General features: G+C 63.2%; 67 protein-coding genes (1 of these 67 only partly in view). 53 read left to right on the top strand and 14 right to left on the bottom strand.

The features are described from left to right. Positions 1-357: 357 nt before the first annotated feature. On the bottom strand, positions 358-831 hold the full coding sequence (locus tag EJ066_RS27690) for an Lrp/AsnC family transcriptional regulator (RefSeq protein ID WP_126043105.1): 474 nt from the start codon (positions 829-831) through the stop codon (positions 358-360). A 161-nt stretch (positions 832-992) separates the two neighbouring features. Here EJ066_RS27690 and EJ066_RS27685 point away from each other — a divergent pair, with 161 nt between their 5' ends. Beyond that, positions 993-1,739, top strand: a complete 747-nt coding sequence (locus EJ066_RS27685) for a tryptophan 2,3-dioxygenase family protein (protein WP_126043104.1) — start codon at positions 993-995, stop codon at positions 1,737-1,739. Positions 1,740-2,009: 270 nt separating this feature from the next. Next, a complete protein-coding gene (locus EJ066_RS27680) occupies positions 2,010-2,426 on the top strand; it encodes a DoxX family protein (RefSeq protein WP_126043103.1) in 417 nt (138 codons plus the stop codon). Positions 2,427-2,462: 36 nt separating this feature from the next. Here EJ066_RS27680 and EJ066_RS27675 read toward each other — a convergent pair whose 3' ends face one another. Then, positions 2,463-2,768, bottom strand: coding sequence for a hypothetical protein (locus EJ066_RS27675; RefSeq protein WP_126043102.1), 306 nt, complete (start codon positions 2,766-2,768; stop codon positions 2,463-2,465). A gap of 540 nt (positions 2,769-3,308) precedes the next feature. Between EJ066_RS27675 and EJ066_RS27665 the strand changes: the two genes are divergently transcribed. The 6 genes from EJ066_RS27665 (at position 3,309) to EJ066_RS27640 (ending at position 7,122) form a co-directional block, all read left to right on the top strand. Beyond that, positions 3,309-3,731, top strand: coding sequence for a hypothetical protein (locus tag EJ066_RS27665; RefSeq protein WP_126043101.1), 423 nt, complete (start codon positions 3,309-3,311; stop codon positions 3,729-3,731). A 3-nt stretch (positions 3,732-3,734) separates the two neighbouring features. Continuing rightward, on the top strand, positions 3,735-4,169 hold the full coding sequence (locus EJ066_RS27660) for a hypothetical protein (protein WP_245454994.1): 435 nt from the start codon (positions 3,735-3,737) through the stop codon (positions 4,167-4,169). Between the two features lie 79 nt (positions 4,170-4,248). Further along, positions 4,249-4,800, top strand: coding sequence for a terminase family protein (locus EJ066_RS27655; RefSeq protein ID WP_245454993.1), 552 nt, complete (start codon positions 4,249-4,251; stop codon positions 4,798-4,800). 219 nt (positions 4,801-5,019) lie between these two features. After that, positions 5,020-5,775, top strand: a complete 756-nt coding sequence (locus tag EJ066_RS27650; RefSeq protein WP_126043099.1) for a terminase family protein — start codon at positions 5,020-5,022, stop codon at positions 5,773-5,775. A gap of 159 nt (positions 5,776-5,934) precedes the next feature. Further along, positions 5,935-6,405, top strand: coding sequence for a cupin domain-containing protein (locus tag EJ066_RS27645; protein WP_126043098.1), 471 nt, complete (start codon positions 5,935-5,937; stop codon positions 6,403-6,405). Positions 6,406-6,552: 147 nt separating this feature from the next. Beyond that, positions 6,553-7,122, top strand: a complete 570-nt coding sequence (locus EJ066_RS27640) for a hypothetical protein (RefSeq protein WP_126043097.1) — start codon at positions 6,553-6,555, stop codon at positions 7,120-7,122. 437 nt (positions 7,123-7,559) lie between these two features. Here EJ066_RS27640 and EJ066_RS27635 read toward each other — a convergent pair whose 3' ends face one another. Next, positions 7,560-8,183 (bottom strand): methyltransferase domain-containing protein, encoded by a 624-nt coding sequence (locus EJ066_RS27635; protein WP_126044074.1) that lies wholly within the window; start codon positions 8,181-8,183, stop codon positions 7,560-7,562. A 124-nt stretch (positions 8,184-8,307) separates the two neighbouring features. Here EJ066_RS27635 and EJ066_RS27630 point away from each other — a divergent pair, with 124 nt between their 5' ends. Further along, entirely contained in the window at positions 8,308-10,047 is a 1,740-nt protein-coding gene (locus EJ066_RS27630; RefSeq protein ID WP_126043096.1) for a portal protein, read from the top strand. Continuing rightward, positions 10,044-10,367 carry a hypothetical protein gene (locus EJ066_RS27625; RefSeq protein WP_126043095.1) on the top strand — a complete coding sequence of 108 codons (324 nt, stop codon included), beginning with the start codon at positions 10,044-10,046 and terminating at the stop codon, positions 10,365-10,367. Before EJ066_RS27630 ends, EJ066_RS27625 begins: the two co-directional genes overlap by 4 nt. A gap of 222 nt (positions 10,368-10,589) precedes the next feature. Here EJ066_RS27625 and EJ066_RS27615 read toward each other — a convergent pair whose 3' ends face one another. The 3 genes from EJ066_RS27615 to EJ066_RS27605 all read right to left on the bottom strand — a co-directional run bounded on the left by EJ066_RS27615 (position 10,590) and on the right by EJ066_RS27605 (position 11,689). After that, positions 10,590-10,904, bottom strand: a complete 315-nt coding sequence (locus EJ066_RS27615; RefSeq protein ID WP_126043094.1) for a YMGG-like glycine zipper-containing protein — start codon at positions 10,902-10,904, stop codon at positions 10,590-10,592. A 190-nt stretch (positions 10,905-11,094) separates the two neighbouring features. Continuing rightward, complete coding sequence (locus EJ066_RS27610) at positions 11,095-11,496, bottom strand: type II toxin-antitoxin system HicB family antitoxin (protein ID WP_126043093.1); 402 nt, start codon at positions 11,494-11,496, stop codon at positions 11,095-11,097. Positions 11,497-11,500: 4 nt separating this feature from the next. Further along, positions 11,501-11,689: a type II toxin-antitoxin system HicA family toxin gene (locus tag EJ066_RS27605; protein WP_126043092.1), complete on the bottom strand. Its 189-nt coding sequence runs from the start codon at positions 11,687-11,689 to the stop codon at positions 11,501-11,503. A gap of 191 nt (positions 11,690-11,880) precedes the next feature. On the opposite strand from EJ066_RS27605, the gene EJ066_RS27600 reads away from it, so the two are divergent. The 6 genes from EJ066_RS27600 (at position 11,881) to EJ066_RS27570 (ending at position 18,645) form a co-directional block, all read left to right on the top strand. Beyond that, entirely contained in the window at positions 11,881-12,789 is a 909-nt protein-coding gene (locus EJ066_RS27600; RefSeq protein WP_126043091.1) for a hypothetical protein, read from the top strand. Between the two features lie 46 nt (positions 12,790-12,835). Then, on the top strand, positions 12,836-13,825 hold the full coding sequence (locus EJ066_RS27595; protein WP_126043090.1) for a Coat protein: 990 nt from the start codon (positions 12,836-12,838) through the stop codon (positions 13,823-13,825). 364 nt (positions 13,826-14,189) lie between these two features. Next, positions 14,190-14,789: a hypothetical protein gene (locus EJ066_RS27585; RefSeq protein WP_126043089.1), complete on the top strand. Its 600-nt coding sequence runs from the start codon at positions 14,190-14,192 to the stop codon at positions 14,787-14,789. Further along, positions 14,789-17,254, top strand: a complete 2,466-nt coding sequence (locus EJ066_RS27580) for a hypothetical protein (RefSeq protein ID WP_126043088.1) — start codon at positions 14,789-14,791, stop codon at positions 17,252-17,254. Before EJ066_RS27585 ends, EJ066_RS27580 begins: the two co-directional genes overlap by 1 nt. Positions 17,255-17,491: 237 nt before the next feature. Further along, positions 17,492-18,154 (top strand): hypothetical protein, encoded by a 663-nt coding sequence (locus tag EJ066_RS27575; protein ID WP_126043087.1) that lies wholly within the window; start codon positions 17,492-17,494, stop codon positions 18,152-18,154. A gap of 2 nt (positions 18,155-18,156) precedes the next feature. Next, the gene (locus EJ066_RS27570) at positions 18,157-18,645 is read left to right on the top strand and encodes a hypothetical protein (protein WP_126043086.1); all 489 of its coding nucleotides are present in this window, start codon (positions 18,157-18,159) and stop codon (positions 18,643-18,645) included. A 161-nt stretch (positions 18,646-18,806) separates the two neighbouring features. On the opposite strand, the gene EJ066_RS27565 is transcribed toward EJ066_RS27570, so the two are convergent. Next, complete coding sequence (locus tag EJ066_RS27565; protein ID WP_126043085.1) at positions 18,807-19,172, bottom strand: hypothetical protein; 366 nt, start codon at positions 19,170-19,172, stop codon at positions 18,807-18,809. Between the two features lie 54 nt (positions 19,173-19,226). On the opposite strand from EJ066_RS27565, the gene EJ066_RS27560 reads away from it, so the two are divergent. The 8 genes from EJ066_RS27560 (at position 19,227) to EJ066_RS27530 (ending at position 25,753) form a co-directional block, all read left to right on the top strand. Next, positions 19,227-19,523, top strand: a complete 297-nt coding sequence (locus EJ066_RS27560; RefSeq protein WP_126043084.1) for a hypothetical protein — start codon at positions 19,227-19,229, stop codon at positions 19,521-19,523. Positions 19,524-19,532: 9 nt separating this feature from the next. Further along, positions 19,533-20,237: an SOS response-associated peptidase gene (locus EJ066_RS27555; protein WP_126043083.1), complete on the top strand. Its 705-nt coding sequence runs from the start codon at positions 19,533-19,535 to the stop codon at positions 20,235-20,237. Between the two features lie 18 nt (positions 20,238-20,255). Next, entirely contained in the window at positions 20,256-20,441 is a 186-nt protein-coding gene (locus EJ066_RS31545; protein WP_189644380.1) for a hypothetical protein, read from the top strand. A 311-nt stretch (positions 20,442-20,752) separates the two neighbouring features. Beyond that, entirely contained in the window at positions 20,753-21,454 is a 702-nt protein-coding gene (locus tag EJ066_RS27545) for a hypothetical protein (protein WP_126043082.1), read from the top strand. Between the two features lie 26 nt (positions 21,455-21,480). After that, a complete protein-coding gene (locus tag EJ066_RS31540; RefSeq protein WP_189644379.1) occupies positions 21,481-21,633 on the top strand; it encodes a hypothetical protein in 153 nt (50 codons plus the stop codon). Positions 21,634-21,826: 193 nt separating this feature from the next. Next, positions 21,827-22,204 (top strand): hypothetical protein, encoded by a 378-nt coding sequence (locus EJ066_RS27540; RefSeq protein WP_245454992.1) that lies wholly within the window; start codon positions 21,827-21,829, stop codon positions 22,202-22,204. A gap of 222 nt (positions 22,205-22,426) precedes the next feature. Further along, a complete protein-coding gene (locus tag EJ066_RS27535) occupies positions 22,427-25,135 on the top strand; it encodes an SGNH/GDSL hydrolase family protein (protein ID WP_189644378.1) in 2,709 nt (902 codons plus the stop codon). A 6-nt stretch (positions 25,136-25,141) separates the two neighbouring features. After that, complete coding sequence (locus EJ066_RS27530) at positions 25,142-25,753, top strand: acyltransferase (RefSeq protein ID WP_126043080.1); 612 nt, start codon at positions 25,142-25,144, stop codon at positions 25,751-25,753. 118 nt (positions 25,754-25,871) lie between these two features. On the opposite strand, the gene EJ066_RS27525 is transcribed toward EJ066_RS27530, so the two are convergent. The 5 genes from EJ066_RS27525 to EJ066_RS27510 all read right to left on the bottom strand — a co-directional run bounded on the left by EJ066_RS27525 (position 25,872) and on the right by EJ066_RS27510 (position 27,890). After that, positions 25,872-26,621, bottom strand: a complete 750-nt coding sequence (locus EJ066_RS27525) for a hypothetical protein (RefSeq protein ID WP_126043079.1) — start codon at positions 26,619-26,621, stop codon at positions 25,872-25,874. Positions 26,622-26,737: 116 nt separating this feature from the next. After that, complete coding sequence (locus tag EJ066_RS31535; protein WP_189644377.1) at positions 26,738-26,914, bottom strand: hypothetical protein; 177 nt, start codon at positions 26,912-26,914, stop codon at positions 26,738-26,740. Positions 26,915-27,055: 141 nt separating this feature from the next. Beyond that, positions 27,056-27,256 (bottom strand): hypothetical protein, encoded by a 201-nt coding sequence (locus EJ066_RS27520; RefSeq protein ID WP_126043078.1) that lies wholly within the window; start codon positions 27,254-27,256, stop codon positions 27,056-27,058. Positions 27,257-27,371: 115 nt separating this feature from the next. Further along, positions 27,372-27,587: a hypothetical protein gene (locus EJ066_RS27515; RefSeq protein ID WP_126043077.1), complete on the bottom strand. Its 216-nt coding sequence runs from the start codon at positions 27,585-27,587 to the stop codon at positions 27,372-27,374. Positions 27,588-27,704: 117 nt separating this feature from the next. Beyond that, entirely contained in the window at positions 27,705-27,890 is a 186-nt protein-coding gene (locus EJ066_RS27510; RefSeq protein ID WP_126043076.1) for a hypothetical protein, read from the bottom strand. An 88-nt stretch (positions 27,891-27,978) separates the two neighbouring features. Here EJ066_RS27510 and EJ066_RS27505 point away from each other — a divergent pair, with 88 nt between their 5' ends. From EJ066_RS27505 to EJ066_RS27460, 10 genes are all read left to right on the top strand, one after another. Further along, complete coding sequence (locus EJ066_RS27505) at positions 27,979-28,791, top strand: N-acetylmuramidase family protein (RefSeq protein ID WP_126043075.1); 813 nt, start codon at positions 27,979-27,981, stop codon at positions 28,789-28,791. Position 28,792: 1 nt separating this feature from the next. Continuing rightward, positions 28,793-28,984, top strand: coding sequence for a hypothetical protein (locus EJ066_RS27500; protein WP_126043074.1), 192 nt, complete (start codon positions 28,793-28,795; stop codon positions 28,982-28,984). A 106-nt stretch (positions 28,985-29,090) separates the two neighbouring features. Next, the gene (locus tag EJ066_RS27495) at positions 29,091-29,360 is read left to right on the top strand and encodes a hypothetical protein (protein ID WP_126043073.1); all 270 of its coding nucleotides are present in this window, start codon (positions 29,091-29,093) and stop codon (positions 29,358-29,360) included. After that, positions 29,345-29,557 (top strand): hypothetical protein, encoded by a 213-nt coding sequence (locus EJ066_RS27490; protein ID WP_126043072.1) that lies wholly within the window; start codon positions 29,345-29,347, stop codon positions 29,555-29,557. The genes EJ066_RS27495 and EJ066_RS27490 overlap by 16 nt, the downstream gene beginning before the upstream one ends. Further along, entirely contained in the window at positions 29,536-29,880 is a 345-nt protein-coding gene (locus EJ066_RS27485; protein ID WP_189644376.1) for a hypothetical protein, read from the top strand. The genes EJ066_RS27490 and EJ066_RS27485 overlap by 22 nt, the downstream gene beginning before the upstream one ends. Before the next feature lie 118 nt (positions 29,881-29,998). Next, complete coding sequence (locus tag EJ066_RS27480) at positions 29,999-30,292, top strand: hypothetical protein (RefSeq protein WP_126043071.1); 294 nt, start codon at positions 29,999-30,001, stop codon at positions 30,290-30,292. A 349-nt stretch (positions 30,293-30,641) separates the two neighbouring features. Further along, positions 30,642-31,076, top strand: coding sequence for a hypothetical protein (locus EJ066_RS27475; protein WP_348629268.1), 435 nt, complete (start codon positions 30,642-30,644; stop codon positions 31,074-31,076). Between the two features lie 331 nt (positions 31,077-31,407). After that, on the top strand, positions 31,408-31,713 hold the full coding sequence (locus EJ066_RS27470) for a DUF1236 domain-containing protein (RefSeq protein WP_126043070.1): 306 nt from the start codon (positions 31,408-31,410) through the stop codon (positions 31,711-31,713). A gap of 100 nt (positions 31,714-31,813) precedes the next feature. Next, positions 31,814-32,014 (top strand): hypothetical protein, encoded by a 201-nt coding sequence (locus tag EJ066_RS27465; protein WP_126043069.1) that lies wholly within the window; start codon positions 31,814-31,816, stop codon positions 32,012-32,014. A gap of 96 nt (positions 32,015-32,110) precedes the next feature. Then, positions 32,111-32,332, top strand: coding sequence for a DUF2934 domain-containing protein (locus tag EJ066_RS27460; RefSeq protein ID WP_126043068.1), 222 nt, complete (start codon positions 32,111-32,113; stop codon positions 32,330-32,332). A 242-nt stretch (positions 32,333-32,574) separates the two neighbouring features. Here the strand turns inward: EJ066_RS27460 and EJ066_RS27455 are convergent, their stop codons facing one another. Beyond that, a complete protein-coding gene (locus EJ066_RS27455; RefSeq protein WP_126043067.1) occupies positions 32,575-32,901 on the bottom strand; it encodes a hypothetical protein in 327 nt (108 codons plus the stop codon). A 239-nt stretch (positions 32,902-33,140) separates the two neighbouring features. On the opposite strand from EJ066_RS27455, the gene EJ066_RS27450 reads away from it, so the two are divergent. The 9 genes from EJ066_RS27450 (at position 33,141) to EJ066_RS27410 (ending at position 41,584) form a co-directional block, all read left to right on the top strand. Continuing rightward, positions 33,141-33,866: a GntR family transcriptional regulator gene (locus EJ066_RS27450; RefSeq protein ID WP_126043066.1), complete on the top strand. Its 726-nt coding sequence runs from the start codon at positions 33,141-33,143 to the stop codon at positions 33,864-33,866. A gap of 1 nt (position 33,867) precedes the next feature. After that, entirely contained in the window at positions 33,868-34,911 is a 1,044-nt protein-coding gene (locus tag EJ066_RS27445) for an ADP-ribosylglycohydrolase family protein (protein WP_126043065.1), read from the top strand. Continuing rightward, on the top strand, positions 34,908-35,882 hold the full coding sequence (locus EJ066_RS27440; protein WP_126043064.1) for a PfkB family carbohydrate kinase: 975 nt from the start codon (positions 34,908-34,910) through the stop codon (positions 35,880-35,882). The genes EJ066_RS27445 and EJ066_RS27440 overlap by 4 nt, the downstream gene beginning before the upstream one ends. 55 nt (positions 35,883-35,937) lie before the next feature. After that, positions 35,938-36,999 carry an ABC transporter substrate-binding protein gene (locus EJ066_RS27435; protein WP_126043062.1) on the top strand — a complete coding sequence of 354 codons (1,062 nt, stop codon included), beginning with the start codon at positions 35,938-35,940 and terminating at the stop codon, positions 36,997-36,999. A gap of 27 nt (positions 37,000-37,026) precedes the next feature. Next, complete coding sequence (locus EJ066_RS27430; protein ID WP_126043060.1) at positions 37,027-37,896, top strand: ABC transporter permease; 870 nt, start codon at positions 37,027-37,029, stop codon at positions 37,894-37,896. Next, positions 37,896-38,684, top strand: coding sequence for an ABC transporter permease (locus tag EJ066_RS27425; protein WP_126043059.1), 789 nt, complete (start codon positions 37,896-37,898; stop codon positions 38,682-38,684). Before EJ066_RS27430 ends, EJ066_RS27425 begins: the two co-directional genes overlap by 1 nt. Then, the gene (locus tag EJ066_RS27420) at positions 38,684-39,751 is read left to right on the top strand and encodes an ABC transporter ATP-binding protein (RefSeq protein ID WP_126043057.1); all 1,068 of its coding nucleotides are present in this window, start codon (positions 38,684-38,686) and stop codon (positions 39,749-39,751) included. The genes EJ066_RS27425 and EJ066_RS27420 overlap by 1 nt, the downstream gene beginning before the upstream one ends. A gap of 76 nt (positions 39,752-39,827) precedes the next feature. Next, the gene (locus EJ066_RS27415; RefSeq protein ID WP_126043056.1) at positions 39,828-41,078 is read left to right on the top strand and encodes an aconitase X; all 1,251 of its coding nucleotides are present in this window, start codon (positions 39,828-39,830) and stop codon (positions 41,076-41,078) included. Further along, a complete protein-coding gene (locus tag EJ066_RS27410; protein WP_245454990.1) occupies positions 41,075-41,584 on the top strand; it encodes a DUF126 domain-containing protein in 510 nt (169 codons plus the stop codon). Before EJ066_RS27415 ends, EJ066_RS27410 begins: the two co-directional genes overlap by 4 nt. Positions 41,585-41,599: 15 nt before the next feature. On the opposite strand, the gene EJ066_RS27405 is transcribed toward EJ066_RS27410, so the two are convergent. Continuing rightward, positions 41,600-42,631 carry a LacI family DNA-binding transcriptional regulator gene (locus EJ066_RS27405; RefSeq protein WP_126044069.1) on the bottom strand — a complete coding sequence of 344 codons (1,032 nt, stop codon included), beginning with the start codon at positions 42,629-42,631 and terminating at the stop codon, positions 41,600-41,602. Between the two features lie 369 nt (positions 42,632-43,000). On the opposite strand from EJ066_RS27405, the gene EJ066_RS27400 reads away from it, so the two are divergent. From EJ066_RS27400 to EJ066_RS27355, 10 genes are all read left to right on the top strand, one after another. Then, positions 43,001-44,614 (top strand): extracellular solute-binding protein, encoded by a 1,614-nt coding sequence (locus EJ066_RS27400; protein WP_126043053.1) that lies wholly within the window; start codon positions 43,001-43,003, stop codon positions 44,612-44,614. An 81-nt stretch (positions 44,615-44,695) separates the two neighbouring features. Beyond that, complete coding sequence (locus EJ066_RS27395; RefSeq protein WP_126043051.1) at positions 44,696-45,556, top strand: carbohydrate ABC transporter permease; 861 nt, start codon at positions 44,696-44,698, stop codon at positions 45,554-45,556. Continuing rightward, positions 45,553-46,530 (top strand): sugar ABC transporter permease, encoded by a 978-nt coding sequence (locus EJ066_RS27390; protein WP_126043050.1) that lies wholly within the window; start codon positions 45,553-45,555, stop codon positions 46,528-46,530. Before EJ066_RS27395 ends, EJ066_RS27390 begins: the two co-directional genes overlap by 4 nt. Further along, on the top strand, positions 46,527-47,618 hold the full coding sequence (locus EJ066_RS27385) for an ABC transporter ATP-binding protein (protein ID WP_126043049.1): 1,092 nt from the start codon (positions 46,527-46,529) through the stop codon (positions 47,616-47,618). Before EJ066_RS27390 ends, EJ066_RS27385 begins: the two co-directional genes overlap by 4 nt. Positions 47,619-47,621: 3 nt before the next feature. Continuing rightward, positions 47,622-48,713 (top strand): ABC transporter ATP-binding protein, encoded by a 1,092-nt coding sequence (locus tag EJ066_RS27380; protein WP_126043047.1) that lies wholly within the window; start codon positions 47,622-47,624, stop codon positions 48,711-48,713. A gap of 35 nt (positions 48,714-48,748) precedes the next feature. Next, a complete protein-coding gene (locus EJ066_RS27375) occupies positions 48,749-49,837 on the top strand; it encodes a Gfo/Idh/MocA family oxidoreductase (protein ID WP_126043046.1) in 1,089 nt (362 codons plus the stop codon). 26 nt (positions 49,838-49,863) lie between these two features. After that, the gene (locus EJ066_RS27370; RefSeq protein ID WP_126043045.1) at positions 49,864-50,778 is read left to right on the top strand and encodes a sugar phosphate isomerase/epimerase; all 915 of its coding nucleotides are present in this window, start codon (positions 49,864-49,866) and stop codon (positions 50,776-50,778) included. A gap of 39 nt (positions 50,779-50,817) precedes the next feature. Further along, a complete protein-coding gene (locus EJ066_RS27365) occupies positions 50,818-51,759 on the top strand; it encodes a substrate-binding domain-containing protein (RefSeq protein WP_126043044.1) in 942 nt (313 codons plus the stop codon). Positions 51,760-51,820: 61 nt separating this feature from the next. Continuing rightward, complete coding sequence (locus EJ066_RS27360) at positions 51,821-52,825, top strand: ABC transporter permease (RefSeq protein WP_245454989.1); 1,005 nt, start codon at positions 51,821-51,823, stop codon at positions 52,823-52,825. After that, positions 52,822-53,439 carry the 5' portion of an ATP-binding cassette domain-containing protein gene (locus tag EJ066_RS27355; protein WP_189644569.1) on the top strand. 165 nt of this gene lie beyond the right edge of the window, so 618 of the gene's 783 nt are visible here — the first part of the coding sequence; its start codon is at positions 52,822-52,824; its stop codon lies beyond the right edge, outside the window. Before EJ066_RS27360 ends, EJ066_RS27355 begins: the two co-directional genes overlap by 4 nt.

Raw genomic sequence — 53,439 nt, 5'->3', positions numbered from 1 at the left:
GGCATTTCGGCATTGTTATTGCAATCGGCCTGGTTGCAGGGCTGTCGGTCCTGGCGGCGCTGGGCTACACGCCTTAAAGCCTCGGATTCAGCGGCCAATCGCTAATGTAAGCGAAATGTGACGGTGCGGACGCAACCGAACGGGCGCCATGCGCATTTCAATGCATGACGACAATGTTTCGCCCCGATATTCCCGCGAAATGCTGCGCGTATTGCGGCGGGCGCGACCACGGCTACGAGGACTGCCCAAAGCGGAAAGCCGATGCCGGATCGCGGGAGGACGAGCGCATCGTTCCGGCCCCAAGCCCGGCACGATGGATAGACACGCCCGACAAAACCGCAGCCTGAACCATCCCGCCTAAGGCGTCTTCTGCGTATGTCCGACGGCATTGGCGAAAGAAATGTCCCCCTTGATCTCGCGCATGGCCATCGAGGTGATCGTCCGGCGCACGCCGGGCAGGCGGCTGAGCTCGACGCGCAGCATCCTGTCCAGCGCCATCATGTCGACCGTCACGATCTGCAGGAGATAGTCGGCCTCGCCTGTCGTGGCGTGGCAGCGCCGGATCAGCGGGTGTGCCTGGACCGCTGCCTCGAAGGCTTCGGAAAGCTCGAAATCGATCGACACCTGGATGAAGGCTTCGATGCCGAAGCCGAGTTTCGCCGGGTCGACGCGAGTCGAGTAGCCGCGGATGATGCCGGCGTCCTCCAGCGCCTTGACCCGCTTCCAGCACGGCGTCTTGCTCAAGCCAACCTCGTCGGCGAGCGCCGCGAAGGAGATTCGAGCATCGCGCTCCAGCGCCGCGACGATCTTCCGGTCGAGGCTGTCCAGCATAAAACGTTCTCCGTAGTCGCTTAATGAATGGGCTTTCGTCCTTCCTTTCCTGCCATTTGAATAACAGAAAGGAACAATGTTCAAGCCGAAAGCGACTACATTACGGGCTCGGACCGAACAGATGCCCTGAGCCGACGGGCCGGGCACAAGGAGCAGCTGCCATGCACAAGCCGGACTATTACGCCCGAATCGAAGCGCCCGAGATGCGCGACTACGGCGTCTACCTCAAATGCGACAAGCTTCTCGCCTGCCAGAAGCCGCTGGCCGAGATGGTCAATGCCGACGAGCTGCAGTTCCAGATCGTGCACCAGGTCGAGGAGCTGTGGATGAAGCTCATCACCTACACGCTGGTCGACGTCGTCGATTTCCTCGAACAGCACAACACGCACCGCGTCGTCACGCTGATGGGGCGCGTGCATCGGCTGATGCGCATGATGACGGCGCAGCTCGACCTGCTCGAAACCATGTCGCCCAAGGAATACCAGCAGATCCGGCTGCAGCTCGGCAATGGCAGCGGCCAGGAATCGCCGGGCTTCAAGCTGCTCTTGCGCATGCCGCCGGATCTGTGGCGGGCCTTCAAGGCGTCCTATCTCGATGGCCGCGGGCTTTCGGTCGAGGATGTCTACGATACCGGGTATGACCACGGCGACAGCTATGTCGTCGCCGAGGCGCTGATCGAATTCGACGAGCTGTTCCAGAAGTTCCGCGCCAACCATCTCTACCTCATCCATCGCTCGATCGGGCTCGGCTCGAAATCCCTGAAGGGCCGTCCGGTGGAAATGCTGGAAGGCGGCGCCCGCCATCGCTTCTTTCCGGAGCTCTGGGACATACGCTGCGACATGACCGACCGCTGGGGCAGCGAGTACGGCACGGTGCGGGAACCGATCAGCCACCAGGCGGCGGAGTAGGGGCAGTTCCAAGCTTGGGTTCCTCGCCCCGCGCGAAGCGGGGGGAAGAGGTGGCGCGGCGAAGCCGCAACGGAGAGGGGACTTTCGACGTTGGCGCTGTCCCCCTCTCCGGCCGCTGCGCGGCCACCTCTCCCCCGCTTGGCGGGGGCGAGGAACCCTGGTTCTGCAAGCTTGCCTCTCTCCCGGCAAAACTATTTGAATGGCGATGTCGGAACCGCCGCGCTTTTCCCGTCCTTGGGGCGAAACCGTAGCAAACTCCGGAGGGACATCATGGAAACCGTTCAATCACCGTGGCAGACCGCGGCAATCCTCGTTGGCCGGCTGATCTTCGCGGCCGTCTTCCTGATGGCGGTGGCCTTCAAGTTCATGGATATGGGCGCGACCACGGGCTACATCGCCGCCGCCGGCTTTCCGTTCCCGCTGTTCCTCGCCTGGTGCGCGGCGCTGCTCGAAGTCGTCCTCGTCCTGTGCTTCCTGACCGGCGCTTTTTTCACACCGGCCGCGCTCGTCGCCGGCGTTTACGTCATCTTCCTGGGCTTCGCCTTCCACGGGCCGTCGCACTGGGCCGGCAACCAGGCCGAGTTCGGCTTCTTCATCGACCATTTTACTTTCCTCGCCGGGCTCTTGTTTGCCGCGGTGCACGGGCCGGGCAATGTGCTGGCGCTGAAGCTTGGGTCTGCAAGCTGACCTGAACCCGCGGTCCATCTTTGACGTGGGAGGGCGTCACATCTGATCGTTGTAGGGCTCCTTCATCTGGCCGACCATGCGCGCCAGCTTCGAGAACGACGGCATGTCCGCCTCCGGCTGACACTGATTGGCCAGTTCCAGCAGCCGGATCGGGAAGTTGACGGCATCGCGGCTCGACGCCGACATGCCTTCGGACCGTTCCTCGCTGGTCTCGCTGGCTTCGGCCCGGCGCAAGGCGATGTCTATTTCCTCGACCGAAAGCACGCCCTTGCGGACAAGAACCTGATTGATCGATGCGACGGCCATCAGCAGGCCCTCAAGTTGCAGATTGGCGACATTCATGGCTTTGCTCCCATTGGCTAAACTGCAAACGCGCGAGCGCCGGTTCCGATCCGGACAGTTGCGTGGATGATGCCGGCAGATCACCCGATGTCGGTTGCTCGTTCACCGGGTTAGGAATTTTTTCTTGGAATCGGCAACTTCGCCCTTGACTTCGTGACGGCAGCTATGCTATAGATTTGGGCATGGTGCTGATTTGCGCCAACGACCCGCCCGCCGAGGCGGGTTTTTTATTTTCGGACCATCTTCGCTTGCCTGGATTGAATGTTGGCGGGACAGCGCCCCCCTCTGTCCTGCCGGACATCTCCCCCACAAGGAGGGAGATCGGATGTCACCTCGGCTTTCGCCAATCACCAGCATCGCAGGAATAGGGACAGCGCTCGAACCGCCAATCTCCCCCCAAGTGGGGGAGATGTCCGGCAGGACAGAGGGGGGCGCGAAGGAACGCGGCCTGCCGATCGTCAGGTTAAGTCACCCGTCATCACAGAGTCTCACCACCCATTCCGCAACGCGCGACCATGTCGGTTGCCAAGAGAATCCCCCATGTCCAGCCGTTACGCCACCATCATCATCGACGATGACGGCCGCGAGGTCGTCAGCGCCATCAGCTTGTTCGAGAGTGTGCCGCAATTGCAGGCACGCCGTATCGAAGCAGTTCCACCCGGCGTGCGGATCGGCATGGTGCGGGGCGGTGCCGTCGATGCGGCCGGCGGCTTCGGCTTTCCCTTGGCGGGCGCCGGCGCCGATGGCGTGCGTATCGTCCGGGCGGCGCTCAAAGCCCTGCCCGATGCCGGCCCGGCGAAGTGCGGCACGACGGCCGAGGCGAAAACGGCAAGCCGGCCGCGGAAGCCAAAGCCGGCGCGTGCGAAGCCCGGCAAGCGGGCGAAGCCTCGCAAGAGGCCGACGCGGGCAGTCAAGAAAACGGCGAAGCCCGAGATCGCGGCGCTTGCCGGGACGGCGGGGTAGGGCATGGCCGAGGATTCTTTCGACGCGCCTGATGTGGCGGAACCCCGGCCCTCCGGCCGGTCGAAGCGGGCGAAAAAGACGCTGGCCGATGGTTTTCTGGAAGCGATCCGCGCCGATTTCCGCGCGCATGGCGCCGGCGTCATCGCCGAGGTGCGGGCGGACAAGCCCGACCAGTATCTGAAGATCGTGCTTTCGGTTCTGCCAAAGGACCTGCATCTCAACATCAACAGCCTGGAAGCATTGAGCGATGACGAAATCAGGCAGCGCATCCGCGGCCTCGAAGCCGTCCTGCGGCCATTTCTCGAAAGACCGGACCTCGAAGGACCGGGTCTCGAAAGACCCGGCCTCGCCAAGCCGGGTCTCACGAAGCCGGGCCTCGACGGCAAAGACCGAGTATCTGAGCCTGCTCAGGGAACTGGACAGGAGGCGGCGCGCTAACCAGCTTGCCGCCTACCGGCCTTACCCCAGGCAGGCCGAGTTCCATGCGGCGGGCGCGGCCAATCGCGAGCGGCTGTTCATGGCCGGCAACCAGCTCGGCAAGACCAGGGCCGGGGGTGCCGAATGGGCGATGCACCTCACAGGGCGCTATCCCCAGTGGTGGCAAGGCAAGGTGTTCGACACGGCCGTGCGGCTGTGGGCGGCCGGCGTCACCGCCGAGGGCACGCGCGACAATCCGCAGCGCATCCTGGTCGGCCCGCCGCAGCAGCCGGCGGCCTGGGGCACCGGCATGATCCCGGCCGACGCGATCGTCAGCACCATCATGGGGCGCGGCGCGCCGCACGGGCTGGACAGCGTCGTGGTGCGCCATGGCGGCGGCGGCGATGTCCAGGCCGATGAATCGGTGCTGTCGTTCAAGAGTTTTGAGAAGGGCCGCGAGAAATGGCAGGGCGAAACGCTGCACGGCGTGTGGTTCGACGAGGAACCGCCGCTCGACATCTATTCCGAGGGCCTGACCCGCACCAACGCCACCGGCGGCATCACCATCGTCACCTTCACGCCGCTGCTCGGCATGTCGGAGGTGGTGCTGCTGTTCTTGTCGGCGGCGGAGGTGGAGGGGATGGGGAGGTGATGACGTCTCAGGCCTTGGGTTCCTCGCCCCACGGAGTGGGGAGAGGTGGCCGCGAAGCGGCCGGAGAGGGGACTTTCGTAAGGTGCCAGCTCAACAAGGTGGGATTCGCTTCGTCTGGCTACGTCTGCGCCATTCCCCCTCTCCGTCTCGGCTTCGCCGAGCCACCTCTCCCCCATCAAGAATGGGGGCGAGGAACTCAAGCTCTCCAAAGGCAATGCCATGACCCGCCACGTCACCTTCATGACCATCGACGATGCCGAGCACTACACGCCTGAGCAGCGCGCGGCGATCGCTGCCGCCTATCCCGCGCATGAGCGCGAGGCGCGGGCCAAGGGCATTCCGGTGCTCGGCTCCGGCCGCATCTTTCCGATTGCCGAGGAACTGATCGCCTGCGAGCCATTTCGCCTGCCGCGCTATTGGCCCAGGCTCGGCGCGCTCGATTTCGGCTGGGACCATCCGTCGGCCGCGGTCGAGCTCGCCTGGGATACCGAGTCCGATGTCGTCTATCTCGCCAAAGCCTGCCGCGCCTCGCAGCAGACGCCGGCCATGCAGGCGCTGACGCTCAAACCGTGGGGCGAGTGGCTGCCCTGGGCCTGGCCGCGCGACGGCCGCCGCGAGACGCTGGAAGGCGCGGGCGTAGCACTGGCCCGGCAATATGCGGCGCATGGGCTGAACATGCTGGCCCGCCACGCGCAGTTCGCTGACGGCTCCGTGTCGGTCGAGGCCGGGCTGATGGAGATGCTCGACCGCATGCAATCAGGCCGCTTCAAGGTGTTTTCGACGCTTCTGCCCTGGTTCGAGGAGTTCCGCCTCTACCACCGCAAGGACGGCCAGGTGGTGAAGCTGCGCGACGATCTGATGGCCGCGACACGCTATGGCGTGATGATGCTGAGGGAAGCCGTGGTCGATCCGGCGGAGTTTCGGACGGCAAGGCGGAGGCCGGGGCAGAGCGATCCGCTGGGGGCGTTTCGGTGAAGAGGGCAAACCCAATCACTCCGACCGACCGAGTTCGGACCCATTGCGGACGTAGAGGGGCGCTTGCTTGGACGTGGTCGCGGACTTATTCTGAAAGTTTCGCGGGCCTGCCCCAGCGTGCAACCGGGGTGAAGCGCCCGGCGACACAGGGAGGTTATCATGAAAATCGCATCGATATTTGCAATCGGCTGCATCGGATTCTGCGGAATCGCTTCCTTTGCCTTGGCAGAGGATGCGCACACAATGGTCGCTCCCAATGATGTTAAATGGGCTCCGGCCCCCAAAGTGCTTCCTGCCGGAGCAGAAGCGGCGGTTTTGTTCGGCGATCCCACCAAGGAAGGTTTGTTTGCCCTTCGGCTCAAAGTGCCGTCTGGGTATGCGATCCCACCGCATACCCATCCTGCGGATGAGGTGGTCACAGTCATATCAGGGACTACTAATCTTGGAATGGGCGAAACCGCCGATCGGAGCGCCGCCAAGGCACTGCCTGCGGGCAGTTTCTTCGCGCTGCCGCCCGGCACGGCGCATTTCGTTTACTTCGACGAGGAGACCGTCGTTCAAATCACCACCAATGGCCCGTGGGGCCTCAAGTATGTCAATCCGGCGGACGATCCTTCAAAGACGCAATAGCCAGCCGCGGGCTTGAAGGCCAACTGCCCCCGCCGCCGAGCGCGGCGGGGCGCCGGTGTCAGCAACCGTGAGGCGGCCCAATGTAGCCCTTCTGCTTGACCGCCCGCCTGCTCGACCGGAAAGGCCAGCGCTGCCCATGGCCTCCTCATGACCCACCGCATCATCCCCGCCACGCTGCGCGACCTCTCCTACATCGCCGCCAATCTACGCCCTGAGGACAAGACCGAGATCGAGTGTCAGCTGGACAACTGGTCGCCGGCGCTGCTGGCGCTCACCGCGCTGCAGGGGTTTGCCTATGTCGCCGAGCTCGACGGCAATCCGGAGGCCGGCTTCGGCGCCGCCGAGCAGCGGAGCGGGCTGTGGATCGCCTGGAGCTGGGGCACGCGCCGCATGCGGCGTTGCGTGCCTGGGATTACGCAGTTCTTTCACGCTGTGCTTGGCCCGCAAGTTGCCGCGCGCGGTGCTTTCCGGGTCGAGGCCCGGGCGCTGGCCGAGAACCAACTGGCGCTGCGCTGGCTTGCCCGGCTTGGCGCGACGCAACGCTGCCGTTTGCCTGAATATGGCAAGAACGGCGAAACCTTCATCCTTTTCGACTGGACAAGAGAAAGCTGGAACCATGTGCCTTTTTCAAAAACCACCCGCCTTGAAGCCGCTGCCGCCGACACCGACCATTGCCGACAAGGACGTGCAGGCGCGCGAAGCAGCGCTCAGGGCTGAGCTCGAACAGCGCCAGGGCACGCTGAGCACCGTCAAGACCGATCTCGCGCCCAGCGAGCTCACCGGCCAGCGCCGCGTGCTTTTGGGGGTATGAGATGGGCGCGATGAAACGGGTGTTCGGGAACCGGGGCGGTTGGCCCTGGTGGACCTGGCGGCGGCTGGCGCGGCTGGTGAAGAGGCGGGGCGGGTGAAGCTGCCAATCTCCCCCACAAGGGCAGGGCAATCGCATATGGCGCTCCCCCTCTCCGTCTCGGCTTCGCCGAGCCACCTCTCCCCCACTTTGTGGGGGCGAGGAACCCAGGCTTCCAAGGCCGCGACCTCGGCGGTTGGCGTTCCTCGCCCCCATGGAATGGGGGAGAGGTGGCCGCGCAGCGGCCGGAGAGGGGGCTGGCGCGGTCATATGCGATTGCCCTTCCCACAAGGGGGAGATTAAGCTCTCAACCACTCACCGCCTTCCGCGCGAACCCCCAGACCATCAGCGGGTATTCCTCGTCATTGCTGAGGTCGCGCCACATGCCGTAGGAGCGCACCGGCCCGCCGATATGGGCTTTTGCGCAGGCTTTGTTGCCCCAGCTGAACACCTCTATGCCAGTTTCCGGAAAGCCGCCTTCGACCAGCAGCTGCTTCAGGCCGGCGGGAGTCCAGCGGTTGTAATCGTGCGGCCTGGCATGCACCCGAAACAGGAACGGCGTCGCCACCATCGCCCAGCCGCCCGGCCTGGTCATGGCGTGGATATTCTCGGCCGCGGCCAGCGGCCGCTGCACATGCTCCAGCACCTGGTCGGCGATCACGATCGCATATTGCCTCTCGGTGCGGTCCTTGCAGATGTCGAATTCGGGGTAATCGACCGACGTGTAGTCGGGGCACATCGTCTTCCAATAGCGGTTCCAGCCGGGCGAAACCTCGATCACAGGCGAAGATTTGCGGCCGTCCGCTTCAAGAAACGCGGTGAACGCCTCGATCTGCCTGATGCGCAGCCAGTTGCGGGAGTCGTAGCCGAGCAATCGCTTTGCAGCCTGTTTGCTGCGTCTCTTCAAGGCACCGGGCAGGCTTTCCGTCATTGTCACATCGATCTCCTTAAGGCCCGCCGCGCCCCCGTTGAACATTGCAAAAGCGAACAAAATTCGACCTGGCCTTGACAATATCTGGGCTTCGAACAGGCGACACCACCTGAGAAAGAATGCCATGACGAACGATTCCCGTGCCCACGATATCCTGTCGCGACAGGCCGAACTGGAGACCGAGCGCAGCCAGTATGAGGCTGTCTGGGAGGCCGTGTCGGAATTCTGCGATCCCGACGCGCCCGACATCTGGGGCCGGCAAGCCGGCGCGGCCTCGCAGGCCGAGCGGCAAGAGCGGCGCGGCGCCCGTGTCTACGCCAACACCATCAACTCGGCTGCCAATCGCCTCGCCGCAGGGCTGGAAAGCCTGATCATCCCGCAGTCGGAAAAATGGCACGGGCTGTCGACCGCGGCCATGAACGACGAGGAGACCGACGAGGAAAAGGAATGGGCGGAAGCGCTGCGCGATTTCCTGTTTGCGCTGCGTTACTCCGCCAATTCGAATTTCGTGCCGGCGACGCAGGCCTGCCTGCGCAATGTCGTGCGCTACGGCCCGGCCTATCTCTATGCCGAGGAGGGCTTTGGCGGCACGCTGATCCGCTATGCCTCGATTCCCGTGGCCGAGGGCTATCTGTCGCGCAACCGCTGGGGCCAGGTCGACACCTTCCACCGCCGCTACGAGCGCACGGCGCGGCAGGCGGCGCAGCTGCTCGGCTATGACAAGCTGCCGGCGCGGATCAAGATGCTGGTCGATGACCCCTCGAAATGCGAGACGAAGATCGCGCTGATCCAATGCATCCAGCCGCGCGATGAGCGCCAGATGTACCGGGTGGGCGGCACCTACCAGTATCTCGACACGGCGTTCGCCTCCTATCACGTCATCGAGGACGAGGAGGCGATCGTTAGGGAAAGCGGCTTCCGCTCCTTCCCGGTGTCGTGCTTCAACTGGCGGCGCTACGAGGGCGACCCCTATGGCGTCTCGCCGACCATCGAGGCGCTGACCACGGTGCGCGAGGAAAACGCCGTGCGCCGCTCGGGCCTCAGGGCGCTGCAGCAGATCACCGATCCGGCGACCGCGTCGAAGGCGCGGCTCGACTATGTGCCGGTGCTCAATCCCGGCGAGAACTATCCCGGCCTGATCGACGATCAGGGACGGCCGCTGATCGCGCCGATCGCCACGGGGCAGAACCCGACCTACGCGTTCAACTACGCGGAAAGCCGGGCCGAGGAGATCCGCGACATGATGTTCGTCAACCTGTTCCAGACGCTGGTGCAGAACCCGCAGATGACGGCGACCGAAGCCTTGATCCGGCAAGAGGAGAAGGGCGCGCTGCTCGGGCCGTCCGGCTCGATCATCCAGGCCGGTTTTGCCAGCAATCTCGACCGCGAGCTGGGCATCCTGGAAGACAAGGGATTGTACGAGGAAGACAGCCGTTTCCTGCCGCCGGCGAGCCTTGCCGGCAAGGCGGTACGACCGACCTTCACCGGCCCACTCGACGTGCTGCGCCGCTCGGCCGAGGCGCGCGACACCATCCAGGTGGTCACCACCGCCATGCAGATGGCGCAGTTCGACCCCGGCGTCATGGACAATATCGACGGCGACGAGGCGCTAAAGATCGTGCAGAGCGCCGGCCGCAGCCCGCAGCGCATCTTTCGCGCCAGGCAAGAGGTGGCGGGCATCCGAGACGCCAGGGCCAAGGCGCAACAGGCGCAGGCCGGCATGGCGGCGATCGCCACCGCCGGCAAGGCCGCCAGGGACGCCGTGCCGGCGGCCGTGCAGGCGCGCGACAGCGGCTTGCTTGATGGGCTCGGCGGGCTGATGCCGCAGGGTGCGGAAAGCGTGCAGGGCGGGCAGGGCGCATGAGCCGGAAACGCTTTGCCCATGCGAGCCAGGCCGGCGGCCCGGCCAAGGCGCAGGACGCGCTGACCAAGGCGTATCTCAGGGTCTTTTCTGGACAGGACGGCGAGATGGTGCTGGCCGATCTGACGGCCGCCACCGGCTATTACCGCCGCCCCTCCTACGGCGAATGGCTGGCCAGGACCAGAACGCCGAACGGCTTCGAACTGCACAGCGCGCTGAGCAATGCGCGGGCCGAAGTGGTGCAGCACATTATGGGGTTCCTGACGCTGGACGAGGCGCAACTGGCGGCGCTGGAGAAGGCGGCGAGGGCGGAGGAGAGGTAGGGCTGGCTAGTCAGGCTGGCGCTTGAACACCTCCTCTGGCCTGCCGGCCATCTCCCCCGCAAGGGGGGAGATTGGATGCCGTCACCGTTTTCGCCAATCGTCAACGTTGCAAGATTGGCGGCTGCGGCGAAGCCGCTGATCTCCCCCCTTGAGGGGGAGATGGCCGGCAGGCCAGAGGGGGGTGCTGTCCCATAGCCTTGCCGCGTTTGCAGCCCGCTACGCTCAATAATCGCCGCTGTAGTAGCGGTCGTCGCAAGGCGCGGTGTAGATGCGGCCGCTGTTGCGGTCCTGGTAGCGACAAAGCTGTTCGCCGCGCCGCTGCGGTGTGGTCGCGCTGCCGACGACCGCACCCAGAAGGGCACCGCTGGCTGCGCCGATAACCGTGCTCTTGGTGTTGCCGCCGATCGCCTGACCGACGAGCGCGCCGCCCGCGCCGCCGACCAAAGCGCCCGTGGTGGCTCTTTGCTGCCCTTCGGTCTGCGCACACCCAGCCAGAACGGCAGTCAGAAGCGCGGCGGCAATGGCTTTCTTGATCATGTAAAAGTCCTCCTTTGAAGCCCAAAAGGCCGAATACCTTGCCAAGTGCGGGCGCATTGCGGCGGAACAGGGGCACCATACCTCACGAAATGAGACATGGTTTCTTTCGTCTTGATGACCGAGGCCTTGCTCGGAAAGATCATAGTCAAACAAGGCGGTAGAGCCTCATCTTGAATGGACCTGCGGAGCGCTACGCCGCCTCGATCTGCATTACCTTTTTCGCGGCGGCGGTCAGAAATCCGGATCGGCTGTAGCCGTGGCGTTCTGCATAGTGGTCGATTTGATTGAGGACGTCCTCCGGAATGGTGACGTTGACGCGCACGACCTTCGTTGCTTCGGTTTTCAAGGCAACCAGGATGGCGACACCGCTCAGATTGTCCTTGTCGGACATCACTTCCTCCAGGGAGGACGGTTCGGGAATGGCTTCGCCATCCTCGACCAGGCCCTCGACATGAAAGGCCAGTGCTTCCTCCGCCATGGCGCGGGCGTCGTCCAGGTTAACGCCGGCCGTGACCACTCCCGGAAAATCGGGAAAGGACACGCCGAAGTCGCTGTCCGCTTCCTTGTGGATCAGTCCGATATAGTGACGCATTTCTCTACCTCAGCTTCAGGCCGGATTGCTTTTCGATGCTCTTGAGCGTGCCGATCGGGATGTCTCGCCTGGGATGCGGAACCGTCACGCGGCCCGGCTTGGTCTTATGCTTGAATTGGGCATGACTGCCTTTTCGAGCCACTTCGTGCCAGCCATCCGCCAACAATCTATCAATGACATCGGCGCTCTTCATGTTGTGTATATATACACACTAACGAACTGGAAGTCAATTGGATTGGCTCCGGCCGCAAAGTTCCGCCCGCGACGGGTTGATATTCAGGTGATACCGGCTTGTGAGCGGCGCCAGCGCCTTGCCTTCTCCGACAAGGGGAGAAGGACCAGCGCCTTCATTTCTACTGCAATCAACACAAAGGAATCTTTCTCATGACAGATCTGGCAGACGCCGGGTCCGTGGTGGCGTCGCCACCGGCGGGCAACCCAGTACGGCCACCGGCCAACGGGGACAACGGGTCCGCCCCGCCGGCTGCGAAAAGCTGGTTTGACGGTCTTTCCGAAGGCAACCGCAAGCTCGCTGAAACCAAGGGCTGGACCGAGCCTGAAAGCCTCGATCGGGTTTTCACATCCTATGCGGAGCTGGAACGGCAGCAGGGTGAAAGCCTGCGCGTTCCCTCGGCGGACGCAACTGGGGAAGACTGGGACAGGTTCCATGCCCGGCTGCCCGAGGCGATGCGTCCGCTCACATCGCCCGACAAGGTCGAGTACAAGCGCCCCGACGGGCTCCCCGAAGATTTCGCTTATTCGGACGAGCTCGCCAATGCGTCGAAGGCCTGGGCGGTCGAAGCCGGCGCCACGCCGAAGGTGGCGCAGGCCTATCACGACCGCTTCGTCGGCTACATGGCCGAGCAGGCCAAGGCGCAGCAGATCGCCCTTGCCCGCTCGGTCGAGGCGACCCACGATGACCTCGTCAGGGATTGGGGACCGACCGACAGCGACGGCTTCCGCCAGAGGCTGGAGGTCGCCAACCGGGCCATGAAGAAGCTCGGCCTGGTCGATGCCTACAAGGCGAAGGGCATCCTTCTCAATGACGGGGCGTTGACCGATCCGCAGATCGCCAAGGCATTCCACGCCATCGGCGAGGCGATGTTCCGCGAAGACACGATCGACGGCGGCGCGGCCTTGAGTGGAGGCAATCCCTTCAAGCGCAACGCCGCCGGCGAACGCAACCTGACTGATATCTCCGCCCTCGTCAAAAGCGATCCCGCCCGCGCCCGGCGGCTGGCACGCGAGGCCGGCGAGAATCCAGACCTCTGGATGCCGAATAATCCTCTCTGACCTTTGAGAGATCAGCCGCTAACCAACCCCTGAAGGAAAGACCAAAATGGCAGACGCCTATACCCGTATCGCGGACGCGATCGTTCCCTCCGTCTATGCGCAATACTCGTTCGAGGAGCACGTCCAGTCGCTCGAGATCTACCAGGCCGGAATCCTGTTTTCCGACCCGTCCATCGCCTCGAAGCTCTCCATGGGCGGGCGTTCCGTCGACATGCCCGGCTGGAAGGATCTCGGCAACGACCCGTCCGAGCCGATCAATGACGATCCGGCCGACTCGATCGAGATGAAGAAGATCGGCTCGCGCCGCGAGGTGGCAGCCCGCAATGTCCGCGCCCAGGCCTGGGGCATTCCGGACCTGACCTCGATCCTGGCCGGCGACGACCCGCAGAAGCTGATCGTGCGCCGCCAGACCGACTACTGGCAGCGCGCCAACAAGCTGACGCTGCTCGGCATCCTGAAAGGGGTGCTGGCCGACAACATCGCCAATGACGGCGGCGATCTGGTGCGCGCCACCGGCGCCTCCATCGTCGACACCGACATCATCGAGGCCGCCTATCTGATGGGCGACCGCGCCGACAAGTTCAAGACGATCTGGATGCACTCCAAGCAGATGAAGGCGCTGAAGCTCGCCAACCTGATCGACTATGTGCCGCCGTCTGAGCAGGGCGGGCCGCTGATCCCCTATTACATGGGGCTGCGGGCCGTCGTCGACGACGACATCCCGGTGGCGGCCGGCGAGTACACCGCGTTCATGTTCAAGGACAAGGCGATCCTGTGGAACGAGCTTCCGGTGAACACCGAAGGCGGGCCGCTGGAGTTCGACCGCAAGCCGCGCCAGGGCCATGGCGGCGGCGTCACCGAAATGGTCGGCCGCCGGCATTTCGTCCCGCATGTGCCCGGCACCCGCTTCCTCGACGCCTCCTCGGCCGGCGAATTCGCCACCGATGCCGAGCTTGCGCTGGCGGCGAACTGGGACCGCACGGCGTCGAGCGTGAAGAACATGACGTTCATCGCGCTGAAGACGACCGAGGCCTGAGCAGGCTGAAATAGGGGGCGAACCTCCGCCCTATCGCCAATCCCGTTCGGACAGCATTCCTTCGCGCCCCCCTCTGTCCTGCCGGACATCTCCCCACAAGGAGGGAGATCGGCTGTCACGTCGGCTTTCGCCAATCTCCAATGTTTGAAGAAAGACGCCGCCAGGGACGCTGCCAATCTCCCCCAAGTGGTGGAGATGTCCGGCAGGACAGAGGGGGGCGCGACGGATCGCGACCTCAACATCCAATCGCTTTCAGAAATCCAGATCCAATCGCTCAGAAATCCAGCCGCCTCCGAGCGGCTTTTTTTATGCCCGGATTCACCCATGACCTTTGCTCCAATCACACTGACGGAGGCTTAAAACCATGGCCATCACCCCGCTCGACATCGCCAATATGGCGCTTGGCGTCCTCGACGAGGCGCCGATCGACAGCCTTGACCAGGATGTGAAAGCCGCGCGCTTGCTCAACTTGCATTTCGACCTGACGCGCGAGGCGGAGCTGACGAAGCACGCCTGGGTATTTGCCATCCTGGCGGCCTCCGTCGCCGGCGCCGACACCGGCAGCGGCGCGGGCACGCTGAACTTTGTCTATGAATTGCCCGTGGACTGCCTGCGGCCATTGCCGCTGACCCATAATGGCGAGCCGGACGGCGTTCCGATCTCGTGGCGGCAGGAGGCCGGGCTGATCTATTGCGACCAGCCGGGTCCGCGCCTTATCCGCTACATCGCCAACCTGACCGATCCGAACGACTGGGACGCGCTGTTCAGCGAGGTGCTGGTCGCTGCATTGGCCATCAAGATCGCGCATCCGCTGACCCACAAGACAGGCATGATCGACATCGCCCGCGGTGCTTATGACCGGGCGCTCGACGCGGCGTTCAGCGCCAACGCCATCCAGCGCGGCGGCCGGCTCTCGACGTCGTCCTGGGCGGTCCAGCGCGGCGACAACCGGTTCGTGCGCTGATGACGACGCTCTATCCGGTCCAGGACGTTTTCACCCGTGGCGAGATCTCGCCGCGCCTGCATGCGCGCGCCTCGCTCGATCTCTATCGGGCGGCGCTTTCCAAATGCGAGAACTTCGTCACGCTGCCGCATGGCGGCATCAGGAAGCGCGGCGGCACCATCTTCGTCGGCGCGGTGAAGAACGCGGCCAAGACAACGCGCGGCATTCCTTTCATCTTCTCTTCCGAGCAGGCCTACTGCCTGGAATTCGGCGATCAGTATATCCGCGTCTACGCCTATGGCGCCCGTGTCGGCACGGTCGAGATCGCCTCGCCCTACGTGGAAGCCGACCTCTTCGACCTCGCCTATGTCCAGTCGGCCGACCAGATGTGGATCAGCCACAAGGATTATCCGCTCAAGGTGCTGACCAGGACGGCGCACACGACATGGACACTGGAGGATTACGAGTTCGAGGACGGGCCGTATGACGACATCAACGACACCGCCACGACGCTGACGCCTGCCAATACCGGCCATCTGACGCCGCAGATGACCAGCAACACGGCACCGAGCGGAACGGCATCGACCGCAAGCGGCACCGCCAGCGCCTATCAGATGTTCGACCGCGACAAAGTGCAGGCCATCACCCTCGCCGGTGGCTCGACCGGCTACATTCGTTTCCGGAATGCGGGCGGCGCGCAACGTGTCGTCGACGCCTACTGGCTGACCGCGGGCAATGACGTTACCGGCGATGCCGACTATTTCACCGCATGGGAAGTGCAGGGATCCAACGACGGCACCAACTGGGTGACGCTCGACAGCAGGACCGGGGAAAGCGGCTGGGGCAATTCGGAGACCCGCTTCTATGAATTCTTCAACAAGGCCGCCTTCGAATATCACCAGTTGATCTTCACCGGCGGCGGTGGCGGCGATGCCGTGGAATCGGTGGCTGCCGAACTGGCTTTCCATGTCGCCGCATCGGACCAGACGCCGTTCGATTTGACCGCCTCTTCGATCGACGGCATCAACGATGGCACCGGGTTCCAGACAACGGATGTCGGTCGCGCCATCCGGCTCCTGGGTTCGGACGGGCGCTGGCGTTGGGCGAAGATCACCAGCCGCACCAGCGCGACAGTCGTCAAGATCATCCTTTACGGCCATGCCCTGCCGAATCTGAGCCCGATCACCCGCTGGCGGCTCGGCACATTCGCTCCCGGGAAGTATGTCGAAAGCGGTTCGCTCTACGAGGAGCGCCTGGCCTTCAGCCGGAAGTTCTCGGTCTATGCGTCGGCGACCGGCGACTTCGACAATTTCGCGCTGGGCGAGAAGGACGACGACGCGCTGGAATTCGTCCAGGCCGGCGGCGGGCAGGCCAACGACATCGTCTGGATCGCCGATTCCGACGGGGCGCTGTTGATCGGCACCTCGGGCGGCATCCGGGCGCTATCGGGCTCCGGCATCGACGAGGCGCTGACGCCGTCGTCGTTCAAGAACCGCAATTCGCGCACCTTCGGCTGCGCCCGCATCCGCCCGGTCGATGCCGGACAATCGTTCCTCTATGTCACCCGCAGCCGCAAGTCGATCGCCGAGCTGGTGCAGACCTCGGCCAGCAAATTCACCTCCGACGACATCGGCCAGATCTCCGAGCACATCCCCAAGCAAGGCGTCGTCGAGCTGGCGTTCCAGACCGATCCCGATCCGGTGCTGTGGTTCCCGCTCGAAAATGGCGAGCTCGGCGGCTACACGCACCAGCCATCGCAGGATGTGCGCGGCATGCACCGCCATCGCCTCGGCGGCAGCTTCGCCGACGCCGGCTGGCCGATCATTGAAAGCGCAATCGTGACGCCGGGCCAGAACGGCGCCGACGACGTCTGGCTGTTCGTCAAGCGGACTATCGGCGGCGTGACGAAGCGCACCATCGAGATCATGACGGCGCCGTTCGAATACGGCGCGCTGGACGACGCCTTCCAGGTCGATTGCGGCCTGAGCTATTCGGGCGCCGCCGTCAACGTCGTCTCCGGGCTCGACCATCTCGACGGCGAAAGCGTCGACGTGCTGGCCGACGGCAAGGTCTACCACGATCTGCCCGTGGCTTCCGGCCAGGTGACGCTGCCCAGCGGCGCAACGGCAGCGAAATGGCAGGTCGGGCTTGGCTACCGTTGCGAGGCCAATACGCTGGAACTCGATGTCGGCGGCCGCGACGGCTCGATCGTCGGCCGCCGCAAGAAGGTCGCCAAGGTGATGATGTCGCTGCTCGAGACCGACACGTCGGGGCTCGAAGTGCAGTCCTTCCTGCGCGGCCGCTGGGAGAAGGTGCGCATGCCGGGCATCGTCGCGCCCGACGGCCGGGCTGATCTCTTCACCGGCAATGTCGAGGTGCCGATCGACGACAGTTGGGAAGGGCAGGGCAGGGTGAGGATTCGCCACGTCAACCCGACGCCCTGCACGATCCGGGCGTTCACGCCGGTGTTCGACGCCGAGCCTTAGGAGCGCCATCGCCGAAGCTGCCAATCTCCCCCTTGAGGGGGAGATGGCCGGCAGGGCGCTGTCCCGCCGACCTTCAATCAATTGCGTCCCTTTGCTAGGCCAGGTCTTGGCGGCTCGCAGGTAAGACCCCACGCCCGGCGATCCTTCCCTCTGCCCTGCCGGGCATCTCCCCCACGAGGGGGAGATCGGCAGCTGCGCCGACCGCTCCTCATCCTCCTCAAAAAAGGACTCCCTCCCGTGACCACAATCCCCCTTGCCGAAGATCTCGGCAGGGCGCGGACGGCTGCCGATTTTGCTGCCGTCATCGCCTTGCTCGACGTCGACCTCAACAATGTTGCGGCCCGCAAACAGGAACTGGAGCAGGCCGAGGACCGCGCCATCTTCGGCGACGGCGATCTGGGCGAGGTGCGCGCCGCCCTCGCCAGGACCAACGCGGCAATCGCGCTGATCGAGAAGACCATCGAGGCGGCGCACAAGCGCCGCGCGGCCGCTGCCCAAAGCGAAGCGCGTGCCGATATCGTCGCCCTGGGCGAGGAGATCGCGGCCAAGGCCGAAGCGCTGACGCAACGCTGGCAAACCGCCAACTGGCTGATCGAACAACTGCGCCTGGAGCTGTTCGAGGCCGATGCGCTCAGCCGCGCCATCGCCACCGCCAACGGCCGGCTCGACGCCGCCGGCGCGGCCGAGCTGAAGATCAATCTGACCACCATTCGCCGCGCCGCCATGGCCGGGCCGCGCGCAGCGGTCCCCGCCCGCCTCAGCCGCCGGGCGATCCAGGCCGACAAGTTGTTGCTGTCCTTCCTTAGCCCCGGCGGCGCGCTCGACCCGCGCCCGGCGCTCGGCGCGCCGGTCGAAGGCGTCAAAAGCAAATTCATTCCCGTCGCCAGCGAAAGAGGCTGACCATGTGCACACTTGCCCTTATCGGCACGGCTCTTTCGGTCGGCGGCGCGCTGGCCGAAGGCCAGCAGTCGAGGCAGATGGCCGACTATCAGGCCAAGGCCTATGAGCAGCAGGCGCAGGCCGACGCGCAAAGTGCGGCCTTCGAGCAGAGCCAGGAGCGCCACAAGCAGGATCTCCTGCAGGCGCAGGCGCGCGCCCAGGCCGGCGCCTCGGGCGTCGCCATATCAGGCTCGCCGAGCGAGGTGCTGGCCGCCAATGCACGGCAGGGCCAGCTTGACATCCAGGCGATCCAGTACGGCTCGCAACTGCGCCAGAACAACCTCACCACGCAGGCAGCGATCTCGCGCTTTTCCGGCAAGCAGGCGCTGGGCGCCTCGATCTTCAAGGCCGGCGGCAATCTCGTGTCGGGTCTTTCCGGCATCTACGACCCGAGCAAGGCCATCAAGTTCGGCGGGTCGGCGCTCAGTGATCCCTGGGCGGGGATGCGATAAATGGCGACCATCCCGCTTGGCCGCCCGGCCGTCTTCCCGATCCGCAGGTCAATTCCTGGCAAGCTGTGGGTCTCAAGCCGAACCGGTCCGCCCCTGTCGCGAATCGTGCGGAGCAGCGCCCTCTCGACAGTGCTGAACAGAGCGCCTTTGCATACCGAATGTCATTCGTCCTTCCAGACCACCCGCCGCTCCCATCTTATCTCGACCAGTCGCCGAAAACGGATGCCCTCCAATTCCTGCCCGACAGGGTGGAATAGTTCGGCGTTCATCGATTCCTTGCGCCCGCATTTTTCGCAACGGACCTTTGCTCGCACTTCATCGATGCTGACGTTGCCGACGACTTCCCGCAATTCCAGCGGCTTATAGAACCTTTTGATGTTGCAATGGCCGCAGCGAATACGCGCCACCTGCCCGGCGTTGTGGGCGTGCATCAGGGTCCAAGGGACTCCCTTCGGCCATTTTTCTGGTTGCTCCGGCATCCCTTGAAATGAGGAACATATTCCTCTGTCGTCAAGGTAGCTTGACATTTTTGTTCCTATTTTGTTCACTGTAGGCAAGATGGCCCACACCAGGAGGCGATAATGGAACTGCGCCTGAATGTCCGGGGCGCGTCGGACGAAGAAAAACAGCGCGGCATCGAAGCCGCAAAGGCTGTCTTTGCAGCCGCTGGCATTTCGGCAGAGCAAGCTGCAGATGGCATGTTTGCCTTGGAAGGTTGGGATGACGCTAGCTGTCCCGAAGATGGCGAACCTCTTGAAGAGGAAGACAACGCGGCTACGGTTTGGATGGACGCGAACAAAGCCGCGATCAGGGCTTGTTGCGCCGATTGGCCGGCTGATGAAGTGCCGCCGCATCTCCTGCTTGAACTGGTCGATTGAGGGCGAAACATGTGCAACCTGTACAATATCACCACGTCGCAGGAAGCCGTCCGCCAGTGGACGCGTGCCTTGCGCGACATCATCGGCAACCTTGAGCCATCCATAGATATCTACCCAAACCAGCCCGGCCCCGTGGTGCGTAACGCGCCTGACGGGACGCGCGAGCTTGCCAATCTGCTATGGGGTATGCCGACACCAATCGAGCGGGTGAAGGGCAAGGCCGACTACGGCACCACCAACATCCGCAACCCGCAATACGGACATTGGCAGCAATATCTTGGCGTCGAGAACCGTTGCGTGGTGCCGGTGACGAGCTTCGCAGAGCCGAGCCCTACGCCCGGAGACAAAGACCCCGAGACAGGTGTCCAGAAAAACTACTGGTTCGCGCTGAACGAGGAGCGGCCTCTGTTCTTCTTCGCCGGCCTGTGGACGCGCTGGCAGGGCGTGCGCAAGGTCAAGGACGGCCCCGGCGACTTCGAACTCTATGGCTTCATGACGACGAAGCCCAACGCTCTCATTGCGCCAATCCATGAGAAGGCCATGCCGGTTATCCTGACCACACAGGAGGAAACGGAGACTTGGCTGAACGCGCCGTGGTCAGAGGCGAAAAGATTACAGCGCACCGCTCGTGACGATGCCCTCGTGATTGTCGAAAAGCCGGCGACACAGATCAAGTTCCCACAACAAGCGCCGGCTCAGGGCTCATTGTTCTAAGCAATGGTAGTTACCGCCATGGATCACATCATCACGCTCGATAGTCGCCAAGAGGCCGCGCTGCAGGCGGTCGCCGATAAGTTCATTGCCCTCCACAAGGGAGATGCCGTCAAGGCGCTCAAGGAAATGATCGTCCTGAACGGCCGGCTACAGGACCAGCTTGATTCACTCAAAGCGCCACCTCTCGGCAAACGTCACGGATGAGTGACGAGATTGGATTGCCAAACTCAGCGAGGCTGACGCCGGCCGGCATCCAGCATCATGTCTGCGAGCATCAGGGCTGCGGCAAGCATGCCGGATGGGGCTTCGCAAAGCCAAAACAGGCGCCCCGTTGGTTCTGTTTCGAACATCGCGACGACGGCGAGCGATACCTTTGAATATCACTTACGCGGATCACGCTGCGTTGATAAACGCCGCTCAGGCGAAACATGCCTTCTTCAGCGCTTGGCGCTAGGCAATGCCGCTCTGTTCGGCATCTCTCTTCCTTCAGAGCCCCACAGGCAGGGAACACCTAAATGGCGACCATTCCCCTCCAGCTTGCACAGCGCCGGCTCGACACCGGCAATGTGGTGTCCTATCCAGCCGGCTCGCCGGTGGGCGAGGCCATGAAGAATTTTGGCAACGAGCTTTCAGCAGTCGCCGAGCGCTATCGGCAGCAAAAAGAGCAGCAGGAGGCATTCGACGCCGACATCACCAGTCGACAGTTCAAGGCACAGATCGCCCAAGCAGAAGCCGAAGCAACCCAGAATGCGCCAGCAGATGGTAATGGACTGCATGATGCTATGTATGGCCAGGTCGATCCGAAGACCGGCCAAGTGGTCAAACCCGGCCTGTTCGACGTGCTCTTCGAGAGGACAGTGCTGAAAATACCCGAGAGCCAGCGCGCCAACTTCATCAAGCAGAAGGATGTCCTGCGCGCGGCCGGCTCGGTTCGGATGGCCGGTTACCAGTTGGCGCGCCGACGGGACTATGAGCAAACTGAATGGTCCAAAGTTCAAGACGGTTACATCAGCGTCATCGCGGATATTGACCCGGCGGACACCGAAACTTTTGAGGCGATTTGGCAGAGCGGGCTCAACCTTATCGCGAAGATGGGCGACCCCGTCGCCCGGCAACTGGCCGAAGATGCTTGGCGCAGCAGTACGGAAAAAGCTCTCGCTGAGGCGCTGATCGCGCAGGAGGCGAAGACCAGCGGCGAGGCGTCGGCGGAAATTTAAACGCGCTGGACGGATATATCGGCGCCATGGAAGAATGGGTTGAAGCCGCGCAAGCGGGGAAGTCGGTGACGGATTTCATCCCGGTCAATGTGCCGGCCAATCCTGCCAACGCTGAAATGCTAGATCGACGTCTCAAATTCCTTGATGAAAAGGCAATGCCAGAACTTCAAACGTGGTGATGCTTTGCCGCTTGCCAACAGCGCCAACAATCGTGCCAGGCCGCCGCGTTTTATCGCGCTGTCATCAGCCGGTGGTCTGATTATGGTCATGATGGTAGCCTATGACGTGCCGCAGCCTCCAAATCGTCGCGCAAGCGGTGGTGCCTGCCGGGCCATGCCAGCCAGACTTTTCAGATGAAGGATTGACCTTATCTTGTTGCGTTCAGACTCTTATCCGGTGGCGGCAAGGATCGTTTTTCTGGTCGCCCTGGCCGGCGTTTTCCTGCTCGCCCTGTTGCCGGTGCGGCTCTCGCCGGATATCGGCTGGGCCCTCACGGTCCATCAGGACAAGCTCAACCACGCCGCCGCCTTTGCCGTGTTGGCGGTTCTCGGAAGCCTCGGCTGGCCTGAGCACAAGGCAAGGCTGATTGTTCTCCTCGCTTTCACGGGTGCTGCGATCGAGCTTCTTCAGGGCGCGCAGCTGATAGGGCGCGATATGGATGGATTCGACCTGGTTGCCGACTGCGCCGGCATGGCGTTTGGGCTGACAATCGCCGGCTGGACAAAAAGGCGCGTTCGCGAATTGACATAGGTCGCAGCGTTTTTGAGCGTTTCTTTTCTCTCAAGACAAGAGCCCGGCTAAACCAACCGCGTCTCTTCCGCGCCCAGGGGGCAGGCGCTTTCCCCAGATACCTCATCGACCGCCCGTCCTTCGGGCGTGCGCCGACGTCCCTAATTTTCAAGCCTCGCTTCGCGAGGCTTTTTTCATGGAGCAAGCCTGATGGCCCGACCTGCAACTGCCGCCGTTCGATTGTTGACCGGCGAACGCGAACCCGTGCGTCTGGCGACCACGGCCAACATCATCCTTCGTGGCCTGCAGGTCATCGACGGCGCGCCGTGCGAGGTTGACGACCGCGTGCTGGTCAAGGACCAGGCCGACCGGAGACAGAACGGCATCTACACGGCGAGCGAAGGCGAATGGTTCCGCGCCGCCGACGCCCGCACTGCCCGCACCTTGCAAAAGGGGACGACGGTTCACACCCAGGTCGGGACGGTCAATGCCGACCGGGTGTTTGAATTTACGGCCGACGAGCCGGTGCTGGGCAGCGATGCCATCACCATTGTCCCTTTCGTGCCGCCTGATATCGAGCGGGTTGTCGAGGAAGTCGAAGCGCTGAAGGATGTGACAGTTGCGGCTGCCGATGCCGCCGCCGGCAGCGCCATGACAGCCGCCACCAATGCCGGCCTGACCGCCGCCGACCGCCTCGAAACGGCTGCCGCCGTGGTTGCGACAGCGGCCAATGTCGCCGCCACGGGCACTAACCTGGCCAGCGCCCAGGCAGCGCGCGACGCGTCTTTATATGGCAAAGGCATCTTTCCGACGATCGCGGCGGCGATCGGCTTTGGCGTCGTCGGCAGCGGTGCGATCACGGCGGGCTCCGGTGGCACCAACGGCACCTTCGATCTGGCGTTTACCGGCGGCGCCGGCTCGGGTGCCGCAGGCCGCTTCGTGGTGGCGGGTGGCGCGCTGACGCAAATCCTGATCACGGCGCCCGGCTCCTATACGGTGGCGCCGAGCTTCAGCTTCGCGGCGTCGGCGGGATTGGCGGAAGCGGCCGCTGCAGTCGTGCTCGGCAGGAATGTTGATGTTGGCGAATATTTCTGGACGGAGGTTTCAACAGGTGTCCTTGGCCTTCACAGTGTAACGGCTGGACCGGTTGCGACGGATACGGGAGGCAGGGCGGCAACGTCCGACCTGATTTCGAACGTCTATAGCTTAGCGATGATCGAAGGCCTTAGTATTCTGACCGCCCGGCTCACAGAGGCCGCAGGGTCGGTAAGCCCATCCGTCTACCGACCCTACTCTTTTGTGTCGGGCGACATGATCGAGCACGTGGTTGTTGCCAAGGCTGGAGAGCGAAGTGCCCTGCAGCTTATCCATAATGGTGCCGGTGCGGTCTACATAGCCAACTTCAATCTCGAAGAAGGTGTCGTCTCAAGTAGCTCGGGCGCGAATATCGTCAGCACGGCCATCACCGATCTCGGCTCCGGATGGTACGAGTGCAAGGCCGTCGTTCTTGTCGCCGCCAACGTTACGAATAATGTCCAGACCCGCATGTCTTCCGCTGGCGTCCTTCCATACACGGCCGACGGAATGAGCGGCATGTACATTCGCAGCATTGTGCTGCGCAAGCAGGGCGAGACCGCCAACCTGTTTCCGAGCAGCGACCCGGTCGCCGAAAGCTTTACCAAGCAGGGCGCGACGGTTACCACCACGACCAGCCCGTATGAACCGGCCCTGATCCCCCTGCCTCCGCTCGTCGACGAACTCGACGTGTTGATCAGAGGCCGTATGACGGCATCGAAACTTGTCGAAATGACCGGCCCGGGCAGTCCTTCCGTCTGGCAGGCCAAGTCGGTGGTCAGCGGCGATAGTATCGTTTGGAGGGTCATAGCCAAGAAGGCCGAGCGTCATCGCCTCAACCTGTTCTCCAACTCCGGAGCGAGCGTCAACTGCACCTTCGATCTCGACCTCGGAACGGCAATCGGAACCGGAGCTAGCATCCTCGCTTTGGGCAATGGCTGGTACGAATGCACGGTGGAGGCGGCAGCGACGGCCACGTCTGGCGCCAACTGGCAGAACCGCATTTTCCCCATCGCCGGCGGACACCCGTATGTCGGCGATGGTGCGTCCGGGCTTTACGTTCAGCGGTCAGAACTTAGCATCAACGGCGGACCGAATGTCTTCTTCTCTTCGGAGGACCTGTCCACCTCTTCTTGGGCGAAGAGCGCAGGCGCCACGGTCGTCCCGGATGCCGCCCTGTATCTGGGGCTTCTCTCGGACCCGGCCAGCGCTGGCGGAGACGCATACGACGATGGTTCTGCTGCTCTCGTAGGCAAGAAGTTGGTAGCCCTTGGCTCCAGCATCACGGCTCAAGGGCAATACACCAGCGTTTTGGCCGAACAGACTGGAATGGTTCTCACCAATCTCGGCGTCGGCGGCGCGGCGCTGGGCGCCAGCACAACTGGGTATCCGAGCTATGGCATTTACAACGCCATAGGCGGCGTCCCGGCCGACACCGAAATCGTGACGCTTGAAGCCGGCATCAACGACTTTGGGGCGCAAGAGGTCACGCTCGGCGCACTCAACGATACCACGACCGCCACCTTCTATGGGGCGCTCTTCGCCGCGGTAACTGCCATACGAGCGCAGGCACCGTCTGCTAAGATCATCTTCATGACACCCTACAGCGGTGGGCCTGGCCACGCCACCCACAAGATTTTGAGGGTCAACGGCCAGGGCAACACGCTCGATCAATTCATGCAGGCAGTGCGGGATGTCGCTAATCTGACCGGCTGGCCGCGCATCGATGTCGGCGGCGAAAGCGGTATCGGCTACTTCACCTCGGCGCTTTATATGTCGGACGAGCTCCACATCAATGCGGCGGGCGGGCTGCGGCACGGAACGTTCGATGTCGAGGAGTTTCGCCGTCTGTCGCGTCGGGGCTTCTTCGGAGCCTAGACTGGGATGATCCTGTATGGCAGATGTTCGCGAATGCGCATCTTCTCCACCATCCTCGCTCTTCGCCGCCGTTTTTGGTCGTGGATCGCTACGGGCGCTGCAAAGGAGAATGCTACCATCGGACCGCGAACCCGGTTCGGTGCCGGGGCTGAAATCTTCAACATCCACGGCGACCGATCACGGGTTTCGATTGGCGCGGACAGCCATTTGGACGGACATTTGCAGGTATTCGCACACGAGGGTCGCATCGAGATCGGCGACTGGTTCTTCCTTGGTGCTGGCTCGACGGTCTGGTCCTCAGACCCAATCGGCATCAAGATTGGCAAGCGAGTGCTTGTTTCTTCAGGTGTCGTGATCCACGATACAAACTCTCATCCAATGGATCCAGAAAAGCGTTTCGAGCAAACGAGGGCCATCTTTAAAGCGGGTCATCCGCGTATTGATCCTGGCATCCGCTCGGCTCCGGTGACGATCGGTGATGATGTCTGGATTGGCACCGGTGCCATGATCATGAAAGGCGTGACCGTTGGCGATCGGGCGATAATTTCTGCCGGCGCCATCGTGCGATCGGATGTCCCGTCCGACGCCTTGGTGCCGCCTGGCCGACCAGTGAAATGATGCGCAGGGTTGCCTCATCAATGAGCACTGCGCGTCCAAGAGCTTCATATGCAGGTGCGGCATCTCCTTGCAAATCTCTTTGAACTACATACGCATCTTTTCGGCATCGGCGTCCCTGTCAACTGACGGTTTCGACGACGGGCATGTGTTTGATCCGTTCCCACTGATCCTTCGCTGTCGTGCCCGACCAGCGGTTGCGAAGGGTGCTTTCTCGATAGGCCTGGACGGGATCAAGTTCCGGCAATTTCGAAGCCTCAGGTAGGAAGAAGACATTTCCTCCGGCGGCCGAAACGGCGACGAGCTTGTAGCCGTGTGTTTTGCAGAGGTTCGTCAGCGCGGTAATCGAGGCGCCGTGATACCAGCCACTTTCGTGTTTCGCACTTCGATCGAATGATGGATCATAGGGCACTGTGATCGGGTGAAGGCCAAAGCTGGCATTGTACTCGACGGCGATGACAGCTGGCCGCACCGGCAATAAAGCATTGAGAAACCAATAGTCGTTTCCATCAACATCTACCGATAGCACCCCAAGCCTCGGAAAGTGCGTTCCCAGGTTGCTGATGTTGTCGAGAGTGATGAAACTCTGACGTGCTTCGATATGTTTCGGAAGGAGGGAACGGGCCAATCGAACAGTTTGTGCGTCACCATCCACCAGAAGGCCCTGAAAGTCACGAAGCCCGATACAATTGTATTCTGTGGGATGGAAGCCAAATTCCAGGAAGGTACGGGGGCATTGCCCGACAATCTGGGACAGAATTAAACTTTCATCGGATTGAGGGGCTCCGCCGAGATGCCCCTTGATGAGGTGATAATAGTAGCGGAGAGGACTCGCGCGAAGTAAGTTGTGCATACGGGATCGGATGCTCATAGATCGACTCCTCGACCATTTGCCCATCTGCCCCGCCGCTATTTGCGGCAAGCACCTCCACTTTGCAAGCGTGATGATGAGGTGTTCACGCTCTAGTTCGTTTGCCTCGACAACGCCTATTGATGGCTGTCTTGCGGCTTGTCGTGAGAGCCGTGCTGGCTGTTCGACCACCAGATAAAATACAGCGAACCGATCTTCATGACCGGCACGCGGCGCTCGCGTTCCCGTCCCCGCAATTCGCGGTAGACTTTCACTTTCAGAGTGCCGCCCGGCAATCTGATACGCACTGCCATCGGTTCAACTCCCGCCGTGCAACGCAAGATTGGTGTGCAATGCAGCAATTAGAGAACTTCCCCTGCGGAAGAGTCAACAGCCGATGGGCGAGTTTTTCTGACTATTTCCGGAAGGATTTGAGCAGGCGCCCGATGAGGGCGTCAAGGCGCTGGCTGGGGCCGATCAGGATCGTCCGGCGCACCCGCTTCGTTGTTCAGAGGACGCCGACTGTTCGACCACCAGGATAAATAGACCGAACCGATCTTGACGACAGGTATGCGGCGCTCGCGCTCGCGGGCGCGCAATTCACGATAAATCTTCACCTTCAAGGTGCCGCCCGGCAACCTGATACGCACTGCCATTGCCCCCAACCCCCGTTGTGCAATGCAGCGACTAAAGAGCTTCCGTAGCGGAAGAGTCAATAGCCGATCCTTGACTATTTCTGGGGCCATTTCCGAAAGGAAACCGGCGCGAACGTCAGCGCGCGGCGTGGTCAGGATCATCCGGTGCGTGGTCGTGTGCCCCGCTTTTTTTGGTCGAGGATGGACGATCCGACATGCTGCTCGGCCACCAGACGATGAAGTAATTTCCCACCTGCAACACCGGGACCTGGCGTTTCTGCTCGCGGCGGCGCAGCTCGTCTTTTTTCTTGATCTTAAGAGTCCCGCCCGGAAGCCTGATCCTAATTGTCACGTGCCCTCCCGCACCTCGTCTCCCACAAGGTACGAACGGTTCATGGGAGCAGTTTCATCCCGGCTAAGCAATTTCGGTTCAGGTGGCAATCGAGCTGTTTTCAAATGGCCGACACCATCACTTGAAGAAATCCGCCATGCCCTGGATGGCCAGGAACGCGTAAAGGATCGGCCCGGCGACCAGCCCGCAATAGAGGCAGAAGATCGCTGCCAGCGCCACAAGCAGGGGCCTGTCGCGGCCCACCGCGCAGAGTTCGGCCTTCACCGTCCAGCGCGCCGCGGCCGTTCCTTCGCCTTGCGACATGGTAAATCCTCCCCTGTCATCCCCTTGGGCTCATTTCACACAATCGCTTGCAAACATCAACCTGCCCGCGAGGGCGGAAAGGACAACCATGGATACAACGTTCAAGGGCACCGCCAGGCGCCTCACCGATCTCGATCTGCCGAGGCTTGGCGCCAGGATCGGCGTCGGCGAGGATGAGATCCACGCCTTTCTCGATGTCGAGACCAGCGGGCATGGCTTCGACGCCCAGGGCCGGCCGATCATCCTGTTCGAGCCGCATGTCCTTTTCCGCAACCTGTCGGGGGCGGCGCGGGCGCAAGCTGTCGCAGCCGGCCTTGCCTATCCCCGGTGGGGTGAAAAGCCTTATCCCCGGGACAGCTACCCGCGCCTGAAAGCGGCTATCGCGATCGACGAGACGGCGGCGCTCAGATCGGCGTCGTGGGGGCTGGGCCAGGTTCTCGGCGAGAATTTCAAGGCGGCCGGCTTCCTCACCGTGCAGGCCATGGTCGAAGCCATGATGGAGGACGAGGAAAGCCAGCTCCTGGCTGCGGTGAACTTCATCAAGTTCCACAAGCTCGATATTGCTCTTCGCAAGCACGATTGGGCGGGTTTCGCGAAGGGCTACAACGGATCGGGCTACAGGAAAAACGCCTACGACACCAAGCTGGCCAATGCCTATCGCAAATGGTCGCGCATCAAGGATACGCCGTGGCCGCCTGCCGCGGCGCCTATGCCTCCCCAGCCCGCTCCGGCTCCTGTCCCGGCTCCGCAGCCGCCGAAGCCCGTCACGCCGCCCGCATCGGCCCCTATGCCCACGCCAGCGGCAAAGCCAAGCCCTATCTCCGAATACGTTGAACGCAACTGGCTGTGGCGGCTGATCCTGGCGAGCATCGGCGTAATCTTCTCCTGGAAAGGCAAATGACATGCTGATCAACCAACCAACGCTTGCGCCAAGCCGGAAGCTGTCCGCCGCCATGATCTCGGCTTCGCTCGCCGGGGTCATCAAGGCAGCCGTGACCAATGCATGGCCGCAATTCGCCGATCCCATGATCTGGGAGCCGCTTCCCGTCATCGTCGGATTCGCAGTCGGCTACTTCGTGAGGGAACGCCGATGAAAACCGCCTTCTGGGTTCTCACCGCGCCTGTCGCGTGGCTCAGCTTCGGCATGGCCGGCCCGATCCTCTACACCGCTTTCATGATGGCGACGGGGAGGCGGCTTAAATGACCACGATCCTCACCATTCTCGGCGCCATCATTGGCAACAAGACGATCATCGCGACCTTCGCCGCGCTGGTCGGTGGCCTCGGGCTGTACCTCGCCGGCGGCATCAGCCGGGCGAAGAAGGAAGCGGCAAAGCAGGCGGGAAAAGACCTTGCCGCCGCACAAGACCGTCTCGAGATGGATAGGGAGGCCACGGTCGCCGAACGCCAAGCCGCCGGCATGACGGACGCCGAAGCAAGAGCGGAGGCGGCAAAATGGGCTCGGCATTGAAAGTACTCACTCTGTGCATGGCGCTCGCCGCCTGCACGACAACACCGCCAGTCAACGATCCGCGCCAGGTCTGGTGCGACCACAGCCAGCCGCGCCGTCCGTCCGCGGTCGTCGTCGCCGCCATGACGCGGCCCGAGCTCGACGAGGTGAACGCCTACAACGGGAAGGGCGCCAGATGGTGCGGGTGGAGGCCATGATACACGAGCTCCTCGATACGCTCGGCATCAAGGCTGCGGTCGTGGTCGCCGGCCTTTCCGGCGGCATTTTGCGAGCCTTGTCGCGCCACCGCTACAAGGTCCGCGAGATGGTGGCGTCGCCAATCTGTGGCGCGCTGGCAGCGGCGTACCTGACGCTTCCCGTGGTGCAATATTTCCGTGCCACCGGCCTGCCTGTCCCGTCGGCCGACGATGACACCACGACGCTGGCCGCGGCGTTCCTCATCGGCGTGTCGGCGATGTGGATCTCGGACATCGTCTTCGAGGTGGTGGTGAAGCGGTTCAAGCCGGAGAAGGAGGAGTGAGCGCCTGTCTTATCGCACCGCAGCAACAACCTTCCGCGCGCGAGAGATGCAGCTTCGGTTGGAGGTCGCGGAACCAGAAGCGAAGGTGCGCGTTAGGCACGACCCTCGTGAGGATACCATGCCAGCTCGCCCAATAGCCTCGACAGCCGCAGCGATCCTGCTTGCCGCCACAAGCATGGCTTACGCCCGGCCGGACGCGCGCACCATGACATGTGAACAGACGCAGCAGCTGATCCAGAGCCGGCGCGCGGTCGTCCTGACCACTGGCCGCAACACCTATGATCGATATGTCCGCCAATTCGGCAATGAGTGCGACTGGCCCGAAGTGCCGACCGCCGCCTATGTCTGGACGCATGATGGTCAATGTCGGGTCCATCGATGCGAGGAACCGGTCTTCGATTTTCCGGACTGAGAGGCAGTCGGCGCCCGATTCAAGGATTTTCGCGGGAAGCCGTGGGATCCGATGCTCTAGAAGCCGAAAAATTGCCAGCCGACCAGATATCCAAGCGCAACGACCACCAGGGGAAACAAGGCCGGCGCCAACCGGCTGAGGGCGGAGCTCCTTGCCGGTTCCCTGGGGATGTTCCTGACGGCGTTACCGAGGTCCTTGGTCATGATCCCTGTATAGTAGCAATCGCTGATTAACGATTTCTCAACATGCTCCGCCCGGAAACGGGGCGTTTTTTTGCGTCTTCAACGCATGTCATCTCCGTTGTCGGCCAAAAAGCTATCGTCGGTCGAACAGGAGTAACGGAGCCAGCATGGAATCGGGGCGCGTTGCCGCATGCGGGAACCAATCGCGGCCCACCTGCTTTGACAAGGAGATGATCCTTCGCGGGAAGGAGCCCGAGATGAAACCTTTTGTGTTCTTGCCAAGCACGTTGAGGATGGGCGTTCTGGGCGCACTGGCATTGGCGGCGCCGGTTGCCGCCCAGACGGACAACCAGGCACCCGACCAGGCGCCTGTCCAGCCCGGCTCCTGCCAGGCCGAACCGCAAAACGGCCAGCAGCTCAAGCCGCCCGTCAACAACGGGGTCAGCAACAACAACAGCCTGACTGACACGCTTGATCCCTGCAACGGCGTGCTGCTGCCGCCGCCGACGGGCGATTTTGGCATAACCGCACTGCCGCCAGACGAAGGCAAGACGCCGGTGATCAAGCCCGGCGAGGTTCCGCCGCAGCCGCCGAAACAATAGGCACAGCATGCCGTCTCGCGACGGTTCGCGACGGCGCAAGCTTTTTCGCTTTCGGTCAGGAACATTAGTTATTGCTAATTGTTCTTGTCGAAGCAGTCGATATCATCCCCCCACCGGTATCGCTGCTGATCGGGAAATCCGATCGGCCCGCGTTCCTGCAACAGGAACGCGGGTCACTGCGATTGCTCGCAGCAACGCACCAGGGCAGCGCCAATGTGGTGATCAATTAGCCGCCACTCACGGAACAAGAAGGTTGCGTGGGCGTTTGCAATCTGGGTCCGCGGTTCCCGATAGGTGGAAGGCGGAGCCCGCAACCAGACAGGAGAAGACGATGAAAATCCACCTTGTTCCTGCCGCCGCCGGGCTAGTTCTGCTCGCCGGTGTCGGCGTGGCCACCGCAGACCAGGTGATTGTTACGCCCGAGCAGCAGACAGTCATCCGCGAATATGTGGACAGGCAGCCGCTGGCGTCGATTAGCCTTCTGGGAGTGGAGCTCAATGTCGGTTCCACCTTGCCCGATACGGTTGAACTTCATCCGATTGATGTTCCCGACGTCGAATACAGATACGTAATCGTCGACGATCACACCGTGCTGGTCGATCCCGGCACGCGCAGGATCGTGCAGGTCATCGACTGACCTTCACCCGCCGCTCTCTCGGGAATGCAAGGAGAGAGCGGCGGGCCTGCCGGCCGTTACCGGATGTGATCGTCGTCTGGGAAGGAAAGGAGCCATTTCCATGTTGCCGCATGTCGAGTCAGCCAATGTGGCCGCATCTGTCGACAAATTGCTTGCTGAACGGGGCACTGCCCTGTTGTCGATGAAGGAGCTGATTGCAGCGGTGCGTGAGCGAACTGGAACGGAGCGCTCGGATGCGGATCTGGCGGGGCTGATCACCAAGAAGGCAGCACTCCTCGGTGTCGCGGTTCTGTCCGACTAGGCTTCTGTCCGACTAGGCTGGGGGCCGCTCAAGACGCCGATCGAAATTTCAGCTAAGACAGTTGTCGCTCGAGAAAGTGAAGCGATGGAGGTAATAGTGACGGACGACAGGCAGGAACGCATTCGTCGGCGGGCCCACACAATTTGGGAACAAGCCGGTCGGCCCGACGGCGCGCATCAGCAGCACTGGGACCAGGCCACTGCTGAGATCGACAGTGAGGAGGGCAAGCCAAAAGCGAAGGCGGCTCAGCCGAAAAAGCCGGCCGCCAAGGCCAGCGGGGACACCAAGCCAAAAACTGCCCGGCCGCGCAAGGCGTAAGCGAGCTAGCACCGGACCCAACGTGGAAGCCGGTTTTGGGACAATCCCACGCCGGATAAGGGCGACGGATCGACAAGGGGCGACGGATCCAAACGCGGAAACCGAATCCATTGCCGGCGGGGCAGTCTCCGGCACAAAGGGGATCAGCTTCTGAGCAGTCCGAATAAATGGCGTTTCGGCCGCGGGACGAAACTTGCCGCGGCCGAAACGCAAAAGCGTGAATTCCCGAAGTTCGATCTCGGCTACTTGCCGCAGTGGTTGTCGTTGACGGTAGGTGAAACCGTGCCGGGAGCCTTGTTCGTCGCATCAGGCATCGCGCCCTGCGGGCTTATAGGGCAGTTCTGGTCGGCATTGGAATTCAAGCCGTCAGGCCCCACGATGCTACCGGTAGTTCCGTAATCGACAGCATTCGGATCGGCCAGGTTTGGATCGATCGGGGCCGGGTCGGTGACGACGCTTCTGTCGCTGCCAGTACCCATGTCAGCGCTTGGGTCGCTGGCATCCTGGGCCATCGCAGAGGTAGCCAGACCGGCGGCGAGCACGGACGCTGCAAGGATTTTCCTAAGCATGGTTTGTCTCCATTTGTCTGCATTTTTTCGGTTGTCGCCGCATTTGCGACTATAGAAAAAACCGCTCGGAGTGGCGAAGGTTCCCATAAAATTCGAGCCAGCAACTAACCGTTCGCAATCAATCTTGCCCCGGCGAGGGGGTGCCGGAGCGTAACAATCGTACTGGCCATGAGCCGTTGACATGACTGCCGCGCCACGATATTGAACAGGATTATACAGGTATACTGGACAGGTATTCCATGGCGCGCCGCACCAATCTATCGTCTCCCGGAACGGGCAAGCCGGAGCGGATCGCAACCGTCCTCGAACACGAGATCCGCTCCGGCGTGCTCGGTTTCGGCGACCGCCTGCAGAGCGAGAACGAGCTCGTCCAGCGCTTTTCCGTCAGCCGCAACACCATCCGCAAGGGGCTTGAGGAATTGTCTAGCCGCGGGCTGATCACCACCAAGGTCGGCATCGGCTCGTTCGTCACCTTCGACGGCATGCCGGTCGACGACGCCGTCGGCTGGTCGCGGGCGCTGGCCAATGCCGGCGCCAATGCCGACACACGCACGCTTAGGCTCGAAGTCATGCAGGATGCCGAACTTGCCGCCAGGCTCGGCGTCGAAAGCCCTTTCTTCATCGCCGTTGACCGTGTCCGCACCAACGCTGAAGACGGCCATGCCATCTCGATCGAGCGCAGCCGATTGCCGCTGTCGCCCGAACTGGAGGACGTGCCGTTGCGCGGCCTGCGCGAAGGCTCACTACACCAGACGCTGCGTGGGGCGGGGCTTGTCCCCGATCATGGCGAGGAGTGGGTCGATATCGAGATGCTGAGCGCCGAGGACGCGGCCATTCTCGACTGTTCGCCTGGCGCGCCGTTCCTGCGCACGCGGCGGTTGACGCGCGCCGCCGACGGTCGCGCCATCGAGTTTGTCACAAGCCTGCTCAATCCCGCGCATTTCGCCCTTCACCTGGAGTTCTGAGATGCCGGACATGGCGCTGGCCGAGACGATCGATCGGGCGATGGGCGCGCTCATCGGCGGCGCGCTGGGCGATGCGCTCGGCATGCCGACGCAACTTTTGTCGCCGGCCCGCATCGCTGAACTCTACGGCCATGTCGAGGATTTCGTCGCGCCTGTCGCCGACCATCCGGTGTCCAAGGGCCTGGCCGCCGGCACCATTACCGACGACACCGAACAGGCGCTGCTGCTCGGCCGTATCCTGGTTGTTTCAGGCGATGGCTTCGATCACACGGGCTGGGTCAACGCGCTGCTCGAATGGGAGCGCGAGGTCAAGGCGCGCGGCAGCTACGATCTGCTCGGACCATCGACCAAGCGCGCCATCGACGCCATCAATGACGGCGTGCCGGCCGAGGAAGCTGGGCGTAGCGGCGACACCAATGGTGCCGCGATGCGCATCGCGCCAGTCGGCATCATGATGCCGCTGGAACCGCTCGACGCGCTGGTCGCCAAGGTTGCGGAAACCTGCCGGGCGACGCACAACACCTCGATCGCCATTGCCTCGGCCGCTGCGGTGGCCGCCGCCGTCAGCAGCGGCGTTGCCGGCGACGACTGGCGCACCGCTTTGGACCTAGCCGTCACGGCGGCCAGGCGTGGCGCAGCACTGGGTCATTGGGTCACCGGCGGCGATATCGCCGCGCGCATCGACTGGGCGAGGGGCCTCGTTCGCGGCAAGCCCGTCACCGATGGGATACGGCTCATCGTCGACCTGGTCGGCACCGGCGTTGCCAGCCAGGAATCGGTTCCGGCGGCCTTCGCGGTGCTGGAAATCGCTGGCGGCGATCCTTGGCGAGCGGCCGTCATCAGCGCCAATCTTGGGGGCGACACCGATACGATCGGCGCCATTGCCGCCGGCATTGCCGGCGCCTGCGCCGGCTTTTGCCGATTGCCGCAGGAACACATTGCCCGGCTCAAAGGCATTGACATTGCGCAGGTGCGCGCGCTCGCCGCCGACCTGGTCGCGGCGCGGTCGGCGAAAAGCAATTCAGGCAAGGACGCGGCGGCATGAACGGGCGTCTCGTCCATGTCGGCAGCGCGGTGGTCGATTATGTCTACCGCATCGACGCCTTGCCGGCGCCCGGCACCGAAAAGACCGCATCGAGCTATGCCCAGGTCGCCGGCGGCGGCTTCAATATGATGGTCGCCGCCAGCCGCACCGGGATGAAGGTCGTCTTCGGCGGCCAGCTCGGCAGCGGGTCGAATGGCGATTTCCTGCGTGCCGCCTTTGCAGCCGAAGGCATCGAGACGCTGACGCCGCCATCCCTGGTGATGGACAGCGGCAATTGCGTCGCGCTGATCAGCAGCGATGCGGAACGCACTTTCGTGTCGTGGCCGGGCGCGGAGGGCGTGCTGAGCGTTGATCTCCTGGCGCCGGTGTCGATCGTGCCAGGAGACTGGGTATTCACCTCCGGCTACACGCTGAGCTATGCCGGGAGCCGCGACGCGCTGGCCGACTGGATCGAGGCCCTGCCGGCGGAAACTCCTTTCGTCTTCGATCCGACCCCGGTTGTATCAGACATCCCTCGCGCGATCCTTTCACGCGTGCTCGCCCGCACGACATGGCTGAGCTGCAATATGGCGGAAGCGGCCGAGATCGCTGGCTTTGGCGACATCGAGGCCTTCGCGGTACGGCTTCTGGCCGACCACTGCCCCAAGGCGGCGGGCGTTGTCATCCGCGCCGGGGCCCAAGGCTGTTTCGTGCGGCTGGCCGACGGCACCGCGCAGGCCGTGCCCGGCTTCAAGGTTGCCGCCGTCGACACCAACGGCGCCGGCGATACGCATATCGGCGCCTTCATCAGCGCGTTGTCGCGCGGTGTACCGCCTTTCGAGGCGGCGCGCTACGCCAATGCGGCGGCGGCGCTCTCGGTCACCCGCCATGGCGGGTCGTCGGCGCCGACCGATCAGGAGATCCAGACATTCCTCAGCCACGGCGATCGGTCGACGACCGCGCATGGCCGGAAGCAAGAGGCCCATTTCTGACAGCCTCAATGACGTAACAAGCCCGCCAACCGGGCAAACAATGAGAGGAACGAACATGCGCATGCCCAAACCGACTGCTTTTCTGACGTCAATCGCCGTCTTCGCTTCTGCACTGACGTTGGCTGCCAAGGCCGACGAGGTGAATGTGCTCAACTGGAAGGGCTACGGCGCCGACGAGCCCTGGGCCATCGCGGCCTTCGAGAAGGCGACCGGCAACAAGGTCGTCAACGACTTCTTCAATTCTGAACAGGAAATGCTGACCAAGCTCAGGACCAATCCCGGCCTCTACGACGTCGTCATGATCAACGCCGCCTTCAACGACCAGGCGATGGCGGAAAAACTGATCCAGCCGATCGATGTCTCGAAGATTCCCAACTATGCCGACATCAGCCCGGACAAATCAGGATCGCCGATGCTCGCCCGCGACGGCAAGGTCTATGGCGTGCCATGGGTGTGGGGGCTAACCGCGCTCGCCATCAACGAGAAATCCTTCGAGACTCCGCCGACCAGCATCACCGAGATGTGGAACGAAGCTCGTAAGGGCCGCGTCGTCATCCGTGACGATGCCGTCGAAGCGGTCCAGTTCGGCGCCATCGCTACCGGCCAGAACATAAACGATATCAAAGACATGGAGGCGGTCAAGGCAAAGCTGACCTCGCTGATGCCGCAGATCAAGACGTTCTGGAGCTCGGAGAACGACTGGAACCAGATGGTCGCCTCCAACCAGATTGATATCGGCACCTACTGGAGCGGCTCGGCCGACCGCGCCAAGACGCACTTCAAGCTGCCGGTCTCGCTGGTCATCCCGCAGGAAGGCGCCGTCGCCTGGCTCGACGCCTTCTCCATTCCCGTCGGCGCCAAGAACGTTGCCGGCGCCGAGGCCTTCATCAACTACATGATCGATCCCGGCTTCTACGTCGAATGGGTCACCAAGGTTGGCGCGCCGGTGTCAGCCAATACCAAGGCGGTGGAGGCGCTTCCCGAAGACGCTTTCAACCGCAAGGTGATGGGCGATCCCGATGTCGCCAAGCGCATCCAGTTCCAGGCGCCGATCACCGACGCGCAGCGCGAGGCTTATCTGGCATTGTGGCAGGAGTTGAAGGTCGACGTGAAGTAGCGGCTGGCTTTCGGGGAGGAGAGGCATATGGCCGGACAAGTCGCGGTCGGTTCGAGGAGCGGATTGCGATCGGCTTTGCCTTTGCTCCTGCCTGCCTATCTCTGGCTGACGGTGGCGATCTTCCTGCCGCTGTCGGCCATGGTCTTCTTCTCGTTCATGACGGAGCTGCCGCTGTCGGGGAAGGCGTGGGCGTTTACGCTCGACAATTACACGACCTTCTTCTCGCAAGGCCTCTACTGGACGCTGCTTCTGGCGTCGCTCAGGCTCGGGCTCGAGGTGACGCTGTGGTGCGTTGTCATCGGCTATCCCGCGGCTTATGTGCTGGCCAAGGTGCTGAAGGGGCGCAGCCGCGAGGCGATCTTCCTGCTGGTCATCCTGCCGTTCTGGTCGAACGGGCTGGTGCGCATCTTCTCCTGGGCGATGGTGCTGCGCGAAGGCGGCATCCTCGACACGGCGCTCAACGCCGTGCTGCCGTTCAAGATCAACATCGACCTGATGTATTCCTATCCGGCGGTCATCATCGGGCTGGTGCACTCCTACGTGCCCTACATGGTGCTGACCTGCTACCTCACGCTGCAGGCGATCGACGATTCGCTGATCGAGGCAGGGCGTTCGCTCGGCGCCTCAAGGCTGCAGATGCTGAAACGGGTGATCATGCCGCTGTCAATGCCGGGGCTGGTCGCAGGTGCGGCGCTGGTCTTCGTTCCCGTCGTCGGCTCCTTCATGGAACCGCGCATCCTCGGCGGCCGTACCGGCACCTTCTATGGCACGATCATCGAGGACCAGTTCGTTGCCGTCTTCAACTGGCCGCTGGGCGCGGCGCTCTCGTTCATCCTGCTGGCCGTGGTGCTGATCATTCTGGCGGTGGCCTCGCCGGTGCTCAGGAGGGCCGCGTGATGGCGACGACGCGTATCCTGGAATGGCTCGGGCGCCTCTACATCTGGCTGCTGCTCGCCTTCCTCTATTTGCCAATCATCATCATGGCGCTGATGTCGTTCAACGTCTCGCCATTCTACCAGCTGCCGCTCGAATGGACGACGGAGTGGTACGCTTCGCTATGGCAAAACGACCAGCTGATCTCGGCAACCTGGAACAGCGTCAGGATCGCGGTCATCACCACCGTCATTTGCACGGTGCTTGGGACGGCGGCATCGCTGGCACTCTATCGTTACGACTTCCCAGGCAAGAAATTCCTGCAGGCGCTGTTGTTTCCGCCGATCGCCATTCCGTGGCTGATCACCGGCACGGCGATGCTGATCTTCTTCTTCGGCGTCGGCATCGGACGGGGGCTGTTTGCAATCCTGCTCGGCCACGTGGCGCTGGCGCTGCCCTACGTCATCGTCGTCGTCTCTGCCCGGCTGCAGACCTTTGCGCCGGACCTGGAAGAGGCGGCGCGCTCACTCGGCGCCAACCGGTGGCAGGTGACTTCGCGCGTGACGCTGCCCTGGACCATGCCCGGCGTCATTGCCGGCGGGCTGTTCGCCTTTGCCGTGTCGTTCGACCAGTTCGTGGTGTCCTACTTCCTGTCGACGCCGGGCCAGACGACGTTGCCGGTCGAAATCTATGCCGCGATCCGCAAGGGCTTCACGCCCGAGATCAATGCGGTCTCGACGATCATCATCGTCGTGTCGATGGCGCTGATGCTGCTTACGGCACGGTTCTTCAAATTCGGCGGAGAAAAATAATGGCCGGCGTGCAGGTATCGAATGTGTCGCGCAGTTTCGGGGCGCACAAGGCGCTGGACGACGTCTCCATCGATTTCGCCGATGGCGGGTTCTATGCGCTGCTCGGGCCGTCGGGCAGCGGCAAGACCACGCTGCTCAGGCAGATCGCGGGTTTCGATTTTCCCGACTCCGGCCGCATCGCGATCGGCGGCGAGAGCGTCGAGCGGGTGCCGGTCGAGAAGCGGCGCATCGGCATGGTGTTCCAGAACTATGCGCTGTTTCCCAACATGAGCGTGGCCGACAATATCGCCTTCGGCCTGTCGGTGCGCGGCGAAGCCAAGGCAACGATAGCCAGCGAGGTACAGCGCGCGCTCGACCTTGTGCAACTCGGCAAGCTCGGTGGCCGCCGGCCGCACCAGCTGTCCGGCGGCCAGCGCCAACGGGTGGCGCTCGCCCGCGCGATCGTCACCAAGCCGCGCGTACTTTTGCTCGACGAGCCGCTGGGTGCGCTCGACAAGGCGCTGCGCGTCGACATGCAGATCGAGCTGAAGCGCATCCAGCGCGAGATCGGCATCACCACCATCTTCGTCACCCACGACCAGGAAGAGGCGCTGACGATGAGCGACCGCATCGGCATCCTGCGCGACGGCAGGCTGGTGCAGGAAGGGTCGCCTGAGGAGATCTACGACAGGCCGAAGTGCGAGTTCGCCGCCACCTTCCTCGGCGACGCCAACATCTTTCGCGGCGACACCACCGGCACAGGCATTCGCTTGGCCGACGGCACGGCGATCGCCGCCGCCGGGGCGGGCGCATCGCTTACCGCCGGTGCCAAGGCCAGCTGCGCGGTGCGGCCCGAACGCATCCGCATCGCCGCCGATGCCGGGACTTCTGATCCGAACGCCAATATGCTACGGGGCCAGGTTTCCAAGCGCATCTTCGCCGGCAACAGCAGCACCTATTTCGTCGAGCGTGACGGGCAAATCCTCAAGGTCATCGTGCAAAACACAGGCATTGAAAGATTGGCGGAAGGACAAGAGGTGGTGCTGCGCTGGTCGCCGGAGAGCACGGTGCTGATCGCCGCGGGCTAGATCGGCCCCTGGACTTGCCAGGCGGTCCGCAATCGGGAAGAGCATGGTCGGGCAAAGTGCGAAAGCAGAACACCCCATGACGCTTGAACTGAGTGCGGGCGACCAGTCGATGCTGCAGGGCGAGCACGGTCCGGCCGTGGCCGCCGCGATGAAGATCCTTGTCGCCTTCTCCAACGCGGTCGGGGCGCAGAGGCTGCTGGACATTGCTGGAGCCCATATCGACGGCTGTCTCTACCACGGCAAGGCCGGCCTTGATTTCGTTGAGCGGCTTGTCGAGGGCGGTGGCCGGGTCAAGGTGCCGACAACGCTCAATGTCGGATCGTTCGACCTCATCCATCCTGGCCTGGTGAAGATGCCGCCGTCGCAAGAGGCGCCGGCGCGCCGGCTGATGAAGGCGCATCTGGAACTCGGTTGCCAGGCGACCTTCACCTGCGCGCCCTATCAGACGCGGTTCCGGCCGGGTTTCGGCGAGCAGATCGCCTGGGGCGAGTCCAACGCCATCGTCTTCGCCAATTCGGTGATCGGTGCGCGAACCAACCGCTATGGCGATTTCATCGACCTGTGCTGCGCGATCACCGGGCGCGCGCCGGCTTGGGGGCTGCATCTCGATGAGAACCGGCGCGGCCGGATCCTGTTCGAACTGGCCGGCGCTGCTCTCGAACCGAGCGATGCTCTGTTCGTCGGCGTCGGGCTGATCATCGGGCAAGCGAGTGGCGACCGCGTTCCGGTGATATCGGGCCTGCTGGCGCCGCGCGACGAAGACCAGCTGAAGGCGCTGGGCGCGGCGGCGGCAACGACGGGCGCCGTGGCGCTGTTTCATGCGGTGGGCATCACGCCGGAAGCAAAGACGCTCGACGAGGCGTTGCACGGCATGGCGCCACAGGAGACGATCCAGATCTCGCGCGCCGATATCGACCATGCGCTCGCCGGACTGTCCAACATCCCCGACGGTGCGCCGCTCTCGGCGGTATCGCTCGGCACGCCGCATTTCTCCCACGAGGAGTGGATGCGCCTGTTGCCGCTGCTGCGCGAGGTCGCGCCGGGCAGGGGCATCCCCATCTATGTCAACACCGGACGTGCCACGCTGAGACGATTGCAGGACGAGGGCGCGCTGGCCGGCATCAAGGCGTTCGGCCTGGTTCCTGTCACCGACACCTGCACCTATGTCACGTCGATCCTTGAGCAACTCGACGGCGCGGTGATGACCAATTCCGGTAAATGGGCGCATTATGCGCCTGGCAATATTGGTGTGTCGGTGACGTTCGGCGACATGGAAGATTGCGTCCGCTCGGCAGCGGCCGGCCGGGTCGTGCGAGGCGCGCGGTGAAAGGGCTGGAAAAGTCAATCTTGAAGAGAGCGGGCACGTTCCAGCTTGCCGGCGAGGCGGAAGGCTCGGCGCTGGTACTGTCGCAAGCGCTTAGTTTCTGGGGCGGCGTGAATGTCGAAACAGGCGACATCATCGACCATTCCCATCCGGATCTGGGCAATAATATCGCCGGCAAGATCCTGGTCATGGCGTCCGGGCGCGGCTCGTCATCCTCGTCTTCGGTCCTGGCCGAGGCGATTCGGAGGGGCACGGCGCCGGCCGGCATCCTGCTGGAGCGGCCGGACCCGATCCTTGCCGTCGGCGCCATCGTCGCCGAGTTCCTCTACGGTATCGGCATGCCGCTGGTCGTCTGCGACACATCCGGCATTGTTTCCGGCGACCGGATCGAGATCGGCATGGCCGAGGGCACGCACGCGGTAATCAGGACGGCCGGCGTTCCGCCTGAGCGGACTGGGTCGGGTGGCGCGCCGGCGCCGGCGACCGGCGACATCGAGGGCAGCACTTGATCGGCGCGATCCCGTTCAGATCTCCGGGATGCTCTCCTTAAAGATCACCTGCAGCCTCGGCTGGTGCAATTCGTAAGGCAAGCTCCTGACCGCATGGGTCAACGCGTTGAGCGCTTCGCGCGCCTCGACGCGGGGGTTCTGGTCGATGACCGCATCGAGCGTGCCGTCGAGCAGAAGGTCCTTGGTGCCTTCCGTCACCTCATGGCCAAGGAACACCGTCGACAGCGCACGCCCTCGCTCCTTGAGCGCGCGGGCGATGCCGGTGTTGCCGGCCCCGACATTGTAGATTGCAGCCAGGTCCGGGTGCCGGTCCAGCAGCGCGGAGGCCTCTGAATAGGCCTTTTCCCGATCGTCGAGCATCTCGCGCATCTCGACGATCTGCAGGTTGGGCGATTCTTCCGTCAGGATGTGGCGGAAGCCCATCTCGCGCTCCTCATGGCCGCGATAGGAGAGCGAGCCGGCGAACAGCGCGACTTTACCCGGATGACCGGCGCCCATGAAGCGGTTGAGCAGATAGCCGGCGAGGCGGCCGGCGGCGCGATTGTCGATGCCGATATAGGCAACCCTGGGCACATGCAGGATGTCGGACGCGATGGTGACGACCTTGACGCCGCTGGCCGACAGCGAGCGGATCGCCTCGCGGACCGTCGGATGGTCGAGCGCGATGACGCCGACGCCTTGCGTCTGGCCGTGCAAATCCTGCAGCAGCCGGGCAAGCCGGTCTGGATTGAAGCCTTCGATGGTGGCGACGCGCACATCGAGATCGGGCCGCGACTGCGCCTGTGCTTCGATGTGACGGTGCAGCATCTTGATGAAGGAATTGGTGCCGGCGGGCAGGGCGAAGTCGAGCCGTATGACATCGCCGGGCAGCGCGTTGCGCGGGGTCGGGCCGTTCGAATTCTCCGCGATATAGCCAAGCCGCTGCGCCGTTTCGAGCACGACTTCGCGGGTGCGCGCCCTGACCCCGGCGCGGTTGTTGAGCACACGGTCGACCGTGGCGGGTGAAACGCCGGCTTCCCGAGCTACGTCTGTCAGGGTGGACCGCACAGTCATTACCTCACTGCTAGTGCGTTAGGAACGCATCAAAACGCGCTTACGGATCGGATGTCGGGACGACAGGCTTCATCGCGCCACGCGATTCTGATGGGAAATGATGTATCCGGCCTTGGCCGATGCGCAAGCCGGCGCGCTACACCAAATCGTCGAGCCGGGCCGAAAAGGGTTGCCGCGGCGCACGGTTCCCTCAGATTCAAGCAGTGGTGCCGTGTGATAACCCTCGCTGGACTGCATTCTCTCCCTCAATTGCGATGTTATGATGTGTTTTGAGTATTTATGATGTTGACAGGCTTCCCACAGTGCCGTCAATATCCATCATGAGGGCCGCGGAGGAACAAGGCCCCCGAGGGAGGACTTCCAATGTCTGATATGATCCGCATGTCGCGGCGCCGTTTGCTGGCGTCCGGTGGAAAGGCGGCAGTGCTTGTTGCCGCCGCAGGTATCGCACCGAAATTCATCCGTCCCAGCCGCGCCTATGCGGCCGATGCCCTGGCGCCGGGCATGATCGGCGGCCCGACGGGCTTCGATGGCTCGGAGCGCTATCAGTATGGTCCCGACACGCCGGAGGGCCGCGCCATCGAAGCGGCCAAGGCAATGAAGGGGGCCGGCAAGGCGCCGGCCAAGATCGTGCTCGGCCTGTCCGACGGCTCGATCGGCCAGTTGACGCAGCCATTTCCCGCCGGTGCGCCTTCGATCAAGGACCTGTGGGAAAAGGAAACCGGCATTCCGCTCGAGATTGTCGGCGTTCCAAACGGCCAGGAATTCACCAAGACGATGCAGGACATCTCCACCAAGGGTGGGGCCTATGACATCTACGCGGTCGAATGGAACCGTCTCGGCGACCTCGCCGAAACCGGCGGCATCCTGAAGCTCGACGACTTCGTCGCCCAGTACAAACCCGAATGGGACGATCCCGAGCGCGGCTATGTCAATGGCGCCAAGGGCGTCTCGCTGCTCAACCAGTATCGCGGCTCGACCTATGGCGTATCGCTGGACGGCGATTTCCAGACCTGGGTCTACAGCACCGATCTGTTCGGCGACGCAACCGAGAAAAAGGCCTTCTCCGACAAACACGGCTACGAGTTGGCGCCGCCGAAGACCTGGAAGCAGCATGACGAGATCGCGGCCTTCTTCCATCGTCCGGACAAGGGCCTGTTCGGATCGACCGATCTGCGCAACCAGGGCTGGGGCTACACCAACTGGTACCAGCGCTATGTCTCGATGGCCTCGCCCAACCAGTTCCTGTTCGACGATAGCGGCAAGCCGCTGATCAATTCCGAGCAAGGCATCGCCGCGACCAACGAGTACATCGCCTCGCTGGCCCATCATTCGCCGGATGCGATCTCGTGGGGCTGGCCGGAACAGTACGGCAATTTCGCCAAGGGCGGCGCCGCCATGACCTGCGCCTTCTCAAACTTGCCGAAGTTCCTCGACAATGCCGGCAACAAGGATTCGCAGGTCACCGGCAAGATCGGCTCGATGCTGCCGCCCGGCCGCGAGCTCGACGGCAAGCTGATCAGCCGTTCGGTGCTGTGGCTCAACCTGTCGGCCTCGGTCTCCTCGCAGGCCAAGAATCCGGAGGCCTGCTACCTGTTCCTGCAGTGGCTCGGATCGAGCCGTATCTATGCCTGGATGACCGCCAATCCGGGCGGCTATTTCGATCCGTTCCGGTTGTCGGATTTCTCCGACCCGCTGGTTCGCCAGACCTACCACGCCTACCATATGGATGTGGTGCGCGAGACGGTCGCCCGCACCGTGCCGACCATCAACTATCCCGGCGCCACCGCCTTCCACAATGCGCTGGACGAGAACCTTGTCGCAGCCCTTACCAAGGCCAAGACCGCCGAGCAGGCGATGGCCGACACCGAGGCGGAATGGAAGAAGATCGCCCGCCGGACCGGCGAGGACAAGCTTCTCGAAGCCATCAAGACCAACAAGGAGGCATGGCCCACCGTTCTCGATCCGATCAGCTGATCCTTCCTCCTGGGATTCGAATGGAGGGGAGGAGTGATTGTTCTTCCCCTCCGCAAACGATGGTGCCAGCAAAGCTGCAAGATGAAGCGTTCCGTTCCCTTCGAAATATTCCGCTATGCGGCGATCCTTGCGGCCATGGCGATGACGCTGGTGCCGATCCTTTGGATGGTGTCGATGGCCTTCAAGCCGATCGCCGAATGGTCAGCGACCGGCGCCGACCTGACCTGGTGGCCGAAGGAGCCGACGCTCAGCAATTTCCGTTTCGTCTTCGGTGAATCGACCAACAATCTGATCGTCGCGCTCGACCGCACCGCCCTGAAGCCGATCGCCTCGTCGCTGCTGTCGGCGGTGTTCGGAACGGCGATCGCCATGTCCGCGGGCACCGCAGCGGCCTACGGGCTGTCGCGCTTCGGCTCGGGCCAGAACCTGCCGCTGGCGCTGATCCAGCTTCGCCTGTTTCCGCCGATGGCGGTGATGACGCCGGTGATGATCATGTGGGCCTTCCTCAACTTCACCGATAGCTGGTGGGGGCTGTCGCTGATCTATGGCATCGTCACACTGCCTTTCGCCTTCTGGCTGATGAAGACCTTCTTCGACGACATGCCGCGCGAGATCGAGGAGGCGGCCCTGGTCGAGGGCTGTTCGCGGTGGCGCGTCTTCACCCGCATCACGCTGCCGATGATGCGCGCGCCGCTGGCCAGTGCGGCTCTTTTCGTCTTCATCCTGAACTGGTCGGACTATCTGATCGCGCTGCTTCTGACGACACGCGAATGGGTGACGGTGCCCGTCTACATGGCCTCGCTGTCGTCCTCGATGACCGGACAGCTCTACGGCGCGAAAGCAGCGCTCGGCCTCATCGCCGCCGTGCCGCCTGTCGTCATGGGCATCGCCATCCAGCGCCATCTGGTGCGCGGGCTGACCTTCGGAGCGCTCAAGCAATGAGCGCGGTGACGGCCACGACTTCGGAGGACGCTCCCATTTTGGAAGACAACGGGAAAACCGTCCAGGCAAAGCCGGCCCTTCGGGACGAGGGGGCAAAGCTCGGCTTCCGGTTGACGCTGCCGGCGCAGATCCTGGTGCTGTTCATCGCGGTCTTCCCGCTGTTGATGCAGCTCTACATCAGCCTGACGGACTGGTCGCCGCTGTCCGGCCTCGGCTGGTGGAGTGCCTGGTCGCTGTGGAACAATTTCGCCAACTACACCGATCTTGCCGCCGACGCGCGCTTCTGGAGCGCGCTGAAGCGCACGGCCATCGTCATGATAGTCTGCGTGCCGGCGGAATTCCTGCTGGGCCTCGCGCTCGCCACGCTGTTTGCCGACGAGTTTCCCGGCAAGCGGATCTTCTACTCGATCCTGCTGATGCCGATGATGGTGGTGCCGGCGGTGGCTGGCTATATGTTCTTCATGCTGTTCCAGTCGGGCGGGCCGGTCAACGACATCCTGTCGTCGATATCGGGCTTTCCCGTCACCATCGCCTGGCTTTCGGACCCGACGCTGGCGCTCGTCGCCGTGATGGTCGCCGACATCTGGCAATGGACCCCACTGATGTTCCTCATCCTGCTCGCCGGCCTGGTCGGCGTGCCCGAGGACCAGATCAAGGCGGCGACGCTGCTCGGCGCCAATCCCTGGCAGCGCTTCGTCACCATCGTGCTGCCGAAGATGAAGACGATCATCATCATCGCGCTGGCGATCAGGGCGATCGAGAACTTCAAGATATTCGACACGCTCTACATCATGACCGGCGGCGGTCCCGGCGTCGCCACTGAAACCATCTCGGTCTACATTTACAAGCTTACTACGCAGGATCTGATCTGGGGCTATGTCGCGGCGATCGCGCTGGCCATCCTGATCGTGCTGTCCATCGCCGCGGTCTTCGCGATGAAGCGCATGGCCCGGGCACGGGAAGTGACGGCATGAGCGCGATCCATCTGCAGGACCTGGTCAAGAAATTTGGCGACTTCACTGCGCTGAAGACGATGGATCTCGCCATCGCCGACGGTGAGTTCATGGCGCTGCTGGGGCCGTCGGGCTGCGGCAAGTCGACGACGATGAACATGATCGCCGGCATGGAAGAGCCGACCAGCGGCAAGATCCTGTTCGGTGAGCGCGACATGGCCGGCGTGCCGATAGGGCGTCGCGGCGTCGGCTTCGTCTTCCAGAATTATGCGATCTTCACGCATATGACCGTGCGGCAGAACCTCGCCTACGGCCCGAAGATGCGCGGCGCGCCAAAAGCCGAGATCGATCGCCGCGTCGGCGCCATTGCCGAGATGCTGCAACTGACGCCGCTGCTCGACCGTAAGGCCGACAGGCTGTCGGTCAACATATTGCAGCGGGTGGCGATCGGCCGCTCGGCGATCATGGAGCCGGCGATCTTCCTGCTGGACGAACCACTGTCCAATGTCGACGCCGCCTTCCGGGCGGTGATGCGGACCGAGCTGAAGCAGCTGCAGCGGCAGTTCCGGCAAACCATGGTCTATGTCACCCATGACCAGCTCGAAGCGATGACCATGGCCGATCGCATCGCAGTGATGGACCATGGCGTGCTGCAGCAGGTCGGTACGCCGCTCGAGGTCTACAACAATCCGGCCAATGTCTTCGTCGCCCGCTTCATCGGTGCGCCCGGCATGAACCTGCTCAAGGGCAGGCCGGCCGAAAGCGACCGCGGCCTGGTCGTCGACCTCGGCACGCTCGGCGCCACGCCGCCGCTGCCGGCTGAAATCGCCGCCGCGGTGCGGGATGCGCGCGGCGACGTGCTCTATGGCTTCCGCCCGGAACAGGCGGCGCTGGTCAAGCGCGGCCAGGGGCTGTCCTTGCCGGTGACTTTCGTCGAGCGCATCGGCGCGCGCACCATCGTCCATCTCGGCCAGGGCGAGAGCGCGGTGAAGGCGGTGTTCGACAACGATGTCGGGCTGGCCATCGGGCAAACAGCGGTCGTCGCGCCGGCCGCGCAGTCGGTGCGCGTCTTCGACGCCGCCAGCGGTCGCGCCATGAGAGCGGGTTGAGACATGGCCAACATCGTCTTCAGCAATGTGACGAAACGTTACGGCAGCACGCTCGCCGTCGACGATGCCTCCCTCACGATCAACGACAACGAATTCTTCTGCTTCTTCGGACCGCCGCTTTCCGGCAAGTCGACGTTGCTGCGCCTCATACTTGGGCTGGAAGTTCCCGACAGCGGCGAGATCCTGATCGGCGGCAGACCGGTCAACGCGGTGTCGCCGGCCGAGCGCAACGTCGCCATGGTGTTCCAGAACCTGGCGCTGTTTCCGCATATGAGCGCGCGCGACAATGTCCGCTTTCCGCTGGTCGAGCGCAGGGTCGCCGAAGCCGGGATCGAAATGCGCGTCGCCGACGTCGCGGCCAAGCTGCATATCGGCCATATCTTGCACAAGCCGCCGGCGCAGCTTTCGGGCGGTGAGCGGCAGCGCGTGGCGATTGCGCGTGCGCTGGTGCGCGATCCCGCCGCCTATCTGATGGACGATCCGATCTCGGCGCTCGACGCCAGGTTGCGCGAAGAGACGCGCGTCGAGCTAAAGCGTATCCAGCGCGAGCTCGGCAAGACGCTGGTCTATGTCACGCATGACCAGGAAGAGGCGATGTCGGTCGCCGATCGCATCGCTATCCTGGAGAATGGCAAGATCAGGCAGATCGGCGCGCCGGCCGAGATCTATGATCGCCCGGCCAGCACCTATGTGGCGCGGCTGCTCGGCTCGCCGATGATGAACATTTTGAAATCGGTGCGCGGTGAGGGCGGCGTCGAGGCGGCCGAAGGCACGATCCGTATCCTGGATAAGGCGGCTCCAGCCGATGCCGTCGAGATTGGGCTCAGGCCTGAAGACATCAAGGTGCGGCCCTGGCTTGGCGAGGGAATATCGGATGCCGCAAAATCCGATGGGCGCGCGGGCCGCCCGGCGCGGGTGTTCGAGGTCGAACCGCTTGGCGGCTACACCGTGGTGACGCTCGCTGCCGGGCAGGCGCGCCTCAGGGCGCTGCTGCGCGGCCAACCTGATATCAGGCCGGACGCGATGGTGGCGATATCCTGCGAGCCGGCCAAAGTGCATTATTTCGGGCAGGGCGGAGGAGCGCTGGCACGATGACAGCGGCTGCAAGAAACGAGCTTCGGGAGGAAGAAATGGCAGGCACAGGCTTCGAGCCGGACGTGAAGGTCCGCACCAGGGAATACAAGATCGGCTGCGTCGGCGCCGGCATGATAATGGCCGAATGCCATCTCGCCGCCTATCACGAAGCTGGCTTTCCCGTGGTGGCGATCGCCTCGCGGACCAAGGCCAGCGCCGAGAAAGTCGCCAAGCGCTGGGAGATCCCGACCGTCCACGACACGCCGGAACAGCTCATCGAGGACGAAAACGTCGAGATCATCGACCTCGCCTTTCCGCCGGACCAGCAGCCGGCGCTGATCCGGCACGCGCTGAAGCAGAAGCACATCAAGGCGATCCTGGCGCAGAAGCCGCTGGCGCTGTCGCTCATGGATGCGATCGAACTTCGGGACGAAGCTGCCAAGGCCGGCAAGATCCTCTCCGTCAACCAGAACATGCGCTACGACCAGTCGATGCGCGTCCTGAAGCAGATCATGGATAGCGGCGCGCTCGGCGATATCGTCTTCGCGCAGATCGACATGCACGCGATCCCGCATTGGCAGACGTTCCTCGAGGACTACGACCGGCTGACGCTTGCCAATATGAGCGTGCACCATCTCGACGTGCTGCGCTTCCTGTTCGGCGATCCGGACGAGATAACGACGCTGACCCGCAAGGATCCGCGTACCCGTTTCGACCATTCAGACGGCATCACCGTGTCGACGATGCGGTTTCCGTCCGGGGTGCTCGCCGTGTCGCTGGAGGATGTCTGGTCCGGTCCGCGCCAGGACGGCTACAAGGATGACCAGCACATCAACTGGCGCGTCGACGGCATGAAGGGCGTCGCCAAGGGCACGATCGGCTGGCCGACGGGCTCCGCCTCGACGCTGACCTATGCCTCGACCGAGACCACCGGCGGCGAATGGGTGACGCCAAGCTGGAACACGATGTGGTTCCCGCATGCCTTCATCGGCGTGATGGAGCAGCTCCAGCACGCGGTGAAGACAGGTGAGCCGCCCGCCCTTTCCGTCGCCGACAACGTCAAGACCATGGCGCTGATCGAAGCGGGTTATCGCTCGATCGACGAGGGTCGCACGGTCAAGTTGTCCGAAATCTCAATCAACTGAATCACTTACAGGGAGGACTTCATATCATGATGCAGGCAGGTATCTTCACGGGCTATTTCCCGTACGGCCTCAAGGAAACCGCGCAGAAGATCCGCGCGCTCGATTTCAACACGGTGCAGCTCGACCTGCATTTTAGGGATCTCGACCTGTCCGCCGGGCAGATCACCAAGGACAAGGCCAGGACCGTTCGCGACACCTTCCGCGACCACAATCTGCCGGTGTGCTGCGTGTCGGGCTACACCAACATCATCCATCCGGACAGAGCGGAACGCGAGAAGCGTGTCGGCTATCTCAAGGAGATCATCCGCAGTGCCCGCGATTTCGGCTCGCCTTACGTGATCTCGGAAACCGGCACCTACAACACCGAGTCCGATTGGGTGCACCATCCCAAGAACAAGACCGAGGAGGGGTTTGAGGAATGCCGCAAGGTCATCGCCGACCTTGCCCAGACGGCCTACGACCACGGCGCGATCTTCCTGCTCGAAACCTATGTCAACAATGTCGTCGGCTCGGTCGAGGAGACGGTGAAGATGTTCGCGCAGGTCGACCATCCCGGCCTCGGCTTGTTGATGGACCCGACCAACTATTTCGAGACGCACAACATCGACAGGATGGACCAGATCCTGAACCAGGTGTTCGACACGCTGACCGACAAGATCAAAATAGCTCATGCCAAGGACGTCAAGCGCTCGGGCGGCGATAAGTCGGAGAAGCACGCCGACATCGGCGACGAGGACGCGCTGGAGAGCCACACTTTCCGCGGTGTCGGCGAGATCGAGCTGCCGGCGCCCGGCCTCGGTTCGCTGAATTACGACCTCTATCTCCAGCGGCTCGCCGAAAAGCATCCGAACATCCCGGTCATCATAGAGCATCTCTCGGAAGACGACGTGCCGCGCGCCAAGAAATTCCTCGACGGCAAGTTCCGCGCCACCGGCCTGTGACAGGCCGCGCACCCGGAGAAACACAATGGAGGAAGCGAAATGTTGAAATTCGGATTGAAAGCGGCGGGAGCCGCGACGCTGTTCGCCGGCATCGCATTCAGTGCGCCGGCGCTGGCACAGGACGGCCAGAAGACGTTCTATCTCCTGTCGCATGGCGGCCCGTCGGATGCGTTTTGGCTCGACTGGAATGCCGGCGCCACCAAGGCCTGCGACCAGCTCAAGGTGACCTGCAAGATCTCCTTCAGCGGCGGCGACATGGCGGCGCAGAAGGAAGCCTTCAACTCGGCACTTGCCGCCAAGCCCGACGGCATCGGCACCACCTCGGCTCAGCCCGGTCTGTGGACGGAGGAGGTGAAGGCAGCCAAGGCTGCCGGCATCCCGATCGTGTTCTTCAACACCGACGATCCGGCGACCGGGCGGCAGGCCTATGTCGGCGCTGACCTCAAGGAGGCCGGCGCCATCTGGGCCAAGTACCTGGTCGACAACAAGATGGTGAAGGAGGGCGACAAGGTGTTCCTGCCGGTGGAAGTGCCGGGCGCCAGCTACCAGCAGCTCGAGACCGAAGGCATCGCCAGCGTCTTCGATCCGCTTGGCATCAAATATGACGTGGTCGATTGCGGCACCGATCCGGCCGGCATCATCGCCAAGATGACCGACTACATGGTCGCCAACAATCCGCCGGCGATCATCGCGCTCGGCGATTCCGTCGCCGCCAGCATCAAGCGGGTGTTCGACGGCGCCGGCGTGCCGGCCGGCAAAATCCCGGTTGTCGGCTGGGGCAATTCCAGGGAAACCGCAGAAGCCGTCAAGGCCGGCTTCGTCAACGCGGCCGCCTGGCAGTTCCCGTCGGCGCAGGGTTTCATGCCGGTCGCGTTGCTCGGCTTGGCGGCCTCGGGCGAACCGATCGGCTACGACATCCACACCTTCAGCCTGTACGACGCGACAAGCGTCGAACCGATCCTGAAACTCTACGACAAGTGATTGAAACTGACGCCCGGCGCGCAGGCGGCGGGCGTCCTGCTGAAGTATGGTCCAAGCCGTCATGACAATTGCCGCAGAAGAAGAAATGCCGGGCGCCAAACGCAGGTCGAGCCTGGTCCGCTCGCCGCAATTCTCCTCGGCCGTCATCCTCATCGTGCTTTTGGCGGTGTTCGCCATCGCCGACGCCAATTTCCTGTCACCGCTCAACATCTCCAACATGATGGCCTTCCTGCCCGAACTCGGCATCATTGCACTTGGCATGACGCTGCTTCTGACGGCGGGCGAGTTCGACCTTTCGGTCGGTGCGGTGTTCGGTCTGGCGCCGGTCGTGGTCATGCTTTTGGTGCAGAACGGCGAAGCCGATATCGGCGTGGCGCTGCTCGCCGGGCTTTTGCTGTGCGTGGCAATCGGGGCCATCAACGGGCTGATCGTCACCAAGATCGGCATCTCCTCCTTCCTGGTCACGCTGTCGATGCTGCTCGTCGTGCGGGGTGCCGCCCTCTACATCACGCAAGGCTTCCCGCTGAAATCCTGGGACCAGCCCGGCTTCTTCGTGACGCTGCTCGCCGGCAGTTTCAACATCGGTTCGTTCCGGTTCTACACCTCGCTGTGGTGGTTCGTCGGCCTGTCGCTGCTGGCGATCTATATGCTGCGCTACGCCAAGCTCGGCAACTGGATCAGCGCCATCGGCTCCAATCGCAATGCAGCGGTGGCGCGCGGCGTGCCGGCCGATGCGGTCAAGATCTGGCTGTTCATCCTGACCTCGGTGCTGGCCGGACTGGCCGGCATGATCAGCGCCTTCCGCATCTCGGCCGCGTCGCCGGTGGCCGGCACCGGCTACGAGCTCGAAGTCATCGCCATGGTGGTGGTCGGCGGTACGGCGCTGACAGGCGGACGCGGCACCATACTGGGCACGATCGTCGGCGCCTTGATGTTGCGCGCCATCCGCAACGGCATCGTGCTGATCGGCGTGCCCGGCCTCGCCTACAACATCTTCGTCGGCGTCATCATCCTCGCCATGCTTATCCTGCACGCTTTGCTGCAGAAGAACGCCGCAAGGAGCTGACCATGGAAGTGCTTCGGCTGCAGAATCTGCAAAAATCGTTCGGCAGCGTCCGCGCGCTGAAGAACGCGTCGTTCGCACTCAATGAAGGTGAGGTGGTGGCCTTGTTGGGCGACAACGGAGCCGGCAAATCCACGCTGATCAAGGCGATCTCCGGCGTGTTTCCCGTCGACCGCGGCGACATCTATGTGCGCGGCCAGAAGGTTTCGATCCGCTCGACGCGCGACGCGATGGATCTCGGCATCGAGACCATCCACCAGGACACATCGCTGGCGCCGGACCTGAGTATCGCGCGCAATCTCTTTCTCGGTCGCGAGCCGGTCAACTTGAAATGGCTGGGCGTGTTCGCACCGCTCGATCTGGCCAAGCTGCGCGACGCCGCATCGGCGCTTTTGAAGCGCGTCGGCATCTCGAAAAAGCTCGATGCCGATGCGCTGGTCAGTACGCTTTCGGGCGGCGAGCGCCAGTCGATCGCCATTTCGCGCGCCATGCAGTTCGCCGCCAAGGTCATCATCCTCGACGAGCCGACCAACAATCTCGGCGTCGAGGAAACGCATGGCGTGCTGCGCTTCGTCAAGGAAGTGCGCGCGGCTGGTCACTCGGTGCTGCTGATCACC

This window comes from Mesorhizobium sp. M9A.F.Ca.ET.002.03.1.2 (assembly GCF_003952365.1).
Taxonomy (GTDB): domain Bacteria; phylum Pseudomonadota; class Alphaproteobacteria; order Rhizobiales; family Rhizobiaceae; genus Mesorhizobium.
This window is presented reverse-complemented; position numbering and strand designations above follow the sequence as displayed.

Coding starts and splice junctions, on each gene's coding strand:
- EJ066_RS27690 (WP_126043105.1), bottom strand. CDS start 831: ATGCTGGACAGCCTCGACCGGAAGATCGTCGCGGCGCTGGAGCGCGAT.
- EJ066_RS27685 (WP_126043104.1), top strand. CDS start 993: ATGCACAAGCCGGACTATTACGCCCGAATCGAAGCGCCCGAGATGCGC.
- EJ066_RS27680 (WP_126043103.1), top strand. CDS start 2,010: ATGGAAACCGTTCAATCACCGTGGCAGACCGCGGCAATCCTCGTTGGC.
- EJ066_RS27675 (WP_126043102.1), bottom strand. CDS start 2,768: ATGAATGTCGCCAATCTGCAACTTGAGGGCCTGCTGATGGCCGTCGCA.
- EJ066_RS27665 (WP_126043101.1), top strand. CDS start 3,309: ATGTCCAGCCGTTACGCCACCATCATCATCGACGATGACGGCCGCGAG.
- EJ066_RS27660 (WP_245454994.1), top strand. CDS start 3,735: ATGGCCGAGGATTCTTTCGACGCGCCTGATGTGGCGGAACCCCGGCCC.
- EJ066_RS27655 (WP_245454993.1), top strand. CDS start 4,249: ATGGCCGGCAACCAGCTCGGCAAGACCAGGGCCGGGGGTGCCGAATGG.
- EJ066_RS27650 (WP_126043099.1), top strand. CDS start 5,020: ATGACCCGCCACGTCACCTTCATGACCATCGACGATGCCGAGCACTAC.
- EJ066_RS27645 (WP_126043098.1), top strand. CDS start 5,935: ATGAAAATCGCATCGATATTTGCAATCGGCTGCATCGGATTCTGCGGA.
- EJ066_RS27640 (WP_126043097.1), top strand. CDS start 6,553: ATGACCCACCGCATCATCCCCGCCACGCTGCGCGACCTCTCCTACATC.
- EJ066_RS27635 (WP_126044074.1), bottom strand. CDS start 8,183: ATGACGGAAAGCCTGCCCGGTGCCTTGAAGAGACGCAGCAAACAGGCT.
- EJ066_RS27630 (WP_126043096.1), top strand. CDS start 8,308: ATGACGAACGATTCCCGTGCCCACGATATCCTGTCGCGACAGGCCGAA.
- EJ066_RS27625 (WP_126043095.1), top strand. CDS start 10,044: ATGAGCCGGAAACGCTTTGCCCATGCGAGCCAGGCCGGCGGCCCGGCC.
- EJ066_RS27615 (WP_126043094.1), bottom strand. CDS start 10,904: ATGATCAAGAAAGCCATTGCCGCCGCGCTTCTGACTGCCGTTCTGGCT.
- EJ066_RS27610 (WP_126043093.1), bottom strand. CDS start 11,496: ATGCGTCACTATATCGGACTGATCCACAAGGAAGCGGACAGCGACTTC.
- EJ066_RS27605 (WP_126043092.1), bottom strand. CDS start 11,689: ATGAAGAGCGCCGATGTCATTGATAGATTGTTGGCGGATGGCTGGCAC.
- EJ066_RS27600 (WP_126043091.1), top strand. CDS start 11,881: ATGACAGATCTGGCAGACGCCGGGTCCGTGGTGGCGTCGCCACCGGCG.
- EJ066_RS27595 (WP_126043090.1), top strand. CDS start 12,836: ATGGCAGACGCCTATACCCGTATCGCGGACGCGATCGTTCCCTCCGTC.
- EJ066_RS27585 (WP_126043089.1), top strand. CDS start 14,190: ATGGCCATCACCCCGCTCGACATCGCCAATATGGCGCTTGGCGTCCTC.
- EJ066_RS27580 (WP_126043088.1), top strand. CDS start 14,789: ATGACGACGCTCTATCCGGTCCAGGACGTTTTCACCCGTGGCGAGATC.
- EJ066_RS27570 (WP_126043086.1), top strand. CDS start 18,157: ATGTGCACACTTGCCCTTATCGGCACGGCTCTTTCGGTCGGCGGCGCG.
- EJ066_RS27565 (WP_126043085.1), bottom strand. CDS start 19,172: ATGTCAAGCTACCTTGACGACAGAGGAATATGTTCCTCATTTCAAGGG.
- EJ066_RS27560 (WP_126043084.1), top strand. CDS start 19,227: ATGGAACTGCGCCTGAATGTCCGGGGCGCGTCGGACGAAGAAAAACAG.
- EJ066_RS27555 (WP_126043083.1), top strand. CDS start 19,533: ATGTGCAACCTGTACAATATCACCACGTCGCAGGAAGCCGTCCGCCAG.
- EJ066_RS31545 (WP_189644380.1), top strand. CDS start 20,256: ATGGATCACATCATCACGCTCGATAGTCGCCAAGAGGCCGCGCTGCAG.
- EJ066_RS27545 (WP_126043082.1), top strand. CDS start 20,753: ATGGCGACCATTCCCCTCCAGCTTGCACAGCGCCGGCTCGACACCGGC.
- EJ066_RS31540 (WP_189644379.1), top strand. CDS start 21,481: ATGGAAGAATGGGTTGAAGCCGCGCAAGCGGGGAAGTCGGTGACGGAT.
- EJ066_RS27530 (WP_126043080.1), top strand. CDS start 25,142: ATGATCCTGTATGGCAGATGTTCGCGAATGCGCATCTTCTCCACCATC.
- EJ066_RS27525 (WP_126043079.1), bottom strand. CDS start 26,621: ATGAGCATCCGATCCCGTATGCACAACTTACTTCGCGCGAGTCCTCTC.
- EJ066_RS31535 (WP_189644377.1), bottom strand. CDS start 26,914: ATGGCAGTGCGTATCAGATTGCCGGGCGGCACTCTGAAAGTGAAAGTC.
- EJ066_RS27520 (WP_126043078.1), bottom strand. CDS start 27,256: ATGGCAGTGCGTATCAGGTTGCCGGGCGGCACCTTGAAGGTGAAGATT.
- EJ066_RS27510 (WP_126043076.1), bottom strand. CDS start 27,890: ATGTCGCAAGGCGAAGGAACGGCCGCGGCGCGCTGGACGGTGAAGGCC.
- EJ066_RS27505 (WP_126043075.1), top strand. CDS start 27,979: ATGGATACAACGTTCAAGGGCACCGCCAGGCGCCTCACCGATCTCGAT.
- EJ066_RS27500 (WP_126043074.1), top strand. CDS start 28,793: ATGCTGATCAACCAACCAACGCTTGCGCCAAGCCGGAAGCTGTCCGCC.
- EJ066_RS27495 (WP_126043073.1), top strand. CDS start 29,091: ATGACCACGATCCTCACCATTCTCGGCGCCATCATTGGCAACAAGACG.
- EJ066_RS27490 (WP_126043072.1), top strand. CDS start 29,345: ATGGGCTCGGCATTGAAAGTACTCACTCTGTGCATGGCGCTCGCCGCC.
- EJ066_RS27485 (WP_189644376.1), top strand. CDS start 29,536: ATGGTGCGGGTGGAGGCCATGATACACGAGCTCCTCGATACGCTCGGC.
- EJ066_RS27480 (WP_126043071.1), top strand. CDS start 29,999: ATGCCAGCTCGCCCAATAGCCTCGACAGCCGCAGCGATCCTGCTTGCC.
- EJ066_RS27475 (WP_348629268.1), top strand. CDS start 30,642: ATGGAATCGGGGCGCGTTGCCGCATGCGGGAACCAATCGCGGCCCACC.
- EJ066_RS27470 (WP_126043070.1), top strand. CDS start 31,408: ATGAAAATCCACCTTGTTCCTGCCGCCGCCGGGCTAGTTCTGCTCGCC.
- EJ066_RS27465 (WP_126043069.1), top strand. CDS start 31,814: ATGTTGCCGCATGTCGAGTCAGCCAATGTGGCCGCATCTGTCGACAAA.
- EJ066_RS27455 (WP_126043067.1), bottom strand. CDS start 32,901: ATGCTTAGGAAAATCCTTGCAGCGTCCGTGCTCGCCGCCGGTCTGGCT.
- EJ066_RS27450 (WP_126043066.1), top strand. CDS start 33,141: ATGGCGCGCCGCACCAATCTATCGTCTCCCGGAACGGGCAAGCCGGAG.
- EJ066_RS27445 (WP_126043065.1), top strand. CDS start 33,868: ATGCCGGACATGGCGCTGGCCGAGACGATCGATCGGGCGATGGGCGCG.
- EJ066_RS27440 (WP_126043064.1), top strand. CDS start 34,908: ATGAACGGGCGTCTCGTCCATGTCGGCAGCGCGGTGGTCGATTATGTC.
- EJ066_RS27435 (WP_126043062.1), top strand. CDS start 35,938: ATGCGCATGCCCAAACCGACTGCTTTTCTGACGTCAATCGCCGTCTTC.
- EJ066_RS27430 (WP_126043060.1), top strand. CDS start 37,027: ATGGCCGGACAAGTCGCGGTCGGTTCGAGGAGCGGATTGCGATCGGCT.
- EJ066_RS27425 (WP_126043059.1), top strand. CDS start 37,896: ATGGCGACGACGCGTATCCTGGAATGGCTCGGGCGCCTCTACATCTGG.
- EJ066_RS27420 (WP_126043057.1), top strand. CDS start 38,684: ATGGCCGGCGTGCAGGTATCGAATGTGTCGCGCAGTTTCGGGGCGCAC.
- EJ066_RS27415 (WP_126043056.1), top strand. CDS start 39,828: ATGACGCTTGAACTGAGTGCGGGCGACCAGTCGATGCTGCAGGGCGAG.
- EJ066_RS27400 (WP_126043053.1), top strand. CDS start 43,001: ATGTCTGATATGATCCGCATGTCGCGGCGCCGTTTGCTGGCGTCCGGT.
- EJ066_RS27395 (WP_126043051.1), top strand. CDS start 44,696: ATGAAGCGTTCCGTTCCCTTCGAAATATTCCGCTATGCGGCGATCCTT.
- EJ066_RS27390 (WP_126043050.1), top strand. CDS start 45,553: ATGAGCGCGGTGACGGCCACGACTTCGGAGGACGCTCCCATTTTGGAA.
- EJ066_RS27385 (WP_126043049.1), top strand. CDS start 46,527: ATGAGCGCGATCCATCTGCAGGACCTGGTCAAGAAATTTGGCGACTTC.
- EJ066_RS27380 (WP_126043047.1), top strand. CDS start 47,622: ATGGCCAACATCGTCTTCAGCAATGTGACGAAACGTTACGGCAGCACG.
- EJ066_RS27375 (WP_126043046.1), top strand. CDS start 48,749: ATGGCAGGCACAGGCTTCGAGCCGGACGTGAAGGTCCGCACCAGGGAA.
- EJ066_RS27370 (WP_126043045.1), top strand. CDS start 49,864: ATGATGCAGGCAGGTATCTTCACGGGCTATTTCCCGTACGGCCTCAAG.
- EJ066_RS27365 (WP_126043044.1), top strand. CDS start 50,818: ATGTTGAAATTCGGATTGAAAGCGGCGGGAGCCGCGACGCTGTTCGCC.
- EJ066_RS27360 (WP_245454989.1), top strand. CDS start 51,821: ATGACAATTGCCGCAGAAGAAGAAATGCCGGGCGCCAAACGCAGGTCG.